The sequence below is a fragment of the Citricoccus zhacaiensis genome, assembly GCF_014645315.1.
Classification (GTDB): Bacteria; Actinomycetota; Actinomycetes; order Actinomycetales; family Micrococcaceae; genus Citricoccus; species Citricoccus zhacaiensis.
Window position 1 is genome coordinate 300139 of record NZ_BMLQ01000003.1, and the last position, 57391, is coordinate 357529.

Below are 57391 nucleotides of genomic sequence, written 5' to 3' on the forward strand. Positions count from 1 at the left end.
GAGAAGGCATGAGCGGCCAGCACAGCCTCGTCTGGCAGGGGATCGCCGCGGCCGATCCGGACCGGACGGCCGTGGTGGGCGCGGACGGACGGACCTGGAGCTACGGACAGCTGACCCGGGAAGCCGCCGGCCTGGCCCGGGCGCTGGAAGACCACGGCGTCCGCCCCGGCGACCGCCTGGCGATCCTGCTGTACAACCGGCCCGAGTTCCTCATCGCCGTCTACGCGTGCCTGGCCACCGGGATCATCCCGGCACCCCTCAACTACCGGATCCGATCCGCTGACCTGGCGCAGCTGCTGGCGGACTCGCAGGCCGCCGCCCTGGTGGCACCGGACTCGCTCGGGGAGATCGTGGACGGTGCGCTGGACCTCCTCGCCTCCCCGCCGGTCCTGATCCGGGTGGATGACGGGCCTGGGCGCCCCGCGGAACGGGCCGCTACGGACAGCGCGCCAGGCTCCCGGGCCGACCTGACCTGGGAGGATGCCGTGGACCGGGACGGACTGCTCCCACCCTCTCCTCCCGAGGACGCCGAACTCTGGATCTACACCGGAGGCACCACGGGGCGGCCCAAGGCGGCCCGGTGGGTGGCCTCCGACCTGTTCGCCTCGCAACTGTTCAGCACCTACACGGTCCTGGGACTGGAGCCGCCCGGCGACGTGGCCGGAGCCGTGGCCGCCGCGATGGACGCCAGGACGCCGCACGTGATCACCCTGCCCCTGGCCCCGTTCATCCACGGGACCGCCCTGACCGTCTCCCTCAGCACGCTGATCCTGGGCGGAACGGTCCTCACCACCGACTCGCCCCGCCTGGACGCGGAGGCCGCGGTCCGGCTCGCCGCAGAGAGCGGGGCCACCCGCCTCGTGGTGGCCGGTGACGCCGTCGCCCTCCCCGTGCTGGACGCCGCCGAGAGGCTGGGCGTCCGGCTCGGCCACGTCACGTCCGTCTACAGCTCGGGGATGCGCTTCAGCCCCGAGACCAAACGCCGGTTCCACGACCAGGGCGAGGTGTCCATCGTGGACCTGCTCGCCACGACTGAGGGCGGGGGGTTCGCCGTCACCCAGACCCGCGGGGCAGACGACCTGCCGGGACATCCGCGACTTTTCCCCACCGCCGTCGTGCTCGACGAGGGCCTCAACGAGGTCCAGGATCGCGTCGGCGCGCTGGGCATCCTGGCCTCCCACGGCGCACTGCCCCGCGGATACCACGGTGACGAGCTGAAGACGGCCGAGACGTTCCCGGTGATCCGGGGGAAGCGGCATGTGGTGCCCGGCGACTGGGTCCGCGTCCTGGAGGACCGCCACATCGAGTTCCTGGGCCGGGGCAGTTCCGTGGTCAACACCGGTGGCGAGAAGGTCTATCCGCAGGAGGTGGAGGAAGCCCTGCTCAGCCACCCCTCGGTGCTCGACGCCGTGGTGGTGGGACTTCCGGACGCCCGCTTCGGCGAGATCGTGGCGGCCGCCGTCGCCGTGCAGGACACGACGCCGGCCGCGGACATCCTGGACCACGCCGCCTCCCGCCTGGCCGGCTACAAGAAACCCCGGCATGTGATGGTCCGGCCCCTCCTGGACCGGAGCCCACAGGGAAAACTGAACCTCGCCCAATTGCGCCAGGACATGACCCTCGACCGCGAAACCCAGGGGAGGACACCATGACCGAGGCCGCCGTCCAGGACGAGACCGAACTGACCTATCCCGGTGACCTGCTCGGGTTCGCCGCGGACCTGACCGCCCCGGAGCGGGCCAAGCTGCTCCAGTTGAGGGCCTATCTCGACGAACACGTCCGGCCGATCCTCCCGGACCATTGGGAGCGCGCGGCCCACCTCGGCCATCTCCGCGGGCCGCTGGCCGAGATGCGGCTCGTGGACGACCCCGCCCTGGTGGACGGCGAGGGCCGGACCCGGGCCCTGTACCGGGGATTCCGCAGCATCGAGCTGTGCCGTGCCGACCTGTCCGTGTCCATGACCTACGGCGGCCAGGTCGGGATGTTCCGCACCCTCGTGCTGGAGGGAGGAAGCCCCGCTCAGGTGGCCGACTGGGACCAGGACATCATCGACTTCCGGATGACCGGCTGCTTCGCCCTCACCGAGCCCGAGCACGGATCGGACATCGCCGGCGGCCTGGCCACCACCGCCCGCCGCCAGGGAGAGGGCTGGGTCCTCAACGGCGCCAAGCGGTGGATCGGCAACGCCACGATCTCAGACCACGCCGTGGTGGTGGCCCGCGAGGAGGGCGGCGACCGCGTCCTGGCCTTCCTCGTCCCCGCGCGGGCGCCGGGGGTGGAGATGTCCGTGATCCAGCACAAGGCGGCGCTGCGGACCGTCCACAACGCGGACATCACGCTGCGGGAGGTCCAGGTCTCAGACGACCTGCGGTTGCCGCGCATCACCTCGTTCGCGGACCTCAACCGCGCCTTCCGCACCCTGCGCCCCGAGATCGCCTGGAGCTCCGCCGGCATGCAGCTGGCCGCCTACGAGGCGGCCCTGGGGTATGCGCAACGGCGTGAGCAGTTCGGCCGGCCCATCGCGTCCTTCCAGATGGTGCAGGACAAGCTGGTGCGGATGGTGGAGAACATCGCCCAGACCCTCGCCCTGGCCGTGCGCACCACCACTCACCCCGTGGCCGATGACGTGACGCCGAGCCTCATCAAGCTGGTGGCCGGCAACCGACTCCGGGAGTCCGCGGCCCTGGCCCGGGAGACCGTGGGCGGCAACGGCCTGCTCCTGGAGAACGACGTGGTCCGCTACTTCATGGACGCCGAGGCCATGTACACGTTCGAGGGCACCCGCGAGATGAACACGCTGATCCTCGGGCGCGCCCTGACCGGGCATAGCGCCTTCGTTCGTTAGCCACCGGGCCGGGGGCAGCCACCTGTGTCGGAATCCCGACGGTCTGTCCGGCGTTCAGGCGGAGGGCTGTGCCACCGCGACCGGACGGGTGTCCTCGGCCCGGAAGCCGCGCTTGGCCAACTGGATCTGTTCGTAGACGTGGTGGCGATGGACAACGAACTGCTTCATAGAGCGGGTCTCCAACTGGTCCCGCTCGAAGGGCAGGTCAATGCGGACATCGTCCTGCACCACGGTGGGGGACGAGGACAGAATGATAACCCGTTCCCCGAGGTACACGGACTCGTCGATGTCGTGCGTGACAAATAGAACCGTCAAGCCCAGCTTCTTCCACACCGATCGGACGAGGTCCTCTAGGTCGGCGCGGGTCTGGGCATCGACGGCGGCGAAAGGCTCATCCATCAGCAGGATCTCCGGACGGTAGGCCACGGCCCGGGCAATGGCGACGCGCTGCTGCATGCCGCCGGAGAGCTGCCACGGGTAGGACTGGGGCACGTGCGCCAGTCCCACCGCCTCGAGTGCTTCGGCCACCCGTTCGCGGCGTTCGGCCGGGCCAATACCGGCGGCCCGGAGCGGCAACGCCACGTTGTCCTCGACTCTGAGCCAGGAATACAGCGAACGCCCGTATTCCTGGAACACCAGCGCCATGTTGCGGGGCGGCCCGGCAACGCGCTCGCCGTCCAGGATGACCTCACCCGACGTCGGCGCCATGAGCCCCGAAATGCACTTAAGGAGCGTGGTCTTGCCGGATCCCGAGGGTCCCACGATGCACGCGAACTCCCCCCGGCGCAGGTCGAAGGTTAGGTCCCGGACGGCTTCCACCGGCCCTCCCGGGGTGGGATAGACCTTCTTCATGGACCGGACGGACAGCAAGACGTCGCTGTTGCTCTGCGTGTCAACCACTGGTTTCCAACTCCCTTTGTGCGTAGTACCAGGACAGGATCCGGCGTTCGAACCACCGGAAGGCAAGGGCCATGATGATGCCGACCAGCCCCAGGACCACCACGCCCGCCCACATGGGGCCATTCTGGAAGGTCCGCTGGAAGTAGATGATCGAGAAGCCCAATCCGTTGGTGGCGGCATACATCTCCGAGGCCACCATCAGGATCAACGCGATCGGCAGGGACAGCCGAACCCCGGTCACGATGCGGGGCAGTGCGGCCGGCAGGAGGAAAAACCGGAGCCGGGTCAAGCCGCCGATGTTGTACGAACTCGTGGTGTCCCGCAGGACTGGGTCCACGGACCGCACGCCGTCCACGGTGTTGAGCAGGACCGGCCACAGGCAGCCGAGGGCAATGAGAAACACCTTGGTCTCGTCGCCGATGCCGATCACCATCATGAGGACCGGCAGCAACACCGGTGGCGGGATGGCGCGGACGAACTCCAGGATCGGCCCCATGATCTTGCGCACGGTGAGGTTGGAACCGATGAGGACGCCGAGGACGATGCCACCGACTATCGCGATCGACAGGCCGCTGAGCAGCCGGACGATCGAGGGGACCACATGCTCGAGGAAGCGCGAGTTGGCCCAGGTTTCCCACAGGTCCGTGAGGAGGGCCACAGGTTTGGGGATGAAAGGGTTGCTGTTGCCGAGGGTGGCCACCCACCAGAGCAGGACCAGGACGATGGGCAGTGCCACCATGGCGGAGATTGAGCGTGCCTTGTTCATGCCGGCTGCTCCGATCGCACGGAGGGATGCCAATGCAGGGCCCGGTTCTCGATGAACTTCATGCCGTAATTGATCGCCAGCCCGAGGACACCGGTCAAAAGGGCCAGCGCGTAGACGGTGGACACGTTGCCGGCGCTTTGGCTGGTGGCGATCAATTCGCCCAGCCCGGGCGTTCCCACCACCAGCTCGATGGTGATGCCGACGACGAGGGCGATGGTCCCGCAGAGCCTCAGCCCGGTCATGAGGAAGGGCAGGGCCGTAGGGAAGGTCACGAACCGGGCACGCCAGGCCCAACCGAGGCCGTAGCTGCGTGCTGTCGATTCGGCGACCGGGTCGACGTCGTCGATCCCGCTCATGACGTGGACGAGGATAACCCAGAAGCACGCCCACACGATGACGAAGACGGTGGCGGTGGAATTGATCCCGAAGAGCACGATGGCGATAGGGATCAAGGCCACCGAAGGAATGGGCCGGAGGAATTCGATGGTCGACGTGGTGTAGCGGATCAGTGCTTCGCTGGACCCGATGATGAGTCCAATGGCGGCGCCGGCGGAGAGGGAGATGGCCACGCCGATGAGCCACGAAAGCATGGTGTCGCCCAAAGCCTCCCAAAAGACCGGGTCCGCCAGAAGGGACACCAGCTGGACCATGACCACGCTGAACGGGGGCAGGTAGTCGCTGTTGACCAGGCCGATCCGTGGGGCCAGCTCCCAAACGCCCATGAAGGCGACCACGCCAATCGCTCCCAGGAGCGGGGTGGACCAGGGGTTGTCATGGAACGAGGCGCGCTGGGGAGCGAGGATCCCGGTGGCGGACGCCGGTTCTTCGATGGTGGTTTCCACGCTTCTCCTCGTGCGGTCCACTCGGACCGGTTCTGTGGCAGATGGGCTGTGGTTGAAGCGATGCTGGCATAGTCCTCGAACCATGTCTAGCAATTTCTGTACGTCTATTGATTCACCTGTACGCACTGTGTCCACGAAGTCGTGATCCAGGCCACCACACCAGGATGCCTGGCTTAACGCCATGGGGTTTCCATCATCCGGAAGAATCCTCGACTGGCGATCACTCCCGTTGTACGCTTCAGAAACGAATGAACCACTATGCGTACACGCGAGTCGCAGGGTGGACGAATGGCAAGACTGTTCGGAGGGCGGCTGTTGCGGCTCGACCCGAAGTGGTCCGTCGGAGGAAGGGGACAACCAGTGCAGCAGTCCATACACGAGCCGGCACGGGAGACACCTGTCATCGGGGAATACGACGTCGTCGTGGTCGGAGGGGGCCCGGCCGGGCTGATGGCTGCTGCGGCCAGTGCCCGTGAGGGCCGAACCACGGTGCTGATTGAGCGGTACGGATTCCTGGGCGGCGCCGGGACCATGGGTGGACTCAGCACCTTCTGCGGTCTCCATGCCCGGGTGCATGGCGAACACCGCCGGGTCGTCCGCGGGTACACGGATGAACTGTTGGACCGGCTGGACCAGATGGACGCCCTCAGCGAACCGCATCTGAGTGTGCAGAACCGGATCCAGGCCCAAGCTTTCGATATTTCCGCCTACAAGATCGCCGCCGACGATTTCCTCGCGGCCAGCGGAGTGACCCTGCTGTTCCACACCAGTGTGGTGGGCGCTGTCATGGACTCGGCGGAACGGATCGATGCGGTCTTGGTGGAATCGAAGTCCGGGCGGGGTGCGCTCCGGGGACAGGTTTTCATCGACGCATCCGGTGATGCCGACGTGGTGCGGTTCGCGGGCGCCCCCAGGGAAAAGTCCCCGGACCTGCTCTTCCCCTCCCTGATGTTCCGCATCAACGGCGTGGACCACCGGAAGGCCGGACGGGCCTGGGAAACCGTCGCCCAGATCATGGATGAGGCGGAAGTGCGTGGTGAGAGGACGTTCCCCCGCAAGAAGCCGATCGTCCGGCCTCAGCGCAATCCCCTGGAATGGCGGGCCAACCTCACACAGCTGTCCAACGAGGACGGCAGTGCGGTGGACGGCACGGACGTCTGGCAACTGAGCCGGGGGGAGTTGCAAGGACGTCAACAGGTCCGGGACGTCTTTGGCTTCATCCGCGACAACACCCCAGGCTTCGAGAATGCCTACGTGGTGGACATCGCCCCCCAGATCGGCATCCGGGAAACGTACCGGTCCGTGGGACGGTACCAGCTCAGCGAAGCCGACATCCTGGATTGTGTGGACTTCCCGGACGTGATCGGTGTCCAGGGGTGGCCGGTCGAGGCGCATGTCGAGGGGACAGTGGAGTTCCGATTCCCCACGGCCGGTTTCGACTCCCGTGGATTCAACCAATTGCCCTACAGGATGCTGGTTCCGCAGCAGGTGGAGAACCTGTTGACCGTGGGGCGATCGGCATCCATGACCCAATGGGGTCAGTCGTCCGCACGGGTGACGGGGCCCTGTTTCGTCATGGGGCAAGCAGCCGGTCTGGCCGCCCACCTGAGCCTCTCGGCGGGAACTGAGGTCGGCGAGGTCGACGTCCCTGCACTCCAACAACGGCTGGAGGCCACCGGTGCCTACTTGGGAACCGAGCTCGCTCCGGACCCCGTGGCCACTGTTTCCGTGGGCCACATGCCGTAGAACCACCACCACACCGCTGACACCACAATGATTCGGGCCCGCTACCGCGGACCCACCACGACAGACCCATCATTATAAGGAGTACACATGCCGATCCGGACTAAAGCAGCCGTTGTGCGTGACCAGCCGGGGAAGTTCGAGATTGCGGATGTCTTGTTGGACGAACCGCGCCAGGGGGAGATCCTGGTCAAAATGGTCGCCAGTGGGCTGTGCCACTCGGATTACCACCTGCTCTCGGGGGACAGTCAGGTCGGCATCCTCCCGATCGTCGGCGGACACGAGGGCACCGGGGTCGTGGAGCAGGTCGGACCAGATACGCCCGGATGGGCCGTGGGGGACAAGCTCGTGTTCTCCTTCATCGGCAGTTGCGGCAAGTGTCGGTGGTGCAGCGAAGGCATGACCAACCTGTGTGATCTGGGTGCCTTTCTTATGCAGGGGAGCCGCTTCCGCGATCCCGACACCTACCGGTTCTCCCTGCCGGACGGTTCTCCCGTAGGCCAGATGTGCGGTCTCGGGACCTTCGCCGAACGGACCGTGGTGGACGTCAACTCCGCGGTGAAGCTGCCGGCCGAGGCGCCGCTGGAAAAACTCTGGCTCCTGGGTTGCGGCGTCGGCACCGGGTGGGGCTCGGCCGTGTACCTGGCCGGTATCCGGCCCGGAGACGTCACTATCGTCATGGGAATTGGTGGTGTCGGCATCAATGCCGTCCAAGGGGCGGTCCATGCCGGGGCCACGAGCGTTGTCGCCGTCGATCCGATCGAGTTCAAGCGCGAGAAGGCCCTGGAGATGGGGGCGACACACGCCTTTGCCGACATTGGTGAGGCCGCGGATCTCGCCCGATCGATCACCAATGGGCAGGGGGCCGACCAAGCCATCCTGACGCCCGGTGTCCTGGCTGGGGAGCATATCGCCCAAGCGTTCGCGGCCGTGCGCAAGGCCGGCACGGTAGTGGTCACCGGCATCGCCCCGGCCTCTGAAGAGGTCATCCCCATCCAGCCGCTGGAACTGACGCGCTATCAGAAGCGGCTACAGGGATCGGTCTACGGAGGCAGCAACCCCCAAGCGGACATCCCGCGCCAGTATCAGATGTACCGCGCCGGGCAGCTGAAACTCGACGAACTCATCTCGCGGACCTACACGCTGGACGACATCAATGACGGATACGACGATTTGCTCGAAGGACTCAACATCCGCGGGGGAGTGATCTTCGGTGGCTGAACTCAGGACACGACCTGCGCACTCAGTGCGCTCGTGCTTCTTCTCAAACGGAGAATTCACGGCACCAAGCGGCACGGAAAACATCGTGGTGAGAAACCCAGCTGATGGGACAGAGGTGGGGCAGACCCCGCGTGGCGGCGAACGGGAGGTCGACCACGCCGTCTCCGCCGCGCGTCGATCATTCGACTCTGGCCCCTGGCCGAGGTTGTCGCCTGCTGAGCGTGGCGAGTGGCTGGACAAGCTTGCAGATGAACTGGAACGGCGTGGTGATGACATCGCTGCCATGATCACGGCCGAGATCGGGCAGCCAATCCGGGTGTCCACAGCGTGGGGCGGGAAAAGGCCGGTGGCGCACCTGCGTTACTACGCGCAAGTGGCGCGTGATCTGCAGAACGAGTTGGAGAGGCCCAACGCGGCCCGAAAGGGCACCTCCACCATTCGACGTGAGCCGTTGGGCGTAGCCGCGCTGATCGTGCCCTGGAATCATCCCTTCGCCTCGACCACACTCAAGCTTGGGCCCGCGTTGGCAGCGGGTTGCACAGTCGTCATCAAGCCCGCCGAGGAATCACCTCTGGACATCTACATCCTCGCGGAAGCCTGCTTGACGATCGGCCTGCCGGCTGGAGTGATTAACATAGTCCCCGGTGGTCGGGAAACCGGTCAGATCCTCGTAGCTCATCCGGGCATTGACAAGGTGGGTTTCACCGGGTCCACGGCAGCAGGCCGTTCCATCGCCAGCACCATGGGCGAGCGACTGCTCCCGGTGACGTTGGAGCTCGGAGGAAAATCAGCCGCGATAGTGCTGAAATCCGCCGATCTGGACATGACCATGGACAGCCTGCGGGTTGCCAGTTTCGAGAACACCGGTCAGACCTGCGCGAGCATGTCCAGGGTCCTCGTTCCGCAGTCACGCTATGCCGAAGTGCGCGACCGCCTGCTGGCGGAGATGTCCGGTCTGCGCGTCGGCGACCCGTGGGATCCGGAGACCGACCTAGGGCCCCTGGTATCGACGCGCATCAAAGATCGCGCCCTTGGACTGGTCCACCGTGCTGAAGAATCTGGTGTCACAGTGACCAGAACCCATCAAGATCTGCCCCGTACGGGATGCTTTGTCTCTCCGGTGCTGATTGAGAATGCCGCGATGGACAGTGAGATCGCCCAGACGGAAGTTTTCGGTCCTGTCGTCAGCCTCCATTCATATGGGTCTGTTGAAGAGGCCATCGATCTGGCCAATCAGTCCCAATATGGATTGGCATCTGCGATTTTCGGGGACTCTGCGAAAGCGGAGTCTGTGGCACGGCGCATCCAGGCCGGCACCGTGGGCATTAACGGATACAAGCCGGACCTCAATCACCCCTACGGGGGATACAAGGCGTCTGGAATGGGACGGGAATTTGCACTAGAGGCGGTAGAGGCCTACCAGAACACCAAGACTATCTGGCGCTAAGGCCGCGCGTCAGTGGTGTCGGCCTCCGGACAGATGTGGGTTGGCATAGCGGTACTGGGCAGCGATGCGATCAGCGGCCTCCTGGAGCACCGGGACGATCGTGTCGCGCATGGCGTTTTCACTTTCACGCACCGTGGTCGAGGACACCGAGATACCTCCGATGGCGACACCGTCGTGGATGATCGCGACGGCGGCCGCAATCATTCCGGGGTTCAACTCTTCTTGGGAGATGTCATAACCCTGTTCCCGAATGGACGCCAGCCGTTCACGCATCGCTGCGGCCGTTGTGATCGTGTGCGGCGTATGGACGTCGAAGGGACTGGAGGACAGGAATTCCTCGAGCGCCTCAGTCGAGAGGTGGGCCAATAGCACTTTGCCCGTTGCGGTGGCATGCGCGGGGAGCCGGGTCCCCACCCGAACGGAATGGGGCAGGGGCCGACGGTCCTCCAAGCGGGCCACATGCAGGACTTCCCCGCGGTCTAAGGTGCCCACACTGCAGGTCTCGCCCGTCCGCTCGACTACGTCGGACATGAAAGGGTAGGAGACCTCAGGCAGGGAAGCGGCGCCAAAGTATCCGACGCTGAGTTCCAGGATTCGAGGCGTGAGATTCCACAGTCCGTTCGCGGACTCCGCGTATCCCAGATGAGCGAAGGTCAGCAGGATTCGGCGCACGACTGGGCGAGAGAATCCCACCGTCTTGGCGATGGCCGCGACACTCAAAGCAGAATTTCGACCGTCGAAGGCTCTGAGCACTTCCACCCCGCGTTCGATGCTCTGGATTCGATCGCGGGAGTGAGAGTCGTCTTCCATGGTGGTGCCCCTCCCAGGCGTGTTGCTCGTGGAGTCACAGGACCGCCCTGGCTGCCACTTATGTCGATTGTACGCTCTGTGGTCATGCCAGTCGGAGCGTGGCTCCCCTGATTTGTTGCTCCAACAGGAATTGGTGGCCGTGGATCGTCGCCAGCTCAAACCTGATCGTGTCGATGCGGCAAAGCGATCCACAGGAAGGTCCGCCGCTAAATGTACGCATAGCGTCCTCATAATCCGAAGAATGTACAGAAATGTCTGGACACTTACTGTGAGATATGTCACGATTTGGGCAGTTCGTGATGATCTGAAGCGTTGGAGGCTTAGCCATGAAGAACAGGAACACGCGTCGAGGACTAGTCGGTTCCGCAACCCTGTTGGCGGCATCACTGGTGCTGGCGGGATGCGGAGGGGGCTCGGCCACGGAAGCGGGCGGCGCTGAGGCCGAGGGTGGAGTTCAAGCGGTGACGGCCGGGACCATCCCCGTTACAGACTCGGGTCCGATCTTCCTCTCGAAGGAACAGGGTATCTGGGAGGATCACGATCTGGACCTCACGATCGAAACAGCGAACTCCTCGCCGACCATCATCTCCGCCATCATGTCCGGCGACTACCAGATCGGCTACGGCGGCGTGACGTCCGTCTTCCAGGCGGTGGAGAATGGCATTGATCTTCAGATCATCGCCCCCGCCAGCGCTACGGCGGACGATCCGGACAACGGCATCAACGACATCCTCGTCCTGCCGGACAGCGAGTTCCAGACCGCGGCCGACCTGGAGGGCCATAAAGTGGCGGTCAACGCCCTCGGTGGCTACGTCCAGCTCCTAGCCATGATCGCCATCAAGGAAGAGGGCGGCAACCCGGACAATGTTGAGTGGGTTGAACTGCCTGTCCCGGATCAGCCAGCGGCACTGGAGAACGGCAACATCGACGCGTTCGTGGCCGGTGAGCCGTTTGGCACCTTGGGGCGCAAGGACGGGCTCAGGACTCTGGCCAATCCGCATGCATTACTGAGCGACGGCGCCGTGGTGGCCGGCGTCTGGTTCGCAAGCCGCGCGGAGGTCGAGGCCAATCCCGAGTACTACGGGAAGATCGTCGACGCCATCAACGAGGCCAATACATACGCAGGGGAGAATGACGAAGAATTGCGCGCGGCCATTGCGGACCTCACCGGCATTGACCCTGGTTTGGCCGCTGAAATCCGATTGGGCTCTTACGGGAAATACGACCTCAGCCCGGAAAACCTCCAGCCCCTCGCGGACGCGGCAGTGGAGTTCGGGGTCGTCCAGAACACCCCGGACCTGGAGGCGATGATCTGGAACCCGTGACTGCAATGGCCGGCACCTGTTCTCCGCCGTGGGGATGGGGCGGGACGGAAAGGATCTGACGATGACATCGCCCTCAACACCGGACATCCCCACCGTTTGGCCACCGCTGCGAAGCAACTTTCCCGTGGATTCGATGCGCTCCCTGGCCCGGCGGGCCGAATGGAAGCCCCTGGGGATCAACCCCGAGCACCTGGACCGGCCCAAGGTGGCCATCGTCAACACCTCGAACGACCTGGCGGCGTGCTTCGCCCACCTGGACGAGATCGTGGTGGTGCTCAAGGAGGAGTTGCGGAGCCTGGGTGTGCTTCCCCTGGAGATCCGTACCTCCGCGCCCTCGGACTTCATCACGAGTGTCGGCCAGGCCGGCCGGTACGTGCTCCCGGCGCGGGACCTGATCACCAACGACATCGAGGTGATGGTCGAGGGAGCCCAGCTGGACGGGATGATCTGCCTCAGTTCCTGTGACAAGACCACCCCGGCCCATCTGATGGCCGCCGGGCGGCTCAACGTGCCCACGGTGGTCATCCCCTGTGGCTACCAGCACTCCGGGCTGGCGGAGGACGGCGGCGCGGACATTGAGGAGGTGTTCCTCCAGGCCTCCTACCACTCCATCCGCGGAGGCGACCAGGCCGAGATGGAAGCGATGGCGGACGCCGCCATCCGCGGCCCGGGGGTCTGTGCTGGGCTGGCCACCGCCAACTCCATGCACATGATCGCCGAGGTGCTGGGCATGGCCGTCTCCGGCGCCGCCCCGGTCCGGGCGAACAGCGAGCGGATGTGGGACTCCGTCCGCCGCTCCGCCGCGGCGATGGCCCACGCCCTGCGGCACGACGTCCGCCCTCGTGACGTCATCACCGCGGACGCCGTTCATGATGCGGTCACCGTGATGCTCTCCGTCGGCGCCTCGGTGAACACCATCAAGCACCTGCAGGCCATCGCGGTCGAGGCGGGACTGGACATCGACGTCTGGGAGGCCTTCCGCACCCAGGGCCGCCGGGTGCCGCTGCTGGCCTCCATCCGCCCCAACGGCCCCCACCTGGTGGAGGACCTCGAGGACGCTGGCGGCGCGGCCACGATCCTCCGGGAACTGGCATCCTTGCTGTCCACCGACCGAATCACGGTGACGGGCCAGACGCTCGCCGAGCGCATCGGCGCTGCGGCACCGGCAGATGGCACGGTCATTCGCAGTCTGGGCGATCCGTACTCCACCCAGCCTTCGATCGTGGTGCTGCGTGGCAGCCTGGCTGCCACCGGGTCGGTCTCCAAGCGGCCCATCCCGGATCCGGGGCCCTACACCTTCACCGGCCCCGCGAGGATCTTCCACTCCCGGGAGGAGGGGATCGAGGCCGTCGCCGCGGGCAGGGTGCAGGCCGGCGACGTGGTGGTCCTGCGCGGCCTCGGCCTGGAGGGCGGCCCGGGGATGGGGTTCGTCTCCGGCCTCATCTTCGCACTCGAGGGCGCCGGTCTGGCCGGGAAGGTCGGATTCGTCACCGACGGCCAGTACTCCGGGCTGGCCAACTCCGGGGTCATGGTGGGGGAGGTCTCTCCCGAGGCCGCCACCGGCGGCGCCATCGGGCTGATCCAGGACGGAGATCCCATCGCGATCGATCTCCAGGCCGGCACCATCGACGTCCTGGTGGACCCGGCGGTGCTGCAGGCCCGGCCGCCCTTCCGGCACCCGGAGGATCGCCAGCCCGACGCCGGCCCAGTCGGCTACCTGGACCTGTACCGCAGCGCCGTCCAGCCCCTGGCCTGCGGCGCGGTGCTGTGTCCGCGCCCGGGAGCCGTGGGGGCTGCGGGCACCGCGGGCCAGGGGGCCTGCGCCGCGGACGCCGGCCGGCCGGCGTCGTGAGCTGTGCTCTGTTACCGCGAGCTCTCCCAGGAGGCGTCGAAGCGGCCGGTCCTCAGCGGCAGGATGGTCACCAGCGCCAGCGCGCCGAGGGCCAGGATGTACAGCGAGATCGGCCAGGAGGCGCCGAAGCTGGCATAGAGGCTGGTGGCGATCAGCGGGGCGAACCCGCCACCGACGATCGAGCCGATCTGGTAGGCCGTGGAGGCGCCCGAGTACCGGACGTTCGCGGGGAACAACTCGGCCACCAGGGCCGCCTGCGGGCCGGCCATGAGCGACTGGGCGATCAGGAGCACGGCGAACCCGAGCAGGATCAGCACCGGTTGCGCGGTGTCCACGAGCCAGAAGAACGGGAAGGCGCCCAGGACCACGAATGCCGCGCCGGCCACGAAGACGGACTTCTGCCGGAACCGGTCCGCCAGCATGGCCCCCAGCAGCACCGTGACCAGGTGGACCACCGCGCCGCCGACGATCAGCCAGAGCATGGTGGGCTGGGGCAGGCCCAGTGCCTCGGTGCCGTAGGAGAGCATGTACACGGAGTAGAGGTAGCCGATGGCAGGGGAGGCCGCGGAGGCCAGACCGGCCAGCAGGGTGGTCCAGCCGTGGTGACGCAGCAGCTCTCCGAGCGGGAAGCGGTGCACCTCGTCGTTCTCCTGCGTCTGCTGGAACACCGGGGAGTCCTCAACCTTGAACCGCAGGTAGAGGGCCACGATGATCAGCAGGGCGGAGACCAGGAACGGCACGCGCCATCCCCAGGCCTCGAAGGCCTCCGGAGCGAGGGTGGCCGTGACGAGGATGAAGACCAGGTTGGACACGATGATGCCGACCGGCAGGCCCATCTGCGGGAACGCGCCGAACAGGGCGCGCCGGTTCCGCGGGGCGTACTCGACCGCCATGAGGACCGCACCACCCCACTCGCCGCCCACGCCCAGGCCCTGGACGAAGCGCAGCACCACCAGCAGGATCGGCGCCCAGACGCCGATGGTCGCGAAGTTCGGCAGCAGGCCGATGCCCACGGTGGCGCCGCCCATCACCAGCATGGTGATCAGCAGCATCTTCTTGCGGCCGATCTGGTCGCCGAAGTGGCCGGCGAGCAGCCCGCCGATCGGCCGGGCGATGAACCCGACCGCGAAGGTGGCGAAGGCCGCGAGCGTCCCGGCGATCGGGTCCTCGCTCGGGAAGAACTGCGGTCCGAAGATCAGGGCTGCCGCCGAGCCGTAGATGAAGAAGTCGTACCACTCGATGGCGGTGCCCACGAAGCTGGCGCCGAGGACCTTGCGCTGTTCGGCGGGGGTGGGGGCTACCGCGCCGGCCGACGGCGTCGGGGAGTGGGGCGTCTCTGCGGCTGGAGCGACGGGGTGGTTCGAAGGCAAGGATCGAAACCTTTCTCGGATCTGGTCACGGGGGCATCGGTCGAGGTCGTCGTGCGGTGATCTGAAGCACATGTCACTATCCCCGTAGGGAGTTGGATTGTCAACAATTTTGTTGGCAGTTTCACGGGTTCGTGTCTACGCTGGGAGCAAGAGTGAGCCTTCAGCACCGGCGCACCGGCGCTGACATCCCTGAAAGGAACCCACCATGACCAGCAGTTCCCCCTCCGACCGTTCCGCCGGCCGCCTCCTGGTGGTCGGGGCCCATTCCGCTGACTTCGTCTGGCGTGCGGCCGGTGCCGTCGCCACGTTCGTGAAGGCCGGCGGCGAGGCCAAGGTCGTCGCCCTGACCTACGGTGAGCGCGGCGAGTCCGGAGTCCTGTGGCAGGAGGAGGGTCAGACCGAGGAGAACGTGAAGCGCATCCGCCACCAGGAGGCCGAGAAGGCCTCCCAGCATCTGGGTGCCTCCTTCGAGGCCTTCGATCTGGGTGACTACCCGCTGGTCAACGACCACTCAGACATCGAGCGGCTGGCCGACCTGATGCGCGAGTTCGCCCCGACCGTGGTGCTGACGCATCCGGACAAGGACCCCTTCAACCCGGACCATCCTGTCGCCTATGAGATGGTCCAGAAGGCCCGCCTGATGACCTCGGGGGCCGGCGTGGAGTCCGGGTTCAAGACCGCCCCGCCGAGCGAGTTCCTGGTCTTCGAGCCCCACCAGCCCGAGCTGTGCGGCTTCGTGCCGTCCGTCTTCGTGGACATCACCGCCGTCTTCGAGCAGAAGAAGGCCGCCATGGCCGAGATGAAGGCGCAGGTCTACCTGCAGTCCTACTACGCCGAGCGCGCCGAGCACCGCGGCAATCACGCCCGCAAGGTCACCGGGAACAAGGAGATCCGCCAGGCCGAGGCCTTCATGCGCCTGGTCCCGAACGTGGTGGACAGCCTGTGAGCGAGCTGTCCGAGGCGGAGCTGATCGAGCGCTTCGCCGCCCTGCCGGTGGCCAACGTCGGTGACGCCATGGACCGCCTCAACGTGGTCGATTCCGGCATCCAGTCCGTGTGGCCCTCCGCCGGTGCCAAGCTGGCCGGCCGCGCCGTCCCCGTGACGGTGGCCGGCGGGGACAACCTGGGCATCCACGAGACCATCCCCACCCTGCAGCCCGGAGACGTGCTCGTGGTCAACGGCCAGGCGGCCATCCACCGGGCGCTCATCGGAGAGCTCATCGCCGGCCGGGCCATGGCCCAGGGCTGCGTCGGCTTCGTGCTGGACGCCTGCGTCCGGGACGCGGTGGACCTCGAGCAGATGCGGTTCCCGGTCTTCGCCCGGGGCACGACGCCGGCCGGCCCCTACCGCAACGGGCCGTACGTTGGCGGGGTGGCGGCCGCCGTCGGGACCGTGGTGGTACATCCGGGCGACCTGGTGCTCGGGGACGACGACGGGGTCGCCATCGTTCCCCGCGGCCGCGCCGCCGAGATTCTGGCCAAGGCCGAGGCCAAGCACGCCGCGGAGACGAAGCAGCGCGCCGAGATCGGCTCCTGAGTCGAGCCGCCCTCACGTTGGGCCTGGAGCGATTCACGCTTTCGGCCGCCGAAAGCGTGAATCATTCCCGACTCAACCGGGGGTGGCCGTCAGGGGAGTGGGTCGGCGGTCTCCGTGACGAGCTCGAGCTCCTCGATCGCTGGCCAGGCCGTCAGGGAGTCGATCGCCTCATCCTGATCGACCTCGCTCTCGGGGCTGTACATCTCCTCCGCCAGCATGATCGCCAGGGACTCCAGCCGCCCTTCGTGGATTTGCAGCTCGACCTCGAACACGGCCTCACCGCGCTGGAAGCGGGCCTTCACCGGCCAGGTCTGCGTCCGCGGGGTGATCCGCGGGGTGTCCGGGTGGACCACCAGGAAGGCGTCCGTGCTGAACCCGGCGTCCTGCTGCCCTGCCGTGCCCTGCTGCTCCACCGTCTGCAGTTGGATCCGTAGAGCTTCGGTGCCCGGGACGCCGGGCACCAGCAGCGCGTCCAGGACGGCTGCGACGGCGGGGCCGACGGGGCCGTGGCCGCCGTCGTCGGTGGACTCATCCGCGCCCTGCTGCAGCACGCGCTGCAGGGCGCGGGCCTCCGCGCGGTCGGAGGCCCAGCCGGCTGCCACCATCGCCACCCCGATGCCGGCCATCCACCAGCGCGGGCGGCGCACCCCGCGCTCGGTGAGCCAGTCCGTGATGCGGGCGTCCAGTGCCCCGAGCGGTTCGGCCAGGCCGAGGGTGAGGCCGCCGGCGGCCAGCGCCGCCGAGCCGCGTCCGATGTCGCCCAAGGGAATGAACTCTCCCCGCGGCCCGTCGGTGTAGCGAGCGGGCATCCCCGCCGTGGCCCCGGCAGGCAGGGTGGCGGCGGTGTACGCGCCGGTGATTGCCGCCGTCGTGATCCGGTAGGCGGCCTGGGCGCCGGGCCCCAGATGCCGTGGCTCGACCAGCGTCAGTCCGCCGATGGCGGCGGCCGACGCCGCGGCGAACCATGGGGAGGCCGCGAGCGGCTGAGGTGGGGTGAACGCCTGGCCTGATAGGGGCGCGTAGGCGAACCAACCGAAGTTCTGGGGCATGATCCGAGCCTACGCGGCAGACAACTGCGGGTGGGTCAGGACTCCAGTCCCTCGTCCTGGTTCGGGGCGCCGTGCGGGTTGGCGGTGGCGTCCGCGTCCTCGACCACGGGGGTGCCGTGGGTGTGGAAGGTGGGGATGGTCTTCATGCCCCAGGCCTGGCCCTTGGCGCGCTCGCCCTGGGACCAGGGGATCGGCTTCCAGTCCGGGGCCAGGATCAGGCGGGAGCCCTGGTTGGCCAGCTCGATACGGTTGCCGCCCGGCTCCCACACGTAGAGGAAGAAGCCCTGCTGGATGGCGTGCTTGTAGGGGCCGTACTCGATGAAGATGCCGTTCTCCAGGAAAATATCAGCAGCTTTGAGGATGTCCTCGCGGGTGTCGGAGGCGAAGGCGAGGTGGTGCAGGCGGCCCGGGGTGCCCGTCCAGTCATCGGAGTACACCATGTCATAGGACTTCTGGCCGAAGGTGAACCAGTGGCCGCCCACGTCGCCGTCGTCGAGCTGGATGAACTCGGTGGTGTAGCCGCCCATCACGTTCTCGGTGAAGTCGCAGACGCCGGCCATGTCCGCGGTCAGGTAGTTGATGTGGTCCAGGCGGCGGGCGTTGGCGCCGAAACCGGGGAACTTGGCGGCCTGGTTCTTCAGGGCCGGCCGGTCTGTGTCATCGGCCTCGTACCACTCGGTGTCGAAGTAGACCTCCATCAGGTGCTGGTCCGGGTTGCGGTAGCGGAAGGTGCGGCCGCGGCCCATCTCGCCGTCCACCCAGCCCTCGCCCAACCCGGTCGCCTCGATGCGGGCCACCACGCGCTCGAGCGCCTCGGGGCTCTGGGCCCGCCAGGCCACGCGGCCCACGCCGGCGTGGGGCTTGGCGGTGAGCTTGATGGAGTAGGGCTCGTAGTCGTCCCAGCAGTGCAGGTAGGCGGATTCCTCGCCGTTCTCGGTGGTGCGGCCGACCTCGCGCATGGCCAGTAGATCCCGGAAGAACCCGAGGGACTCCTCAAACTTCGGGGTATACAGCTCGACGGTGGAGAGGTGGGCGATGTCGCGGATGCGTTCGGTCATGGACGGGCTCCTGTGGAGAAAAAACTGTGCGGATCGTGCTTCACGGATATTGAACAAGATTGTCAACAAAATCATAGACAGTTTGCGAGGCTATGGCTACGGTCATAGGTACTCGACTCGATTGTGATCCACCCCACACCTGATCCAGGAGTAGTCATGAAGTCATCCCGCTTGAGCTTGCTGTCCGCCCTTGCCGTCGCAGGACTCGCCCTGACCGCCTGTTCCTCCGGGTCCCCATCCGGGACGGGCGACGCTCCGGCCTCCGGATCCGACTCGGCGAGCGGTGAACTCACCCAGGTCACGGTCGGCCTCGTTCCGCTGGCCGCCTCGATCGCCGTCGAATACGGCATCCAGGAGGGCATCTTCGAGAAACACGGCCTCGACGTGGAGATCGCCCTCGCCAATGCCGGCGCCGCCATGCTGCCCGCTGTGTCCAACGGGCAGATGGACTTCGGAGTCGGCAACCCCTTGTCCGTCCTCACGGCCGTGGACCAGGGCCTGGACATGAAGATCGTGGCCGGATACTGCAACTCCGCGGACACGGGTGAGGACACCTCGGGAGTCGTCACGCGGGTGGACTCCGAGATCGAGGACTACGGAGACCTGGCCGGCAAGACCACGTCCATCAACGCCCTGCGGACCCTCGGAGACCTGACGCTCATGGACCTGGCCGAACAGGGCGGCTCCGACCCGGCGGACGTGAAGTTCGCGGAGATGCCGTTCCAGGACATGCCGGCGCAGCTCGAGCAGGGGAACACAGACGCCATCTGGATCCCGGAGCCGTTCCTGACCACCGCGCTCGAGGATCCGGACAACGAGCTGCTCGGCTACTCGTTCCGTGATTCGATCGAGGGCATGCCGACCATGGTCACGTTCACCTCGGGCACCTTCGCCGAGGAGAACCCGGAGACCGTGGAGCAGTTCCAGAAGGCCATCACCGAGGCGCTCGCCGCCACGGACGAGAACAATGATGAGGCCAAGAAGCTCCTGCCGGAGTTCATGAACCTCCCCGAGGACGTGGCCACGGCCCTCAAGCTCGACGAGCTTGGAGGAGAGGTCCGCGAGGACCAGATCCATGCCATCGGCGAGCTGGCCGTGAAGTACGGGTTCATCGACCAGGAACCCGACCTGGACGCCATGATCATCCAGTAGTCCCGAGCACTCTCCACCAGCGCAAATATGGAAGAATAAGGGGTCGTTCGAACGCCACCCGGGGCAGCGGGTGAGCGCGGGGCCGTTGAGGCCGTCAGCCGCCGCGTCCGGACCACAGTGAGTGTTAATACAGCCGAGCGCTACCCCGCCGTCGGGCGGCGGATGCCTCGGCGAACCACCGCCCAAGGACCCCACGTGAACTCTTCCGCACCTGCCCCTCAGCACACCCCCGCCCGTTTCGCCCCCACCGGCACCGGCCTCTATGCCATCTTCACGGCGGTCATGGCCGTAGTGCTGATCCTGTCCAACCTCGGAGCCTCCAAGGGCGTGACCTTCGGGCCCATCGTCACGGACGGCGGGTTCTTCCTCTTCCCGTTGGCCTACATCATCGGGGACGTGGTCTCCGAGGTCTACGGATTCAAGGCCTCCCGGCGCGCCATCGTCACCACGTTCGCCCTCTCGGTCTTCGCCGCGCTGTGCTTCTGGGTCATCATCGCCCTGCCTGGCGCCGAGTGGTACGACGGCCAGGATGCCCTCGTCCGTACCCTGGCGCCCGTGCCCCTGATCGTGCTCGCCTCCCTGCTCGGCTTCCTCGTCGGTCAGCTGGCCAACTCCTGGCTCATGGTCCGCCTCAAGCGCCGCTCCGGCGAGCGCCTGCTCTTCGGCCGGCTGGCAGCCTCCACCCTGGTCGGCGAGTTCCTGGACACCCTCGTGTTCTGCTCCATCGCGGCCGGCGTCATCGGTATCACGGACCTGCCGACGTTCCTCAACTACGTGCTGGTGGGCTTCGTGTTCAAGTCCGTTGTAGAGATCGTCCTGTCCCCGGTGACCATGTGGGTCATCGGCCGGGTCAAGAAGGCCGAGCCGGCCTACGCCGCGGTGCCCGGGGCCTAGGGGCCCGAGACTTCACGCGGCCTCGAACGCCGGGGAAACTGGACCGATGGCCCACCCGCAGATGTACGACGACGGCGACCTCCACTTCCAGCGCGTCCGCGCGTTGGCCCTGGCCCTCCCGGCGGCGGACATGAAGGTCTCCCACGGGCGGCCGACATCTCGTTCCTGGAGCAGGACCCACGGGCCTTCCGGCCGGCCTATCTGGGGCCCGCGGGCTGGTTCGGCATCGACCTGGACGGACTCGATCCGGCCCGGGACGAAGGATGGGATGAGGTCGCCGAGTGGCTCGAGACGAGTTACCGGCTCACCGCAGTGATGAAGTTGGTCAGGGAACTTCCTCGGCGGGATTGAGCGCAAGGGCGTCTCACCGCAACCCGCAAGGGCAGTGAGGGAGATTTCGCGGCCCCGTGCAGGGACGGAAACACCGCAGAAACGCCCGCTTCCTAGGTTGGGGGTATGCCCGCCCCCTCGCCCTTGGAGTGATGTCACATGTCCTATGTCAGCCCGCCAGACTTCGTGAAGCACATGGTGGACGCCGGTGAGTCCAAGGTCTTCATGTCCACCCGGGACACCCTGATCCGCTCGTTCATGGCCGGTGCCATCCTGGCCCTCGCGGCCGCGTTCGCCATCACCGTCACCGTGCAGACCGGCAACGCACTCGTGGGTGCATTGCTGTTCCCGGTCGGCTTCATCCTGATCTACCTGCTCGGATTCGACCTGCTCACCGGTGTCTTCACCCTGGTCCCGCTGGCGTGGATCGACAAGAGGCCCGGCGTGACCATCGGCGGCCTGCTGCGCAACTGGGGCCTGGTCTTCGTCGGCAACTTCGCCGGCGCCTTCCTCGTGGCCATCATGATGGTGGTGACCATGACCTACGGTTTCCAGACCCCGCCGAACGAGGTGGCCCAGCAGATCGGCTCCATCGGCGAGGGGAGAACTGTCGGCTACGCCGAATTCGGCGCCGGCGGCATGCTGACCCTCTTCATTCGCGGCGTGCTCTGCAACTGGATGGTCTCGACCGGCGTCGTCGCCGCCTTCCTGGCCAAGGACGTCGTCGGCAAGGCCCTGATCATGTGGATGCCGGTCATGCTCTTCTTCTACATGGGATTCGAGCACTCCATCGTCAATATGTTCCTCTTCCCGGCCGGACTCATGCTGGGCGGCGAATTCTCCATCATGGACTACCTCGTCTGGAACGAGATCCCGACCGTGCTCGGCAACCTCGTGGGCGGCCTCTCCTTCGTGGGCCTGACGCTCTACGCCACCCACTACCGCACGGCGGCCAAGCGTCAGCCGAAGCTGCCGACCCTGTCCGACCACGTCGTGAGCCGGTGACCATGGACCTGATCATGCCCAAGGCGCACGCTGCCGATCTCGTCAACGCCGCCCGCATCCGTGCTGGGCTCACCTGGGCGGACCTCGCCGGCGCCCTCGGCGCCGCCCCGGTGTGGACCACGGCCGCGCTGCTGGGACAGCACCCGATGACCGCGGCCCAGGCCGGCGTCGTGGTCGAGATGCTCGGTCTGGGCGACGACGTGGCCGAGAGCCTGCAGCAGCAGCCGAACCGGGGCAGCGACCCGGCCGTGATGAACGATCCCACGATCTACCGGCTGATGGAGGCCATGTCGGTCTACGGGCCGGCGCTGAAGGCGTTGATCCACGAGGAGTTCGGGGACGGGATCATGAGCGCCATCAATTTCAAGGTCAACCTCGACCGCCGTGCCGATCCGGATGGCGACCGCGTGGTCATCACCATGGACGGCAAGTTCCTGGACTACCGCTGGTGACCAGAATGCCCCGGCCGTCACAGACCGTCATCTGGGGCGGCCTGGGACGGCCGGGGCGGCACATCGGCACGGAACCGGGCGCAGATGACGCCAGGCCGCTGAACATGACCCGAGGCTTGGCGGCCGCGTGCTGACTGCCTAGGGTCGAAAACAGAATCACGAGATCCGGTGCTAAGCCCTGGCTGGCCGGACGGCAACCCTCTCACCGTAGTGGGGTGCTCCAGGTGATGATTCGGCCTCCGGGGACCACCGCGGGGCAAGTACGGCACCACCGTGAATGCGTGTCCCGGCCGCAGGGCCCCGATGACGCCGTGTTCCGGGCCAACGCCATTCCGGTGTGCCATGGCTGACGGGGACACCCATGACGGACACCACCCACCTCGAACACCGCACCGCGCCTTCCGGCTTGCCCACTTTCGAGGAGCTGCGGGCAGCCATCGGCCCCACCGGGCCGACGGACGCTCAGCTCACCGCGCACTTCGCCCCCGTCTTCGCGGTCATCGCGGCGGGATCGGCACAGCGCGAGCAGGATCACGAGCTGGCGTTCGCCGCTATTGAACATCTCCGCGGCGCGGGATTCACGCGGGTGCGGCTCAGCCGCGACCACGGGGGCATCGGGGCGAGCCTGCCGCAACTGGCCGATCTGCTGGTGGACCTCGCCGCCGCGGACTCCAACCTGCCTCAGGCGTTGCACGGGCACTTCATGTTCACGGAGCAGCACGAGAACGAGTCCCAGGGCGCGGTTTCCGAGTGGTGGCTGGCCGAAGTGGCGGCCGGGAAGATCTTCGGCAACGCCCTGGTGGAGTTGCCGCCGTCAGCAGGCCGGCGTCCCGTGCACTGGATCGACGCCGACCCGGACACCGTGCAGGCGGCTGCCGCCACGGGCACCACGGAGGTGGCCCGCTTGACCGGTGACAAGTTCTACTCCACCGGGGCGATCTTCGCCGATTACCTGCTGGTCTCCGCAGTCCGGCCCGGGCTCGAGGAGGACGGTCCGATCTTCGCGATCATCGATGCCCGTGATCCCGGGGTGCAGCGCATCGACGACTGGAACGGCTTCGGCCAGCGGCTCACCGCCTCCGGCACCACCACCCTGGACCACGTCCCCGTGCGGGCCCAGCGGACCCAGGAGTTCAACGTCCCCACGGGCGTGCTGGCCTACACCGTCCTGTGGATCGTGCTGGCGGCCACCCAGGCCGGGATCGGCGCCACCGCGCTGGCCGAGATCACCGCGTTCGTCCGCGGCCGGCGTCGTACCTACGACCACGCGACGGCGGAGACGCCGGCGGAGGACCCGCTGGTGCACCAGGTCATCGGTGCCGTGTCCGCCAAGGTGGGCTCGGCCCGGCACATCGTGCGGGGCGCCGCGGCCGTGGTGGAGGAGTCCTTCCTCCAGGTCCGGGGCCACACCGACCTGGAGGACCCCGTGGTGCTCCAGGCCCACGCCCGGGCCAACATCGCGCTGTCCGAGGCGACGCTCGTGGTGTCCGATCTGATCCTGGAGGCCACCAACCAGATCTTCGAGTCCGGCGGGGCCTCGGCCACGGATGCCAGCCGGCAGCTGCACCAGCACTGGCTCAACGCCCGGACGATCGCCAGCCACACCCCGTTGATCTACCGCACCCAGGCCGTGGGCGACTACCGGATCAACGGCGCCATCCCGCCCTTCCACTCCACGGCCCGCAACTCCGCCGCCGCGGAGGCCGCCACCCCAGCCACCACCGAAGGAGCATGATGACCACCACCACCGAGCGCGCCACCGCGCCCTCCACCGCCGCCTCCACCGGGTCTGAATCGTCCGGCCAGGCCTACCGGACCGTCCGCGAGCGGCTGGCCCCGGTGTTCGCCGCCATCGCGGACAGCGCCGCCGAACGGGAGGCCGAGCACATCATCGACCGCGGCGCCGTCCGGCGGCTGGCCGCGGCGGGATTCACCTCCCTGCGGGTGCCGGTGGAGTACGGCGGCGCCGGACTCTCCTTCGCAGAGCAGGCACAGCTGATCGTGGAGCTGGCGGCGGCGGACTCGAACCTCGTCCAGGCACTGCGTGCGCACCTCATCAACCAGGAGAACGTGCTGGGGCACCCGGACCCGGTGTTCCGGGACCGGTGGCTGCGCCGCCTCGGGGACGGGGCCGTGGTCGGCAACGCCGTCACGGAGATCAACAACGCTGTGGGGGAGGGGACCACCACGCTGGTCCGGGACGCCGAAGGCACCTGGCGGCTCAACGGCACGAAGTACTACTCCACCGGGACGCTCTACGCCGACTGGATCATCGTGGCGGCCGTGGAGGCCCAGGGTGAGGAGATCGCCGCCACGGTGTCCGTGAATGCCCCCGGGATCACGAGGCTGGACGACTGGGACGGCTTCGGGCAGCAACTCACCGCCTCCGGCACCACGGTATTCGAGAACACGCCGGTCGAGGCCGAGGAGGTCTACACCGGCGGCCTGGATGACGGCACCCGCGTCGCCACCGGCCAGGCCAGCTGGCAGTTCCTGCACCTCGCGGCGTTGACCGGCATCGCCGAGGCCATCGTGCGGGACGTCAGTGAGTACGTCCGCGGCCGGCGTCGTTCCTTCAGTCACGGGACAGCGGAGCTGCCGCGGGATGATGCCCAGGTGCTCCAGGTGGTCGGCGAGCTCTCCTCCGCCGCGTTCGCCGCGCGGGCCGCCTTCGAGTCCGTGGTCTCCGCGCTGGGCGGCGTCCTTGAGCGGGAGGCCGCCGGTGAGGACCTGCCGGAGGAGGACATCAACGTCCTCTACATCCGCGTCTACCAGGCCCAGCAGGTCATCGCGAAGAACGTCCTGGCCGCGGCCACGCACCTGTTCGAGGTGGGCGGCGCCTCGGCCCTGAGCCAGTCGAAGCGGCTGGACCGGCACTGGCGCAACGCCCGCGTGCTGGCCAACCACAACCCCCTGATCTACCGGTCCCGCCTCATCGGGGATTGGGAGGTCAACGCCACCCCGCCGGCCCGTTCCTACCGCATCGGCTCCGTGCCGAACGCCCAGTGAACCCGAACCCCGATCAGCATCCAGGAGACCCCATGAGCACAGCCAACCGCACCCCCTCCCACACCGCCCCGCGCCCCCTGCGCTTCAACGCGTTCGTCATGAACACCACCAGCCACATCCACCACGGCCAGTGGCGCCGAGAGGATGCCGGCCAGACCGAGTTCACGGACGTCAACACGTGGATCAACCTCGCGAAGACCCTGGAGGCGGCCAAGTTCGACGCGATGTTCTTCGCGGACGTGGTGGGCCACTATGGCGATGCCGACGCGGACTACTCCGTGTACGTCAACGAGGGCCTGCAGATCCCCTCCAACGATCCGACCGTGCTGCTCGGGGCGCTCGCCGTGGTCACCGAGCACATCGGGCTGGCCACCACCTCGAACGTGTTCCAGTCCCACCCGTTCCAGTTCGCCCGCCAGCTCTCCACCCTGGACCATATCTCCGGCGGCCGCATCGCGTGGAACATCGTCACGGGCACCCAGGACAACGGCTCGCGCAATTTCGGCCTGCCGCGGCTGACCGACCACGCCGAGCGCTACCGCTGGGCGGCGGAGTACATCGACGTCACCTACAAGCTGTGGGAGGGTTCCTGGGACGAGGACGCGGTGATCAAGGACCGCGCTGGTTCGCGCTACTCGGTTCCGGAGAAGGTGCACAAGATCCACCACGTGGGCGAGCGCTACTCGGTGGAGGGCCCGCACCTGCCCTCCCCGTCCCCGCAGCGCACGCCGGTGCTGTTCCAGGCCGGTTCCTCCGCCTCCGGCCGTGACTTCGCCGCCCGCAACGCCGAGGCCGTGTTCATCATCGCGACCACCCCGGATGTGGCCCGCCAGCAGATCGAGGACACCCGACGCCGCGCCGTTGAGGCAGGCCGGGCACCGGAGGACATCACGTTCTACCAGGGGCTCAGCTTCGTCATCGGGGACACCGAGGAGGAGGCTCAGCGGAAGCTGGAGGAGTACGAGCAGTACGCCTCCCTGGACGGGTACCTGGCCCATGCCGCCCTCGTGGATCCGGACGGCCGGGTCTATCCGCCCGAGACCCCGCTGAAGGACCTGGAGACGAACACCCAGAAGGGCTTCGCCGAGTGGGTCTCCAAGGCCATCACGGACCGCGAGCCCGTGGTGGCGGACATCGCCTGGCGTAGCCACCGCAACAGCCGCGTGGTGGGCACCCCGGAGCAGATCGCCGACCAGCTGGAGCAGTGGCAGGCGGCCGGCGTGGACGGCATCAACGTCATCAACTGGGTCATCCCCGGCTCCTTCGAGGAGTTCGCGGAGAAGGTCCTGCCGGTGCTGCGTGAACGTGGCCTGGCCCAGTCCGAGTACGCTCCGGGCACCCTGCGCCAGAAGCTCTTCGGCCGCGACCGGCTCCCCGAGACCCACCCGGCCGCCCAGTACCGCGGAGCCTTCGCCCGCCTGGAAGAGACCGTGCCCGCCGGCGCCTGACCCCCGCGCCTCCCGGCCACGAGAGCTGCCCAGCGGCCCGAAAGGAACCCCATGAACACCCCACCCTCCCCGAACGCGCCCGAAAACCGACCAGTCTCGGCTTGGCAGACGGCCACCACCACGGCCAGCAGCAGGGCACGACGCCGGCCGGGCGCCCTCACCGCCGGCATCGCCCTGGCCGTGGGGTCGGCCTTGGTCCTGTCCGCCTGCTCTTCCGGGACGGCGGGCCCGCAGGAGCAGGCAGCCTTGACCGGCTCCGCCACGGAGCCGGTCCAGGGCGGTGTCCTCGAGTACGGGCACCTCCAGGAGCCCAACTGCATCTTCGGCGGTTGGATCCAGGAGAACTTCACGGCCCGCCAGGTGCTGGACAACCTGGTCTCGGCCACGGAGGACGGCTCGGTGGTGCCGTGGATCGCCACCGACTGGGAGGTCTCCGAGGACCAGTTGGTCTGGACGCTGACGCTGCGGGATGACGTCCACTTCACGGACGGCACGCCGCTGGACGCGGAGGCCGTGGCCTACAACTTCGACTACTGGATGGACGGCGGCAACGGCACGGCCGCAGCTCATCTGGGCGGGTTCTACGACCACTCCGAGGTGGTGGATGCTGACACGGTGGAGATCCACCTCTCCGCCCCGTTCGCCCCGTTCCTGTCCACCCTCTCGCAGTCGTACTTCGGCCTGCAGTCACCGACGGCGCTGCAGACCCGGACGGTGGAGGAGAACTGCACCGAACCGATCGGCTCCGGCCCCTTCACGGTCAAGGACTGGAAGCGCGGCGAGTACATCGAGTTCGAGCGCAACGAGGACTACGACTGGGCCCCGGAGAACGCACGGCACCAGGGACCGGCCTACCTGGAGGGCATCCGGTGGAACATCGTCCCGGATGGCACCTCGCGCTACGGCTCCCTGCTGGCCGGAGAGATGGACGCGATCGGTGAGGTCCCTGCCGTCAACATCGCCGAGGCGCGCCAGCGGTATGACTTCACGCAGTACATCACCCCCGGCCGGCCCGTGGTCATCAACCTGAACACCGAACGCGGCATCTTCACCGACCAGGCCGTCCGCCAGGCGCTGAGCCACGCCACGGACCGCGAGGCGAACATCGAGTCGGCCTTCCTGGGCACCGTCCCGTTCGAGCCCAGTGGCTACCTCTCCCAGTCCACGCCCGGCTATGACGCGGACGCGGCCCAGCAGTACCCCTTCGACTTGGAGAAGGCGAACGAGCTGTTGGACGGGGCCGGGTGGACCGGTCGCGCTGAGGACGGTACCCGGATCAAGGACGGGCAGCGGCTGCAGGTGAAGATCGTCTACGGCCTGAACACCATCGTCACGCCGGACGGCAACACCGCCATCCAGAACTTCCAGGAACAGGCCCGGGCCGCCGGATTCGACATCGAGCTGCGACCACTCACCCCCTCCGAGAACTTCTCCGGCGCCTACTCCACTCCGGACAGCTATGACGGCAGCGTCGGGTACTGGACCAGTCCGCACGCCGGGATCCTCAACATCAACTACCGGCCCTCCACCGAGGAGGCGCCCAACGGGGCCAACACCACGTTCCTGGACAACGAAGAGGTGTTCACCACCATCCAACAGGCCCTGCAGGCACCCACGGACGCGGAGGTCACCGCGACGTTCTCCGAGGCCCAGTATCAGCTCAGCGAGCTGGCCCCCGCGATCGGCCTGTATACGCAGACCAACACCCTGGCGGTCTCAGACCGGGTCAGCGGCCTGTGGCTCGAGCCCGCCCAGGGTGGGCCGATCTTCCACGACGCCCACTTCACCTCGGAGGAGGCCCGGGACTCATCCCAGGGCTTCTCCGCAGCGAACGCAGAGAACGAAGGCTGAGCCATGTCCGTCACCACCGAAACCCTCACCACGGCACCCGCCCAGCCCTCAAGCCCGGAGCCCGTCCGGCGCGGGCGCCCGGTCACCTCGACCGCCGCGCTCATCGGGAAGAAGGTCCTCGGCGCGCTGTTCGTCATCTGGGCCGCGGCCTCGATCACCTTCCTCATCCAGTCCCTGCTGCCTGGGGACCGCGCCACGCTCCTGCTGAACCAGCAGACCGGGCAGGTGCAGGAGCGCTCCGCCGAGGAACTGGCGCCGATCAACGAGCAGTTCGGCTTCGACGATCCGCTGCTCGTCCAGTACGTCACCTTCCTGGGTGGCCTGCTGCGCGGGGACCTGGGCATCTCCTACACCCTGTACCAGCCGGTCACCACCGTGATCGGGGACCAGATCGTCCCCACCCTGGTCCTGACGTTCACCGCCCTCGCCGTGGCCTGGGCCCTGGCGATCGTGCTCCTGCTGCTCACGGCCCGCCGCGCGCCCTGGGTGTCCCGGATCTTCTCCGGCCTCGAGTCCGCGGCGGCCGCCCTGCCGCAGTACTGGCTGGGCATCATCCTGCTCGTGGTGTTCTCCCTGTGGCTGGGGCTCTTCCCCGTGGTCTCGGGCAGCGGCACGGCCGGCCTGGTGCTGCCGGCGCTGACCCTCGGCATCCCGCTGGCCGGCTTCCTCGCCCAGGTGATGCGCGCCGAGTTCGAGCGGACCATGGATGAACCGTTCGTCCTCACCGCCCGGGCCCGCGGCATGTCCGACGGCGGCGTGCGGCTGCGCCACGTGCTGCGCCACTCGCTGTTGCCCGGTCTCAGCCTGACCGGCTGGGCGGTGGGAGCCCAGTTCTCCGCCGCCGTGATCGCCGAGAACGTGTTCGCCCGGCCCGGCCTCGGACGGGTCCTGGTCACCGCAGTCAACGGCCGTGACCTGCCCGTGGTCTGCGGCGTGGTCATGCTCGTGGCCCTCGTCTATGTGATCACCAACCTGATCGTGGACACCGCCTACATCCTCGTGGATCCCCGACTGAAGGAGGCAGCATGACCGCCCAGCCCCAGAGCCAGCCTCGAATACCAGCCGACGCCGGCACCACCGGTGGGGTGCCCGCCGCGCCTCACCCGGCCGGGCCGGTGCAGTCCGCCACCTGGCGACGGGTCCCGGTCACCGTGTGGATCGCCGGGGTGTTCGCGGGGCTGCTGCTCCTCGCCGCCTTCGCCCCGGGCGTCCTGGCCACCCATGATCCGCGCGCCATCACCTTGGGCAGCCCGCTGGCCGCGCCCAGCTGGGAGCACTGGTTCGGTACCGACCAGTCGGGCCGGGACCTGTACTCGAGGATCGTGCACGGCACCACTCAATCCCTGCTGATCGGGCTCGGTTCCGCGGCCGTGGGCGTGGGACTCGCCGTGGTCTTCGGGTCCTGGGCAGCACTGGGCGGACGCTGGGCGGACGCCGTCATCGGCCGGGCGATCGAGGTCCTCTTCGCCTTCCCCATCCTGCTGCTGGCCATGGTGTTCATCGCGGTCTACGGGCCCTCGGTGCAGACCCTGATCCTCGCGGTCGGGCTGGGGATCGCCCCCGGCTATGCCCGGATGGTCCGCGCCCAGGTGATGAGCGTCCGGCGGTCCGGCTACGTCCAGGCGGCGCAGGCCCTGGGGCACCACCCCGGACGGGTCCTGGCGCAGCACATCCTGCCGAACGCCCTGCGGCCCCTGCTGGCGGTCCTGACCCTCGGCATCGGTCAGTCCATCGTCTGGGCCTCCGGCCTGGCGTTCCTCGGCTTCGGGGTGGCCCCGCCCTCACCCGAGTGGGGTGCCCTCCTGGAAGCCGGCCGCCCCTACATCATCGAGGCCTGGTGGCTGGAGATCATCCCTGGCCTGGCCGTGCTGGCCACCGCCCTGACCGCCACCGTCCTCGGCAAGTTCGTGGAGTCCACCCTAGAAGGAGAACGCTGATGACCACCCTGACCGACACCGCCACGCCCCTCCTGACGGACCCGGCCCCTGAGGGCGGCGCCGCCGGAGCAGCGTCCCGCCCCCTGGTCGAGGTGGAGAACCTCAACGTCTGGTTCTCGGACGCCCACGGCCGCCGCAGCCACGTGGTGCATGACGTCTCCGTGCAGATCCACGCCGGCGAGTGCGTGGCGATCATCGGCGAGTCGGGCTCCGGGAAGTCCGTGACCGCCCGGACCCTCATCGGCCTGACCGGACCCAACTCCCACGTGCGGGCGGACACGGCCACCGCCCTGGGCCGGGACATCCAGACGCTGCGGGACACGGACTGGCGGTCCATCCGCGGCAAGGACATCGGCTTCATCCTGCAGGACGCCCTCGTCTCCCTGGACCCACTGCGTACCGTGGGAGCGGAGATCGGTGAATCGCTGCGCCTGCACGGCGTGCGGGACCGCGCGGAGCGGGCGGCCCGGGTGGAACAGCTGCTCGCGGAGGTCGGCGTCCCCGAGCCGCACCTGGTGGCAGGCCAGCGCCCGGACCAGCTCTCCGGCGGCCTGCGCCAGCGCGCCCTGATCGCCTCGGCCATCGCCAACCACCCGTCCCTGGTGGTGGCCGACGAACCGACCACCGCCCTCGACGTCACCGTCCAGGCCCAGGTCCTGGACCTGCTGGCCCAGCGCAAGGCGGACGGCACCGCGATCCTGCTGATCAGCCATGACTTCTCCGTGGTGGGACGGCTGGCCGACCGCGTGCTGGTGATGCAGGGTGGCTGGATCGTGGAGTCCGGGACCGCGGCCGAGGTGCTGGAGAACCCGCAGCACCCCTACACCCGCCAGCTGCTGGACGCCGTGCCCTCCGGGCACACCAAGGGTGAGTACCTCACCGAGGAGGGCCGGGCTCGGGCCGCAGCGCGCGCGACGACGGCCGGCACCTCACAGCGCACGGCCCCGGCCGGCGTCGGGAACCCGGCAGAGCCGAAGGACGAGGCGAGCCAGGTGCCCGCGGTGCTGTCCGCGCGCGGACTGACCAAGTCCTACCGGGGGCCGGACGGCCGGGACCGCACCGTGGTGCGGGACGTGTCCTTCGACGTGCACGCCGGGCGGACCCTCGGCATCGTGGGGGAGTCCGGCTCCGGCAAATCCACCACGGCGTCCATGGCCCTGGGCTTCATCGCCCCGGACGCGGGCACCGTCCTGCTGGACGGTGCACCCTGGAGCGAGCTGTCCCTGGCCGGGCGGAGGTCCCGCCGCCGCGAGGTGACCGTGGTCTATCAGGACCCGCTGAGCTCCTTCGACCCGCGGTGGAGCGGCGAGAGGATCCTCACCGACGCGCTCGACGCCGGCACGGCCCCCGGGGTGTTCGCCTCGTCCCGGGCGCGGCGGGCCCACCGGCAGGAGCAGTCCGAGCGGGCGGCGCAGCTGGCCCGCCTGGTCGGCCTCACCCCGGAGCACCTGGCCAAGCACCCGCTGCGGCTCTCCGGGGGCCAACGGCAGCGGCTCTCGATCGCCCGCGCCCTGGCCCCGGAGCCGAAGGTCGTGGTGCTGGACGAGGCCGTCTCCGCCCTGGACGTCTCGGTGCAGGCCCAGGTGCTGGACCTGCTCACCGAACTCCAGGAGACCCTCGGGACCACCTACCTGTTCATCTCCCACGACCTCGGGGTGATCCACCATATGAGCGACGAGATCCTGGTCATGAAGGACGGGGTGGCCGTGGAGCACGGAGACGCCGACCGCGTGTTCGAACAGCCGGAACACCACTACACCCAGGCACTGCTGGGCTCCCTGCAGGCGCTCTCGACCACGGTCCGCTGAGGCGCTCAGTCGATCCGGGCGGAGACGTTCCAGATGTCGATGGTGGACACCTCACCGGGCTGCTTGCCGGTGATCGCATCGATGCACGCCAGCTCCTCGTCCGTGAACGCCGTGTTGGCCAGGGCGCCCAGGTTCTCGTCCAGCTGGCCCGTCGAGGAGGCGCCCAGCAGCACCGAGGTCACGCCGCCTGGCCGCAGCAGCCACGAGATCGCCAGCTGGGCCAGGGACTGCCCGCGCTCGCCGGCCAGCTCGTTCAGCGCCCGTGCCGTCGCGAGGTTCTCCTCCGTCAGGTGACCACTGAGGGAGGTGCGGCCGCCGGAGGGGACGGCGCCGTCGTCGTGCAGGTACTTGTCCGTCAGCAGGCCCTGGGCCAGCGGCGTGAAGGCGATGGACCCCATGCCCTGTTCCTGCAGGGTCTGCAGGAGGCCGTCCTCCACCCAGCGGTTCAGCAGGGAGTAGGCCGGCTGGTGGATGACCAGCGGGGTGCCCAGCTCCCGGGCGATGCGCTGGGCCTCGACCGTGCGCTCGGGCGAGTAGGAGGACAGGCCCACGTAGAGCGCCTTGCCCTGGGTGACCAGGGTGTGCAGGGCACCGATGGTCTCCTCCAGGGGCGTGTCCGCATCCGCGCGGTGGGAGTAGAACAGGTCCACATAGTCCAGGCCCATCCGCTGCAGGGAGGCATTCGCGGCGGCCAGGATGTACTTGCGGGAGCCCAGGTTGCCGTACGGCCCCGGCCACATGTTCCAGCCCGCCTTCGAGGAGATGATCAGCTCGTCCCGGTAGCGGCCCAGGTCTTTGGCCAGGACCCGGCCGAAGTTCTCCTCGGCGGATCCGGCGGGCGGCCCGTAGTTGTTGGCCAGGTCGAAGTGGGTGATGCCGCGGTCGAAGGCGTGGGTCAGGATCTCCCGCTGGGTGGAGAAGGGACGGTTGTCCCCGAAGTTCCACCACAGTCCCAGGCTGATCGGCGGCAGCGCGAGGCCCGTGGCGCCGACCCGGCGGTAGCCGGTGGACTCATAGCGGTCCGCCGCCGCCACGTAGGGAGCGTGGTGTTCGGGCGTGGGCACGGGGCTGATCTCACCGGTGTTCATGCAGTTCCTCCAAGACGTTGGTCGGTCCTCTACCGTGGAGCACTGTACGCCCCGGATGGCAGGCTGGGGACATGAGCGAAACACAGGGCCATCCGGCCGTCATCGGCGAACCCTCTGCCCGGTTCGAGCGGGACGGTCCGGGCTGCTGGGCCATCGTGGAGGTGGCCGTCCCCGGAACCGCCGAGGAGGTCTGGGATTCGGTTGCCACCGGCCCCGGCTACCGCCGCTGGTTCGTGGAGGCGGAGCTGGAGCCCCGCGTTGGCGGCGCCCTGGTGACCCACCATGGCGACTTCGGCGACTCCGAGGGCACCATCACCGCCTGGGATCCGCCCCACCGCTATGCGTACGTGGAACCCGACTGGATGGGCGAGGGCGCCCCGGTCCCCGACTGGACCACCGAGATCACCCTGGAACCTGTGCCCGACGACGGCCCGCCGGCCACCCTCGTCCGGCTCACCAGCGGCGTGGCCACCGAGGCGGACACCTGGGGCGAGGACATCGGGGGCACACTGCCCGGCTGGCGGTCCGCGCTGCGGCTGCTCGCCGAGTACCACGCCCACTTCGCCGGGCGGGAGACCGCCCAGGCCTTGGTGATGCGCGAGGTCCCGGCGGGGCATCGGCTGACGGTGCTGCTGGGATTGGAGGGGGCCGTCGTCGGGCAGCAGGCCACCGCCCGCGCCGAGACCGATGGGCGGCACCTCGCGGTGACCGGCACGGTGATCGAAGCGAGCAGCGGCCCGGGCGGCACGGGGCCGACCCAGCAGGACTCGGTGGTGCTGCGCGTGACCGACGGGACCGGCGGGACCACACCGGGCGTCTACGAGTTCGGCACCATACAGTACGGCGAGACCAGGATGTCCGTGGTGCGTGGCTACCTGCACGTCCCGGCCGGTGCGGACCCAGGGGCCGCCGAGGCGGCCCGGACCGTCGAGCGCGACTGGGCCGGCGTCCTCGATGTGCTCCTGGCGTGATCTCTCTCCGTCGCTGGGATTCGGTTCCATTTGACGTGCGACTCAGTCCCGCCCCATAGTGGTCTGCGTCACCCGCGTAGAGGAGTCATGGATGTCCACCACGAATGCCACCACCGCCCCACCCGCAGCCGCGCTGGCGGCGCAGTACGAACCGCTCTCCCCGCTGGGCTTCCTGGGCCGGACCGCGGCGGTCTTCCCCGAGCGCGAGGCCGTGGTCTACGGACGCCGCCGATCCACCTACCGTGAGTTCGCCGGGGAGGTGCAGCAGCTGGCGAAGGCCCTGAAGGCCGCCATCTCGCCGGGCCAGACCGTCACGTTCATCGCCCCCAACATCCCGCAGATGCTGGTGGCACACTTCGCCGTGCCCCTGGCGGGCGGTGTCCTCAGTGCCCTCAATCCGCGGCTCACGCCACGGGAGGTCGGCTACATCCTGGAGCACTCCGAAGCCGCGGTGGTCTTCGCGGATGCGGAGGTGGCGGCCCAGGTGCGGGAGGTCGCCTCCGGCCTGCCGAGGGACCCGCTAGTGGTCGAGATCGTGGACTCCGAGGCCGGCCATGCCGCTCCCACCGGGGCGGGCGTCCTGACCTATGACGTGTTCCTGGACCGTGCGCCGGGCGGCGAGGACCTGCCCTGGCGGGTGGAGGACGAGGAAGCGCCCATCACGCTCAACTACACCTCCGGGACCACGGGACCGCCCAAGGGCGTGCTGTACACCCACCGTGGGGCGTACCTGGCGGCGCAGGGCGAGGTCTTCCACAACGGGTACACGGGCACCACGCGATTCCTGTGGACCCTGCCGATGTTCCACTGCAACGGCTGGTGCATGCCGTGGGCGGTCACGGCGGCCGGCGGCACCCACGTCTGTCTGCGCGCCGTGCGCCAGGACCCCATCTGGGATGCCTTCGAGGAAGAGGGCATCACCCATCTCAGCGGGGCGCCGATCGTCTGCGCCATGATCGTCGAGTCCGAGCGGTCCCACGGCCTGGAACGCGAGGTGCGGATGACGACTGCCGGTGCTGCCCCGCCACCGTCCGTGATCGAGGCGCTGGAGTCCCTGAACATCACTCCGGTCCACGTCTACGGGCTCACGGAGAGCTACGGCCCCTTCACCATCTGTGAACCACAGGAGTCATGGTCCAGCCTGCCGGCTGCCGAGCGCGCCCGGTTGATGGCCCGCCAGGGCGTGCCGATGGTCCATGCCGCCCAGGTGGCCATCCTGGACCCGGAGCTGAACGTCCTGCCCGCGGATGGCGAGACCATGGGAGAGGTGGCCCTGCGCGGCAACGGGGTGATGAAGGAGTACTTCAAGAACCCCGAGGCCACGGCGGAGGCCTTCCGCGGGGGCTGGTACCACACCGGGGATCTCGGCGTGATGCACCCGGACGGCTACCTCCAGCTGATGGACCGGCTCAAGGACATCATCATCTCCGGCGGGGAGAACATCTCCTCGATCGAGGTGGAGTCCGTGCTGCACGCCCATCCGCAGGTCGCAGACGTGGCCGTGGTGGGCCTCCAGGACGCCAAGTGGGGTGAGCGGCCGGTGGCCTTCGTGGTCCTGGAGGCCGGCGCCGAGGTCGCCTCGGAGGACCTCCGGGCCACCTGCAAGGAGTCCCTGGCCGGGTTCAAGGTGCCGGACCGGGTGGAGTTCGTGGACGAATTGCCCCGGACGGCCACCGGCAAGATCCGCAAGAACACCCTGCGGACACTCGAGTCCAGCCAGTCCAGCTGACCCAGATAACCGGTCAGGCCTTCGGCGCGTAGTAGCGGCCGAGCACCTCGTCCTTCAGGTCCCAGAACGTGCCGTCCTGGATGGAGACGCGGATCCGGTCCACCAGGCGCACGGTGAAGCGCTCGTTGTGGACGGAGATCAGCGTGTGCGCCACCATCTCCTTGGCTTTGATGAGGTGGTGGATGTACGCCCGCGTGTAGTGGGCGCAGGTGTAGCAGTCGCAGCCCTCCTCCAGCGGGGAGAAGTCGCGCTTGTATTTGGCCCCGGGCAGGTTGAAGCGGCCGCCGGAGGTGTAGAAGGCGCCGGTGCGGGCCACGCGGGTGGGGGAGACGCAGTCGAAGGTGTCCGCTCCGTTCTCCACGGCGGTGAACAGGTCGTCCGGTTCGGAGATGCCCAGCAGGTGCCGGGGCTTGTCCTCCGGCAGCTCCTCGGCGCACCAGCCGACGATCGTGCCCAGGTTCTCCTTCTCCAGTGCCCCGCCGATCCCGTAGCCGTCGAAGCCGTGTTCAAGAGACTGACTGTCACTGTCACCGTGGCCGCCGCCGGGGAATCCGGTGCGCATGGCGGCCAGGTCACCGCACGCCTTGCGCCGCAGGTCCTCGTACTGCGCCCCCTGGATGACCCCGAACAGGGCCTGGTAGGGCTTGGCCGCGCGCTCGCCGGTGAGGCGGGCGTGTTCGACGAGGCAGCGCTGGGCCCAGCGGCGGGTCCGCTCGAGGGCTTCCTCCTGGTAGCCGCGGGAGTTGTGCAGGGTGGTGAGCTCGTCGAAGGCGAACATGATGTCCGCGCCGAGCTGGTGCTGGATACCCACGGAGACCTCCGGGGTGAAACGGTGCCGGTCCCCGTTGAGGTGGGACTTGAACCAGACCCCGTCCTCGTCCACGTTGGCCAGTCGCTCCTTGCCGGGCGCCACCGCGTCGTCCGCGCCCTGGCCGGAGGGAGCCTTCGGACCGGCCATGTCGATGACCTTCTTGAACCCCGAGCCCAGGCTCATCACCTGGAAACCGCCGGAATCGGTGAACGTCGGCCCGTGCCAGTTCATGAACTGTCCCAGGCCGCCGGCCTCGTCCAGCAAGTCCGCTCCCGGCTGCAGGTACAGGTGATACGCGTTGGCCAGCAGGGCCTGCGCGCCGAGCTCCGCCATGGCCTCGGGCAGCACGGCCTTCACGCTGGCCTGCGTGGCCACCGGGATGAACGCCGGCGTCTGGATGGTGCCGTGCGGGGTGGTGATGGTCCCGGTGCGGCCCGGACGCGGCTGCCCGTCCGGTCCCGTCAGGCGGGAGCCGACGGCGAAGGAGAAGTCCCGCGGAGTGGCCGCGGCGTGCGCTGGGTTACGGGGGGACGTCTGATGGGTCACGGTGGGCGGGGTTCCTTCGGTCGGGGGTCTGCCATCAATGGTATGTATCAGGGGAGAGAAGCATGACCACAGGAGAATGAGGGGGACGGTGGCGGACAGCACGGACGAGGCCGGGGGCCGGACGAGGCCCCGGCTCGCGGACATCAACCCGATCCCCTCGTTCTTCACCATGGCACCGGCCGACCGGGACCACGAGGTGGCGGTCCGCTGCGGGATCACGGTGCTGGTCCCGCTGCTGACACTGCTGCTGATCGATCGGATCGACCTGGCGGTCTTCGCCTCCTTCGGCGCCTTCACCGGGATCTACGGGCGGAACCTGGCGCACGGCGCCCGATTGCAGATGCAGGCCCGGGCCGGCGCCCTCATGGCCGTGGTGCTGCTGCTGGCCACCCTGGCCGGGCGCAACGGCCTGTCCGGGTCTGAGCAACCCTGGGCCCTGGTGGGGCTGACCACTCTCGTGGCCGGAGCCTGTGCTGTGGTGGCCGCCTACTGGAACCTGCGCCCGTCCGGGTCCCTGTTCCACATCTTCGCTTTCGCGGCGGTGTCCTCCGTGCCGTTCCAGCCGCCCCTGGGCGAGGCGATGCTGACGGCGGTGCTGACCATCGCGTTCGCGCTGCTGGTCGGGATCTCCTCCCGGGTACTGCCCCGGAACCGGCACCGCATCGAACGGCCCGCCGGCCAGCCGATCACCGGGCGGCACCGGCTGGTCTGGTCCGAGGCGGCCTGGTACGTGGTGGCCGCCGGGGTGGCCGGCTCGCTGGCGACGGCGCTGGGGCCGGTGCTGGGCATCGATCACAACTACTGGGCCATGGTCGCCGCCGTGGTCCCGCTCGTCGGCCACTCCACGCGCTACCGCGTGAACCGCGGCCTGCAGCGCATCCTGGGTACTTTCCTGGGCCTGCTGGTCCTCGCCGGGGTCCTGTGGATCCACCCGCCGCTGTGGGCCATCGTGCTGATCATCGCCCTGCTGCAGTGCACCGCCGAGCTCTACATCGCCCGCCAGTACATCCTGGCGCAGATCGCCGTCACGCCACTGGCCCTGCTCTCCACCGTTCTGGCCATGAGCGCCTCCACCGCCGCCGTGGACACCACCGGGCTGATCTACGACCGCTTCGTCGAGACCGTGATCGGCGCCCTCGTGGGCATGGCCTGCGTCTTGACGCCCTGGGCCTGGCGCAAGTGGGTGCTCCACTCCGCGCACCCGTCCCGCATCGGGTGACCGGTCAGTCGCCCGGGGCGGTGTCCGCGATCCGATCCGCCAGGGCGCGCAACGCCGCGACCTCGCGGCGCACGCGCCGGTCCAGCTCCTCTTCCGTGAACGTCTCCGAGCCGCCGCGGGCTCGCAAGTACATCAGCGTGGCCAGCCGGGACTCGCGCCATCCGCGTTCGCCGATCGGATCACCGTTGGCCTCGGCGCGCAGCACCTCGCGGTCGTAGAGGTTCGGCTCGTTCATCTGCCGTTGGCGGATCTCGGCAGCCCGCTGGGCGCGGATCGGATCCTCTTCGTCCTGGTCCGGCTCGGCCAGGCGGGCACCGGCGGCCCGGCCCTCCGCCTCCTCGCCGCGGTGGAAGTGGATGTTGGCGGCCAGGGCCAGGGAGGACTCGATGGACTTCCACCGCCCCATGGCCCCGTCATAGGGCAACTGGGTCAGCAGGGTCGTCAGCCGCAGGGCGCCGTCCGAGTCGTCCAGGTCGATGAACAGGTGCCGGGCCAGCGTGTCGATGTCCTCGAGCTGAGCACCCGAGCGCAGGTTGATGCCCCGGGACAGCTTCGAGGCCACGGCCAGCACGTGCTGGTTGTCCGGGTGCAGCTGGGCGACCTCCACGACCGTGGCCTCCGGGCTGCCCTCCTCCACGGGGGAGAGGTCCGTGCTGACGTCCAGGGCCGGCGCCGGCCGGTGCGTGCGCACGCGGATCGTGGAGCCGTAGGCGATCCGCACCTCGCGGCCGTCGGACAGGGTGGCGACCACGAGGGCCGGGGTGCCGAAATCGTCGCGGGTCGTGCGGACCTGGGCCACGGGGGTCGACGGCTCACCCTGCCGGGTCAGGAACCGGTCGCCCGGCCCGACCTGCTGGGCCTTGACGGAGCGCAGGTAGTCTCCTGCGGCGTCGTGCGTTCCGGTGTTCTGGGGGTTCGGGGCGGTCATGGCTCAGCGCCCCCAGCCCACGTGGGCGAGCGCCTGGCGCACCAGGTTCCCGCGGCCACCGATGAACTCGGACTGGACCGCCTCGCTGACCGCCTCCTCCGGGGTCAGCCAGGACAGCTCGAGGGCATCGCCGCGGGGCTGGCACTCACCCGTCACGGGGACCAGGTAGGCCAGGGCCACCGCGTGCTGGCGGTCGTCCGTCAGTCCGGTCTCCGAGGGGCTCGGGAAGTATTCGGCCACCGTGAACGGGGTGATGGACGGCGGCAGCTGCGGCAGGGCGAGCGGGCCGAGGTCCTTCTCCAGGTGGCGCATGAGGGCGGCACGCACGGTCTCCCGGTACTGCACCCGGCCGGAGACCAGGGTGCGGCGCAGGTGGCCGTCACCGTCGGCCCGGTACAGCAGCCCGATCTCCGACACGTATCCGAGGGGGTCCAGGCGAACCGGCAGGGCCTCCACGTAGACCATGGGCAGGCGGCGGCGGGCCTCGTACAGTTCCTCTTCCGACAGCCACCCGGGATTCGGGTCGGGGGTGCGAACGCTCATGCCCTCAGTTCTACCCGAGTCCGGTGCACCGGTCACGCCGACGGTCCGTGGAGGGGGCAGACTGGGGACATGTCCAGCGGAGCGGTCGGTGTCATCGTGTTCTTGTTCTTCGCCTTGGTGGCCATGGCGTTCATGCTCGCCTTCGCCGCGGCCTACCGGGAGCGCTGGCTGCAATGGCGATCGCATCGCCAGCCCGGGGCCCGAGAGTCCCGGACCCCGGGAATAGCGCCGGCGGAAGACAGCCGGCACCATCCGTGTGGGTCAGATCAGCCCGCCACGCCTGCGGCCGCGGTTTCCCGTTGGCGTACCGGCGTGGACAGCCGGCCCCAGGAACCGCGGTGATAGGCCGGGGCCAGCAGCTGCCGCCACCGCTCGTCGCCGAGTGACTGGGCGGCCTCCACGGGCCAATTGGGGTGGACCAGGGCGGCCCGGCCGATGTCGACGGCATCCGCCCGGCCCTCGGCGAGCACGGAGTCGGCGAGCTCGGGATCGGTGATCGCCCCGACGGCCGAGACGAACAGGCGGCGGGAGGCGCCGTCGTCGGACAGCTGCATGCCCTGCCCCGCATCCAGGGTGAGGTCGGCGGTGCCGGCGAGGACGGCGTCGGCCAGGGGAACCTGATAGGCGGGGCCCTTGGGGCCCTGGTAGACGTCCCCGATGCCGCCGGAGGAGACATCCACCCAGTCCAGGCCCAGGCCTGTGAGTTCGCGGACGAGGCGGACCGTGTCCTGCTCGCCCCAACTGTCCTCGAGCCAGTCGGAGCCGGAGAGCCGGATGCCGAGGATCTTCTCCGCCGGCCATACCTCACGGACCGCCTCCACGATCCGGCGGGCCAGGCGGGTGCGGTTCTCGAAGGAGCCGCCCCACTCATCGGTCCGGCGGTTGGTGACGGGGGACAGGAACTGGTGGATGAGGTAACCGTGGGCCCCGTGGATCTGCACGGCGGCGAACCCGGCCTCGTCCGCGCGGCGGGCGGACGCGGCGAAGGCCTCGATGACCTGCTCGATCTCGGCACCGCTCAGCTCCCGGGTGGGGCCGACGGCGGAGACGGCCGGGACACCGGAGGGAGAGACGGTCTCCCAGCCGCCCTCGTCCAGCGGGATGCCCTCATCCGGGTAGCCCGGGTGGGCCGGCCAGGTGGAGGCCTTGGAGCCGGCATGGGCCAGCTGGATGGCCGGGACGGCGCCCTGGGAGCGGATGAAGTCGACGATCGGCGCCCAAGCATCCCGTTGGACGTCGTTCCAGAGCCCGGTGTCCTGGTCCGAGATGCGTCCCTCGGGGAGCACCGAGGAGGCCTCGGCCACCACCATCCCGAAACCACCGGTGGCGCGGGCACCCAGGTGCGCCAGATGCCAGGGCCCGGGGACGCCGTCCTTGGCGGTGACGTTGTACTGGCACATGGGAGGCAGGATCAGCCGGTTGCGCAGGGTGAGGCCGGACACGGTCACGGGATCGAAGAGAAGACTCATGTCAGGCACAACCACGGGGTGGTCCGGGAGTATTCCTAGACTGACCCCATGCCGTCCTTCCGCGCCCGACTCCAGATCGGTGACCTGTTGCCCGGCCATGCCCCCGAAGAGGTGATGGACCGCGCCGAGACGGCCTTGGCCGCCACCCACAACGTGGAGGCCAAGGACCTGGAGGTCGTGGCACGCGTGCCGCGCATCGTCCTGCGGTTCACGGTCCCCGACTCCACCTGGGACTGGGAGAACCGGGCCGCCCTCGCCGCGGCCGGCCGGATGCGCGAGGGTGTCCGGGACGTGGCCACGACCGGTCGCCTGGACGTGCTCCGCCGGGACCGCGGGCGGTGGTCGCCGGTCGGCTAGAACTCGTCGACCTCGTGGCCCAGGGCGGCCCGGTGCTCGGCATGGTTGATCCGGTAACGGCGGTTCTCGGTGGCCAGCAGCACCATGAAGAGGCCCATGGCGGCCACGATCGCGACCCAGACGGAGGGCATGGACCCCACGAGCCGGGGCACCAGGATCGAGGCCAGGCCCCAGGAGAGGCCCAGGGCGATGCTGATGCGGCCACGCTCGGTCATGGACATCATGGCGGTGCCCCAGACCACCACCACCAGGGTGAGCACGGTCCAGACCGGGCCGGGGATCCAGAGCAGGTTGATTCCGAGGGACTGCAGCCAGACGGACGCATTCGTGGCGGCGAAGATCAGGGCCCATCCCGTGAACAGCCCGATCATGCCGTCCGTGATGGCCCGCTCCACGCGATTCCGCGCGGTGTAGAGGTTCAGCTGATGGACGCTGTCCACCAGGAGATAGCCCAGGGCCAGCCAGACGAACAGCTCCACTCCGAGCATGATCCCGGTCCGGGCGAGGACGAACCACGCCACTGTGCCCACCAGGGCCACTGCCACGCGCCAGCCGGTGGCGCGTTGCCGGTCCGCGGACGCCTGGCTCGGCAACCACTGGTGCACCGTGTAGATGCCCAGGGCCACCCACAGCACCGGCCAGATGAGCTGGTGCCAGAAGGCCATGGACAGCATGGAGAAGCCGCCGGCGAACCGTCCCTGATGCAGCTCGTGCAGCCACGGCCCGGTGGCGTCCTCGCCCAGGAAACCCAGGCCGTAGACGCCGCCGAGCACGAAGGCCAGGTAGGCCACGGTCACGGTGACCCGGCGGAGCAGGTCCAGCGGGGTCGGTGCCGGGTCCGGTTCCCGGGAGGGCAGGTTGTAGGGCGGGATGTAGCCGTGAGGAGCCGGCGCCGGCTCTGGCCCCGTGGCAGTGGCGACCGGCCGGGTACGCCGGACCGTGGAGGCCTCGATGGCCTGGGCCTTCTCCACGATCCGGTCGCGGTGACGCCATTCCGGCAACGAGGCCCGGGCCCGTTCCAGCAGTTGGGCATCGGTCAGGTTCTCGCCGCGCTCTTCCAGCATGGCACGCCGTTCCGCCGGGGGCACCCAGTCGGTCCCATCGGACTCGCGGGCCGCGACCTGGAGAGCCCACGTCTCGCGTTCGCGCTGGCGGGCCAGCCACTCCTCGTGCTCCTGGCGTTCCATCTCCCGGCGCAGGGCCTCTTCCTCGGCGCGCTGGAGTTCCAGCAGCCGTTCCTGCTCGAGGAGTGCCTCCTCCTCGGCCTGGCGTCTGGCCTCGAGTTCGGCCTCCTCGGCGGCGAGCCGTTCGGCCTCGAGTCGGTCTGCCTCGGCTTGCTCGGCGGCGCGCTGACGCTCGATCTCCGCCTGCCGTTCGGCGGCAGCCTTCTCCTCGGCGCGGCGTTGACGTTCCGCCTCGCGGTGGGCCTTCTGCCGTTCGTAGGCGGCCTTCATGGTGGTCGGCGACTCGTAGATGGACTGGGAGACCTTGTCCCAGTCGGGTTCACCGAGGGAATCGAGCCAGTCGTTGAAGGACTCGAGGGGGCCCTGCGTCTCGTGGGTGCTGGCGTGCCGCAAGCGCGGCTGGTCCGCGGCGGGCTTCCGAGAGGATTCCGTGCTGGCCTCAGTGGCGCTTTCAGCAGCACTGTCAGGGACGCGATCGGAGCGTGATCCGCCACCCGCTCCGGTGGCTGCCGGACCGGACGGCCTCTCCGCCGCGGCCTTCATCCGTTCCAGCGCAGCAGAGGACGACGACTCAGCGTTCACCCATCACCTCTCCCCGAGCGCCGCCGGATGGCGACGATCCCCGCAATGATCAACCCTGCAAGGGTACCCAATCCCATGCCCACCACGGCGCTGGCCCAGAACGGCAGGCCTGTCGCGCTGCCGGTGAACCAGCCGAGACCCACCATGTAGACGGACCACACAACAGAACCGATACCTGACAGGGCCAGGAACGGGCCCCAGGGGATGCCGGCGATCCCGGCGGCGGCCATGGACGCCGTCCGGCCGCCCGACACGAAGCGCAACACGAACAGGGAGGCATACCCCGGCGCCGGGCCGGCCTTGTCCAGCAGCCTCAGGATCCCCCGGTGGATGCGCTGGCCCCACGAGGCGCGGTCGAGCAGCCCGGTCAACTGGAACCGGAACAGGGCGTACAGCCCGATGTCCCCGGCCCAGCACCCCAGCCACGCTGCCAGCACGGAGGGGACCAGAGCCACGCTGCCCAGCTGGGACATGGCCCCCGAGCCGATGACGAACAGTTCGCTCGGCACGGGCGGCACGGGCGCATCGACGGCCACCAGGACCGCGGTCAGGAGGTGGAACCACCCGCCCAGCGACTCGACCCAGGCGGTGTCCAAGCCCGCCTGCAGGTCCGTCACGCTCCCGGCTCCGGGCGTTCGGCCAGCGCCAGCCGGGAGCTGAACTGCCGTGGGGCACCGGTCAGCGGATCCGTGAACCCGATCGTGTGGGCCAGCAGCTGCAACGGCCGGTCGTAGTCGTCCGGGGCAGCGTCCAGCAGGACCGGATAGAAGGGGTCGTTGAGAATCCCCAGCCCGAGGGCGGCCAGGTGCACGCGCAGCTGATGGGTGCGTCCGGTCCGCGGATGCAGGCGGACGTGGGCGACGCCGGCCCCGGCCCAGGTGCCCGCGGAGACCCCGGTACCGATCAGCTCGATCCGGGTCTGGGCATTGGCCCCCACGGTCGGCCGGTTCGTCTTCCGGCCCGGTCGGGTGGCCTGGCCCAGGCAGCGGCCCGAGTCCCGGGGGCCGTAGTCCAGCGTGCGGGCGGTGAGCACACCCTTCACCTTGTCCATCCGGTTGCGGTAGGTCAGCGGGAACCGGCCGGCAGCGCCGCCGTCGGGAAGCGCCGAGACGGCCTCGTAGACCTTCCAGATCTGGCGCCGTTCGAAGAGCACCTGGTAGGCGCCCCGGGTGTCCGGATTGGTGGAGAACATCACCACGCCGGCGGTCGCCCGGTCGAGGCGGTGCATGGGCACGAGATGGTCCAGCCCGAGCTGGTTGCGCAGCCGCACCAGTGCCGATTCCTGCACGAAGCGTCCCCCCGGTGTGGTCGGCAGGAAATGCGGCTTGTCCGCCACCACCAGGTGCTCGTCCTGATGGAGCACCGTGATGGGGAAGGGGATGGGCGCCTCCTGCGGAACACTGCGGTAGTACCAGACGAAGTCGTGGGCGCTCAGGGGGGTGTGTTCGGTGACCGCGGTGCCGTCGGCGGCGCGGACCTCGCCGGTGCGGAAGCGTTCGACGATCCCCACCGGGTCCACATGGCCCCACCGGTGCAAAACGTAGGCCAGGATGGTGTCCCAACCGCTGTCCGGGACGGTGAGGCGGGTGGCGTTCACGCCGTCACGGACGGGCAGGGGCGGTTGCTGGGACACGGCCCCAGTCTTCCAGACCCGCAGCGCCGCCTTCTACGCCGCCGTCACTCGCGGTCAGTCACCGGTGGTCTCGTCCGCGCTGGCGGGCCCGCGGTTCTCCGGCACGAGGACGGTGATGTTGCCGGGCCCGGGCTTCGTCCGGCCGGAGCGACCGGTGGGGATCTCCGCGCCGACGTCCGCGATGACCGACTCCAGCTCGGCCCCCGCCGGGACCACGCAGTCGCCGAGCAGGACCGACCGGGACACCCGGGCGCCGGCTTCCACCACCACGCCGGGACCGACGATGCTGTGCTCGACCTCGCCCCTGATCCGGCAGCCGGCCGTCACGAGGGACGCGGACACCGTGGCCCGGGTGTCGATCCAGGCCGGAGGGGCATGCTTCGGGTTCGTGATCAGGGGCCAGCCGGGCCGGTCCAGGTCCAGGCCGGTGCCGTCCAGCAGTTCCATGTGCGCCTTGAAGTAGGCCTCCACGGTGCCGACGTCCCGCCAGTACCCGTCCAGCCGGTAGGCGTGCGTTCTCCGGTGACCCACGAAGGCCGGGACGATCGACTCCCCGTAGTCGCCCAGGGAGTCACCGTCCGCGTCCCCGCGCTCCGCCGTGAGCCGGCGGGTCACCTGCCCGAGTGCGGCCACGTCGTAGATGAAGATCTCCGTGGCCACCACGCTGCCCTCCGGATCCTCGGGCTTGTGGTCGTAACGGGTGACCGTGTGGTCCGCGTCCACCTGCACCACCCCGAAGCGGGAGGGGTCCTCGTCCGTCTGCGTGGTCACCACGGTCAGCTCGGATCCCCGGGCGCGGTGCTGCTCCAGCGCCGGCCGCAGGTCGAACTGGTACAGGTGGTCGGCGCTGAGCACCACCACGGTGTCCGCGCCGAAGGACTCCAGCAGGGGCACCTGCTGGTGCAGGGCGTGCCCGTTGCCGGCGGCGAAGCCCTCCTCGGTGCGCCCCTCGGCCGGGGGCAGCAGACGCAGGCCATGACGGGTGCCGTCCAGGTCCCACGGCCGGCCACCGGCCAGGTGCTGGTTGAGGGTGAAGGGCCGGTACTGCTCCACGATCCACACGTCCTTCAGACCCGAGTTGGCCAGGTTGGACAGGACCACGTCGATGAGCCGGTACTGCCCGGCCACCGGGACGGCCGGTTTGGATCGGGCATCGGTCAGCGGGGACAGCCGGCTGCCCTGGCCTCCGGCCAGGACGAGGGCCACGGTGGAATGGGCACGGTCCTGCGGGAACGGATCGGCCATCTGAGCCTCCTCGGGATCTGACGCCCCGGCCGCAGCTGATCGTCTGCGCGGGTCACTGCTGGCAACGCCTACACCAGTACAGCGTACGTGCCTCCCCGGAGGTATCCCCGAAGGCCTCCATGCTCACCGGCCCGCCGCAGCGCAGACAGCTCTCCCGCTGGCGGCCGTAGACCCAGTATGGCGGCGTGCTCCGCCGTTCCGGCCGGGCCGTGGGGAGCGTGACGCGCACGCCGTAGGGGGCGCCGTCGTCGGGCACCACGCTCGTGGTGGTGCGCCGGGGTGCCGGTCGGCCGGGCAGGGCCGGAGCCGTGTTGGCACGCATCAGGTCCCGGGCCAGGTCCACCAGGCCCGGCAGGTCTGGGACGGAGGAGACCGGCCGGTGCGGGTCCAGCCTGGCCAGCAGGAGGGCCTCGCAGCGGTAGATGTTGCCGATGCCGGAGAGCAGCCGTTGGTCCAGCAGGGCCAGTCCGATGGGCCGATCCGGGTCCGCGAGCAGCCGCCGGACCGCTTCCGCCCTCAGCTCGCCGGCGCGGTCAGGAGCTTCCCACTCCGGGTCCAGCAGGTCGGGACCGAGGAAGCCCAGCCGCTCCGGGACCTCAGCGGTGGGCAGGACTTCGAGCAGCCCCAGTTGGAACCCGACCACCTGGTGACGGGCCGTCTCCAGCACGCACCGGGCCTGCCAGCCGGGATGCCGCCAGCGCGGCGTGACCGGGGATCCGGCGCCGTCCACCCGGGTGTATGTCTCCCAGCGGCCCTCCATCTTGAGGTGGGAGAGCACGGTCAGTCCCTCGGCGGCGTCGACCTCGAGCAGGAGGTACTTGGCCCGGGGCCGGACCGAAAGCACCGTCGTCCCCGCAAGGTCCAGGGTGGCCAACCGGGGGACGCGGAAGTCGGTGCGGACTAGTTCCTGGCCTTCCAGCACCGGCCGCAGCCGGTCGGCCAGTCGGACGAGGGAGTCACCTTCGGGCATGGCTCACGACCTGAACCTCAGCCCGGACGGGGACGAGTAGAACCCTGCCTCGGCCAGTGCCGTGGCCAGGGCGGTGCCCGTGATGGCTAGGCCGTTGACCTTCTCCAGGGACATCTTCTCCACCCGCGCGGTCCGCAGGGCCCATGCCAACGCCGTGGCCATCGCGCCGAGGGCCGGGGGGTCGTCCGAGAACAGCAGCAGGGTGCGCCCGCCCCGTTCGACGTACAGGGCCAGTTCACCGGCTACGAGGACGACGACGGCGCCCGCCTTCCGCCCGGGCCGTTGCCCGGTCGGCCGCACGCCGTCCGGGCCGGCAGGAAGTTCCGGCCAGGGCAGGGCCGCGCCGTAGGGGTTGGCGGGGTCGGTGGCCGCCAACGCGATGGCGTGCGGCGCGGGCTCTGCGCGGTGATCCTGCCAGGGCGACGGTGCCCCGGCGTGCTGGGGGGACGGCACGTCCTGCTGGGCGAACCCGCGCAGCCGGTCCACGGTGGCCCCCGTGGAGAACTGGGCGGCGCCGAGGTGCTCCACGTAGTAGCCGCGGCGGACCTGCCCGGCCTCCTCCATCCGGCTCAGCAGCCGGTACTGGGTGGCGAAGCCGCCGGTGACCTCCTCTGCCATCACGGAGCCGCGGGTGATGACGCCATAGCGGTCCAGCAGGTATTCGGCGGTGGCGTGCGCCCGGACGGTCGCATCAGCCGAGGGCTCGGGCAGCAGGGACCAGCGGCCGGCGGCCCGGGCCACGTCCATCGGCCCCAGGTCCGCGGGCAGGCCACCGGCCGGACGCAACAGGGCATCCGTCCGTCCCGCTTCGGCGCCAAGACTGCCGGAGGCCTCCTCCAGCCGCTTCAGCCGAGACAGTCTCGCGCCGCGGCCGGGTCGTGCCGGCCTCGCCCGCGGCGACCGCGATCTGGACTTGTGCGCGGTGCGGCCCTGACCCAGCAGCCCGCGGATCGGGGCGAAGGTGTCGTTGCCCACGAGCCCGGCCCAGACCAGGTCCCAGAGGGCGCGGAGGAGCTCCCCGGAGGAGGCCCGCGGCGCCGGCTCGTCGCGCGTGACCTCCGTGACCTCCGCGGCAGCGAGGACGGTGCGCGCCCGCTCGGCGAGCTGGCCGAAGAACCAGGCGCCGCCGCCGTCGAGCACGTCCAGCAGGGCCCGGTGTGCGGGACCGAGTTCGACGCCCTCGGTCCGGGCCAGGGACAGGTCCGCGGACTCGGCACTGTGGAAGGCGACCCAGCCGTCATTGCCACTGGCGGCGGCCGTGCCGGACCAGAGGAACTCGCCACTGGCCAGCAACTCGTCCAGGAGAGCCGGCGTGTAGTCGCGGACGCGGGAGGGCAGGACGTGGCTCTCCCACCCGCTGGCGGGCACGGGGACGCCGGAGAGCTGGTCGAGCACGGTGGCCACCCCGTCGATCCCGGACAGCGTGGCCGGGGAGCCGCCGCCGGAAGCCGGGGACAGGTGCTGCCAGTCGGCGAGGAATCGGGCATAGGCGGACTGCTCGACCGGTTCCACCTCCGCCCGCAGCGCCGCCAGGGACCGCCGTCGGATGCGCCGCAACACCTCGACCTCGCACCACTCGGTCTCGTGCGGGCCGGCGGGCCGGGAGTCGTCCCCGTCAGCACCGTGGCCGGCCGTGGGGCGGAACTGCCCCTCGGTCACGCGGTGCTCGGCGGAGAGCCGCTGCAGGACCTGGAGCACGACGGCGGCGCCCAGCCCCAGCGCCCTCCCGGCCTCGGCGGCGGTGAAGGGCCCGTGGGTCCGCGCATAGCGGGAGACGAGGTCACCGAGCGGATCCTCGACGGGCTCGATGAAGGCCACGGGAAGGCCCATGGGCAGGGCGACACCGAGGGCATCGCGCAACCGGGCCGCGTCCTCCACGGCGGCATACCGGGTCTCGCCGTTGATCCTGACCCGCAGGGCCCGGTTCGCGGTGACGAGCTGGTCCAGCAATCCGATCGCCTCTGTGTGCTCGTGCGTCTCCTCGGCGGGACGTAAACGGGCTGCGGCACCCTCGGCGGTCAGGGGACCGAGCAGCCGGAGGAGGTCCGCGAGCCCCTCGGCGCCCTTGACCCGGCGGTCCGGGGAGAGCCGTTGCAGGTCCGCCTCCACCGTGGCCATGACGTCCGGATCCAGGAGGTCACGCAACTCGGCGCGCCCCAGCAGCTCGTTGAGCAGGCCGGGGTCCAGGGACAGGGCGGCAGCCCGGCGTTCGGCCAGTGGGGAGTCGCCCTCGTAGATGAACTGGGCCACGTAGCCGAACAGCAGCGACTGGGCGAAGGGTGAAGGGGTCTGCGTGGTGGTCTCCACCAGCCGCAGCGACTTCGCCTCGATCCGGGTCGCGAGGTCCTTGAGGGCCGGGAGGTCGTAGACGTCCTGGAGGCATTCGCGGACCGTCTCGAGGATGATCGGGAACTGCGGGTACTTCCGCGCGACCTCCAGCAACTGGGCCGAGCGCTGGCGCTGTTGCCACAGCGGGGAGCGTTTGCCGGGATCCCGGCGGGGGAGCAGCAGCGCCCGGGCGGCGTTCTCCCGGAACCGGGCGGCGAACAGGGCCGAACCGCCCACCTCGGCGGTGACGAGTTCCTCGAGTTCCTCCGCCGTGAAGAGGAACAGGTCCGCTCCGGGGGGCTCGTCCTCCATCATCGGCACCCGCAGGACGATGCCGTCGTCGGCGGCCATCGCCGAGCCGTCCATGCCGTACCGCGCATGCAGCCGGGCGCCGACGGCCAGCGCCCACGGCGCGTGCACCGGCATCCCGAAGGGCGAGTGCAGCACCACGCGCCAGTCTCCGAGCTCGTCATGGAACCGCTCCACCACGAGGGTCTTCTCCGTGGGCAGCTGCCCGGTGGCCTCCCGCTGCTCGGTCAGGTACGCGCTCAGGTTGTCCTGGGCCCACTCGTCCAGTCCGGCCGCCGCCAGGCGCTCGGCCATCGGGTTACCGACGCCGGCCTGGTCCCCGCCCAGCCCGGCCGACACCTCGCGGCGGAAGGCCCCGACCGCCTCGCCGAGTTCGACGGGACGGCCCTCGGCATCGCCCCGCCAGAACGGGAGACGCCCTGGCTGCCCGAAGGCGGGGATCACGAGGACCCGGTCGTGGGTGATGTCCTGGATCTGCCAACTCGTGGCGCCGAGCACGATCACGTCTCCCACGCGGGATTCGTAGACCATCTCCTCGTCGAGCTCGCCCACCCGGCGTCCGCCGGTACGCGCGGTGCCTGACGTGACCTTCGCGTCGCCGGTCTTCTCGTCCTCGGTGCCGGCGAGGAAGACACCGAAGAGGCCGCGGTCCGGGATGGTCCCGCCGGAGGTGACCGCCAGCCACTGTGAGCCGTTGCGTCCCGCCAGGGTGCCGGCCTCCCGGTCCCAGACCACGCGCGGGCGCAGCTCAGCGAACTCGTCCGAGGGGTAGCGGCCGGAGAGCAGGTCGAGTACCGACTCGTAGGCGGAATGCGGCAGGGTCGCGAAGGGCGCGGAACGGCGGAGCAGATCGAACCAGGCCTCGACGTCGAGCTCGTCCAGGGCACAGGCGGCCACGGTCTGCTGGGCCAGGATGTCCAGCGGGTTGGCCGGGATGGACATCGACTCGATCCTGCCGGAGAGCATGCGCTCGACCACCACGGTGGTGTCCACCAGGTCCCCGCGGTGCTTGGGGAAGAACCAGCCGGTGGAGGTCTCACCGACCTGGTGGCCGGCCCGGCCCACGCGCTGCAGCCCGGAGGCCACCGAGGGCGGTGACTCGACCTGGATGACGAGGTCCACCGCGCCCATGTCGATGCCGAGCTCCAGCGAACTGGTCGCGACCACGCAGCGCAGCTGGCCGGACTTGAGCGCGTCCTCGATGAGGGCTCGCTGTTCTTTGGAGACCGAACCGTGGTGCGCGCGGGCGAACTCGGTGCCGGTTCCCTGCGAGGCATGGCCGGCGGACTGGCCCGCGCCGCCCATCAGCTGGGCAGGAGGACCGGACCGGCCGGCGTCGGGCACCGGGGGCAAATCTGGGGGTGGCTCCGCGACCTGGCGTTCCTCCCAGATCTCGTTGAGGCGGCCGGTGAGCCGCTCGGCGAGCCGGCGGGAGTTGGCGAAGACGATGGTGGAGCGGTTCGCCTCGATCAGGTCGACGATCCGCTCCTCCACGTGCGGCCAGATCGAGGCGTTCGTCTGCAGCCCGGAACCGGGTCCCAGGTCGTGGGCGGAGGGGGCCGAGGGAAGTTCGGTCATGTCCGGCACCGGGACGGTGACGTGCACGTCCCAGGACTTAGTGGAGGCCGGGGCCACGATGCCCACCGGTTGGACGCCGCCGAGGAAGCGGGCGACCTCCTCCTTCGGCTCCACCGTGGCCGAGAGCCCGATCCGCTGGGCGGGCCTCGCCAGCAAGGCGTCGAGCCGTTCGAGGGAGACCGCGAGGTGGGCGCCGCGTTTGGTCCCGGCCACGGCGTGGACCTCGTCCACGATCACCGTCTGAACCCCCGCCAGGGTGGACCGTGCCTGGGAGGTCAGCATGAGGTAGAGAGATTCCGGGGTGGTGATGAGGATGTCCGGGGGATGGCTGGCCAGCTGCCGGCGCTCGCGGGCCGGGGTATCCCCGGACCGCACGCCCACGCGGACGTCCGGGGCGGCCTCGCCGAGGCGCTTGGCCGTCTGGGTGATGCCGATGAGAGGCGCCCGCAGGTTGCGCTCGACGTCCACGCCCAGGGCCTTGAGCGGGGAGATGTAGAGGACGCGGGTCTGATTCTTGGCCGAGGGGGCACGCAGGAACCCGTCGAGGGCCCAGAGGAAGGCCGAGAGCGTCTTGCCCGAGCCGGTGGGCGCGACGACCAGCACATGCTGGCCGGAGGAGATGGCGTCCCAGGCGCCGAGCTGCGCGGTGGTCGGCGCGGCGAAGGCCCCCTCGAACCACTCGCGGGTGGCAGGGGTGAAGCGGGCAAGCACCTCGTCCGCAGCAGGTTCTGCGGCGACGGGTCGGGAGTCTCGGGCCATCGCGGCCATGCTACGCCGGGACGCAGACGTCCTAGCCCTGTCACCTAAGGTGGGTGGACAGGGGACCGCTGAGGAGCCGGGAGTCATGATGAAGCGCAGGATCGGTACGGTACTGGGCCTCGGGGCCCTGCTGGTGGTCACCGGATGCAGCCAGGGAGGGACCGGGATCGCACTCCTCGACGAGCCCGCGACCGGGCAGCTGGAGGCTCCCGCTTGGGAGGGCATCGATCCGCAGAGTGTGCGCTTCGTGGCCGAGAATGAGGGCGTGTCCTACTACCTGGCCATGCCCGCCGATCCTGAGATGGCCGGAGGAGTGTGCCTGGTGGCTGGCGAGCCGGGCGCCATCGCCTGTGGTGGACCGTCTCCTGCCGGTCCTCCGCCTGGTTCCCCGCTCCTGACCCTCGATTTCGGCACGGGAGAGGCCGCCGTGTTCCGTGATGGTGCCGACACCTCGGAACTGACGGACGAGGGCTGGACCCAGGTTCACGAGAACCTGCTGGTGCGGGATTCCGAACGGGTCTCGTAGGTGGACAAGACCACCGCCCTACACGTGGTGGTACGGCCGGCCGCCGGCGATCTCCTGGGCGCGGTAGAGCTGTTCGGCCACGACCAGGCGGACGAGCTGGTGCGGGAAGACGAGCTGGGACAGTGACCAGACGGTGTTGGCACGGGAATGCACGGAGCCGTCCACACCGTAGGCGCCGCCGATGACGAGGGTGACGGTCTGTCCGGCGTCGAACCGGCCCTGGAGGTGACGGGACAAGCCGGGCGAGTCGAAGTTGGTGCCGCGTTCGTCGAGCAGCACCAGGTGATCGCGCTCGCCGACCTTGGCCAGGATGCGGGTCGATTCCTCCTCGCGGGCCGCGTCCCCCTCGCGGGAGGAGTGGGGAAGCAGCTGCCAGGTGACATCGAAGGGTTTCTTGAGTCGTTTGACGTAGCGGTCGATCCCCTCGGACACCCAGGATTCGTGTTTCTTGCCGACGGCCAGGACCTTCACGCTCATGGGACCATCCTGTCAGGACCGGGTCCGAGGGGATTCCGTGCACCGATGGAGGAGAACTCGCCGGGGTCTCCGCGCAGGGCCCGCAGTACGGTGCCGTGGAACCAGTCGAGGGCCGCAGTGTGCTGGCTGGTGGTCCGCTTCAGCAGCGAGATCTCGACTCCCGGCAGCTCGAAGGGCAGGTCTCGCAGGACCAGGGGCCAGGTCTCCGCCCAGCCGCGGGCGATCGATGCCGGGACGGTGGCGATCAGGGGGTTCGGCGCGGACAGCAACGGTGGCAGCGAGGCGAAATGACGCAGGGAGACCGCCGGATGAATCGGTGCTCCGAGCCGTCGGAGCGCCGCGTCCAGGGCCGGCCGGCCGGAGTCCCCGGCCACCACGGCATGATCGGCACGGAGGTAGTCGTCCATCGTCAGGGCCGGAGCCACCCCGTCGGTGCCGTCTGCCGCCAACGGATGGTGCTGGCCCATGAGCACGGCGTAGCGCTCCGACTTCAGCACCTGGTGTTCGAAGGACCCGGAGATCGGCAGGGACGTCACGGCCAGGTCCACCGTTCCCCGGGCCAGCCAGTCGGGAAGCTGATCGAGGTCCAGCGAGACCACATCGATGCCGATGCCCGGAGCAGCGGAGCGGACGGCGGCGAACAGCGCCGGGAAATAGCCGATCTCGCCCAACTCGGACATGGCCACGGTGAAGCGGCGGTCCGAGGTGGCCGGGTCGAAGGAGTGGACCGCGTCCAGGGCCCGATCGATGGTCATCAGGGCGTCGCGGAACGAGGGGTAGATCGACTGGGCCGCCGCGGTGGGCTCCATGGTCCGGCCCACCCGGTGGAACAGCGGATCATCCCATTGGCGTCGCATGCGCGTCAGCGCCTGGCTCACGGCGGGCTGGGTGACGTAGAGCCGGGCCGCGGCCCCGGTGAGGCTCCGCGATTCGTACACGGCCACGAAGGTCCGCAGGAGGTTCAGGTCCATGGCTCAGCGACTCAATCTGCGAGATCTATGGATAAGCAATTCTTATGCTCACCTCGCAGAACTATACGTAGGCTGACGGTGACATCGCCATCCGAGTACCGACGTCCACCGAGGAGTTCCTCATGTCCCAGCATCCAGAATCCCTGGCCGCGGCCATCGCCCGCGCCGGCTCGCCCGTCGAGTACCTGCGCCATGCTTCGTCGAAACCCACCGTCTTCCCCGTGCAGCCGGAGTTCACGAACTGGCGCTCGGAGCAGCAGTCCTGGCGCACCTCCGTGGCGCTGCTGGACCAGTCACACCACATGACCGACCTGTTCATCACCGGTCCGGATGCGCTGAAGCTGCTCTCCGACGTGGGCGTCAACAGCTTCGCGAAGTTCGCTCCGGACAAGGCCAAGCAGTTCATCGCCGTCAACCACGAGGGCTACCTCATCGGCGACGCCATCCTCTTCTACCTGGAGGAGGACTCCTTCGACCTGGTCGGCTGGCACATGGTGCTGGACTGGGTGCAGTACCACGGGGAGACCGGCGACTATGACGTCACCTTCGAGCGTGATGCCAGCTCCGCCGTGCGCCAGGGGGATCCGAAGCAGTACCGCTTCGAGGTCCAGGGCCCCCGTGCCCTCGAGCTCATGGAGAAGGCCACCGGGTCCGCGGTCCCGGAGACCAGGTTCTTCGGCATGGCCACCTTCGAGATCGACGGCGTCCAGGTCCGATCGCTGCGCCACGGCATGGCGGGGCAGCCGGGCTTCGAGTTGTTCGGTCCGTGGGCCGACGGTGAGCGGGTCCGGTCCGCCCTGCTGGCCGCCGGGGAGGGGCTGGACCTGGTGCAGGTCGGCTCGAAGGCCTATTCGTCTTCCAACCTGGAGTCGGCCTGGGTCCCCTCTCCGTTCCCGGCGATCTTCAGCGGCGAGGGCACCGAGGCCTACCGCGAGTGGTTGCCGGCCAGCCGGGCCGGTTCCCTGGCGGGCAGCTTCGACTCCGCGGCGGTGGAGGACTACTACCTGACGCCGTACGACCTCGGTTACGGACGGAGCGTGTCCTTCGACCACGAGTTCATCGGCAAGGCTGCCCTGGAGCGCCACGCGGCCGAGCAGCAACGCCAGAAGGTCACCCTGGTTTGGAGGCCAGAGGACGTCGCCGCCGCCATCCAGACCCAGTTCGAATCCGGGGTGCCGGCGAAGTACATCGACTTTCCCAAGGCCCGCTACGGCCAGTACCAGGTGGACCGTGTGCTCGCGGACGGTCGGGACGTCGGGATCTCGCACGACGTCGGCTACCTCACCAACGAGCACGCGTTCGTCTCGCTGGCGAGCCTCGACCATGACGTGGCGGCCCCCGGCACCGAGGTCACCGTGGTGTGGGGCGAGACGACGCCCTCGGCCAAGCCCTCGGTGGAGAACCACCGTCAGGTACGGATCCGGGCGACCGTGGAGCCGGCCCCGTACTCATCCTTCGCCCGGGAGAACTACCGCAAGAACTAGCGGGTCTCGGCCTCCACGAGGGCGTGCTCGGCGGCGACCCAGCCGAGCATCGCGCACTTCACCCGGGCCACGTAGCGGGAGACCCCGCCGAGGGCCACGGCGTCGCCGAGCAGTTCCTCGTCCGGGGCGATCTTGCCGCGCGACTGCATGGCGGTGCGGAAGGCGTCGATGCGGGTGCGCAGGTCTTCCACCGTCAGTCCTTCGGCGAGCTCGGTCAGCAGGGAGGCCGAGGCCTGCGAGATCGCGCAGCCGTGGCCCTCCCAGCGGATCCGCTCGACCACCCGGTCGGCACCCTCGCCGCTCAGGTGCACCTCGAGGGTGATCTCATCGCCGCAGGTCGGATTGAGCTGGTGCGACTGCCCGGCCGCACGGCCCAGCAGGCCGACGCCGTAGGGGTTCTTCGAATAATCCAGGATGACCTGCTGGTACAGGTTCTGCAGTTCGGACGAGCTCACGCCTTCACTCCAAAGAAGTTCGCGGTGGCGGCCACCCCCTCCAGGAAGCGGTCCACCTCCTCGGTGGTGTTGTAGAGGTAGGTGCTGGCACGGGTGGAGGCCGTGATTCCGAGCCGCCGGTGCAGGGGTTGGGCGCAATGGTGGCCCACGCGGATGGCGATGCCCTGATCGTCCAGGAACTGGCCGACGTCGTGGGCGTGCACCCCGGCGAGGTCGAAGCTGGCCGCGCCCACGCGCGGTCCGGGAGCGGATCCGCCCAGAACCGTCACGCCGGGGATCTCGGCGAGCCCGGCCAGCAGGCGGGCTCCGAGTTCGTCCTCGTGGGCGGCGATGCGATCCATGCCGATGCCCTTCAGGTACTCCACGGCGGCGGCCAGGGCAATGGCCTGCGAGACCTTCTGGGTGCCTGCCTCGAAGCGCTGCGGCGGCGGCAGGTACTCCGCGGCCTCCATGGTGACCGTGGTGATCATGGAGCCTCCGGTGAGGAACGGGGGCATGGCCGCCAGCAGCTCGCCGCGCCCGTAGAGCGCGCCGATACCCGTGGGGCCCAGCATCTTGTGGCCGGAGAACGCGGCGAAG

General features: G+C 69.2%; 49 protein-coding genes and 1 riboswitch (2 of these 50 running past the window's edge). Of the genes, 27 read left to right on the top strand and 22 right to left on the bottom strand.

Features of this window, described 5'->3' with window-relative positions:
- The 3 genes in view from IEX49_RS06940 to IEX49_RS06950 are tightly spaced (each overlapping or abutting the next) and all read left to right on the top strand, a layout consistent with a single transcriptional unit that may run on beyond the window.
- Positions 1 to 12, top strand: partial view of an SDR family NAD(P)-dependent oxidoreductase gene (locus IEX49_RS06940; RefSeq protein WP_188805437.1) — the final stretch only. 921 nt of this gene lie to the left of the window's left edge; 12 of the gene's 933 nt are visible here — the last part of the coding sequence; its start codon lies beyond the left edge, outside the window; the stop codon is at positions 10 to 12.
- On the top strand, positions 9 to 1652 hold the full coding sequence (locus IEX49_RS06945) for an AMP-binding protein (RefSeq protein ID WP_188805438.1): 1644 nt from the start codon (positions 9 to 11) through the stop codon (positions 1650 to 1652). Before IEX49_RS06940 ends, IEX49_RS06945 begins: the two co-directional genes overlap by 4 nt.
- Complete coding sequence (locus IEX49_RS06950; protein ID WP_188805439.1) at positions 1649 to 2845, top strand: acyl-CoA dehydrogenase family protein; 1197 nt, start codon at positions 1649 to 1651, stop codon at positions 2843 to 2845. The genes IEX49_RS06945 and IEX49_RS06950 overlap by 4 nt, the downstream gene beginning before the upstream one ends.
- A 54-nt stretch (positions 2846 to 2899) precedes the next feature.
- Here IEX49_RS06950 and IEX49_RS06955 read toward each other — a convergent pair whose 3' ends face one another.
- From IEX49_RS06955 to IEX49_RS06965, 3 genes are read right to left on the bottom strand one after another with little or no spacing between them, the layout of a single operon-like run.
- Positions 2900 to 3697, bottom strand: a complete 798-nt coding sequence (locus tag IEX49_RS06955) for an ABC transporter ATP-binding protein (protein ID WP_188805542.1) — start codon at positions 3695 to 3697, stop codon at positions 2900 to 2902.
- Positions 3698 to 3737: 40 nt separating this feature from the next.
- Entirely contained in the window at positions 3738 to 4511 is a 774-nt protein-coding gene (locus tag IEX49_RS06960; protein WP_188805440.1) for an ABC transporter permease, read from the bottom strand.
- Positions 4508 to 5353, bottom strand: coding sequence for an ABC transporter permease (locus tag IEX49_RS06965; RefSeq protein ID WP_229672344.1), 846 nt, complete (start codon positions 5351 to 5353; stop codon positions 4508 to 4510). Before IEX49_RS06965 ends, IEX49_RS06960 begins: the two co-directional genes overlap by 4 nt.
- A 288-nt stretch (positions 5354 to 5641) precedes the next feature.
- On the opposite strand from IEX49_RS06965, the gene IEX49_RS06970 reads away from it, so the two are divergent.
- The 3 genes from IEX49_RS06970 to IEX49_RS06980 all read left to right on the top strand — a co-directional run bounded on the left by IEX49_RS06970 (position 5642) and on the right by IEX49_RS06980 (position 9764).
- Positions 5642 to 7099, top strand: coding sequence for an FAD-dependent oxidoreductase (locus IEX49_RS06970; protein ID WP_188805441.1), 1458 nt, complete (start codon positions 5642 to 5644; stop codon positions 7097 to 7099).
- An 87-nt stretch (positions 7100 to 7186) separates the two neighbouring features.
- Positions 7187 to 8317: an NDMA-dependent alcohol dehydrogenase gene (locus tag IEX49_RS06975; protein WP_229672346.1), complete on the top strand. Its 1131-nt coding sequence runs from the start codon at positions 7187 to 7189 to the stop codon at positions 8315 to 8317.
- Entirely contained in the window at positions 8310 to 9764 is a 1455-nt protein-coding gene (locus tag IEX49_RS06980; protein WP_188805442.1) for an aldehyde dehydrogenase family protein, read from the top strand. Before IEX49_RS06975 ends, IEX49_RS06980 begins: the two co-directional genes overlap by 8 nt.
- Before the next feature lie 9 nt (positions 9765 to 9773).
- Here the strand turns inward: IEX49_RS06980 and IEX49_RS06985 are convergent, their stop codons facing one another.
- Positions 9774 to 10574: an IclR family transcriptional regulator domain-containing protein gene (locus IEX49_RS06985; RefSeq protein ID WP_188805443.1), complete on the bottom strand. Its 801-nt coding sequence runs from the start codon at positions 10572 to 10574 to the stop codon at positions 9774 to 9776.
- Positions 10575 to 11035: 461 nt separating this feature from the next.
- On the opposite strand from IEX49_RS06985, the gene IEX49_RS06990 reads away from it, so the two are divergent.
- Both IEX49_RS06990 and IEX49_RS06995 read left to right on the top strand, forming a co-directional pair.
- Positions 11036 to 11899 carry an ABC transporter substrate-binding protein gene (locus tag IEX49_RS06990; protein ID WP_188805444.1) on the top strand — a complete coding sequence of 288 codons (864 nt, stop codon included), beginning with the start codon at positions 11036 to 11038 and terminating at the stop codon, positions 11897 to 11899.
- Between the two features lie 133 nt (positions 11900 to 12032).
- Complete coding sequence (locus tag IEX49_RS06995; RefSeq protein WP_188805545.1) at positions 12033 to 13751, top strand: dihydroxy-acid dehydratase domain-containing protein; 1719 nt, start codon at positions 12033 to 12035, stop codon at positions 13749 to 13751.
- An 11-nt stretch (positions 13752 to 13762) separates the two neighbouring features.
- Here IEX49_RS06995 and IEX49_RS07000 read toward each other — a convergent pair whose 3' ends face one another.
- Positions 13763 to 15121, bottom strand: coding sequence for an MFS transporter (locus IEX49_RS07000; protein WP_229672348.1), 1359 nt, complete (start codon positions 15119 to 15121; stop codon positions 13763 to 13765).
- A gap of 205 nt (positions 15122 to 15326) precedes the next feature.
- Between IEX49_RS07000 and IEX49_RS07005 the strand changes: the two genes are divergently transcribed.
- A complete protein-coding gene (locus IEX49_RS07005) occupies positions 15327 to 16067 on the top strand; it encodes a PIG-L deacetylase family protein (RefSeq protein WP_188805446.1) in 741 nt (246 codons plus the stop codon).
- Positions 16064 to 16657 (top strand): RraA family protein, encoded by a 594-nt coding sequence (locus IEX49_RS07010; RefSeq protein WP_308421925.1) that lies wholly within the window; start codon positions 16064 to 16066, stop codon positions 16655 to 16657. Before IEX49_RS07005 ends, IEX49_RS07010 begins: the two co-directional genes overlap by 4 nt.
- Positions 16658 to 16746: 89 nt before the next feature.
- Here the strand turns inward: IEX49_RS07010 and IEX49_RS07015 are convergent, their stop codons facing one another.
- Both IEX49_RS07015 and IEX49_RS07020 read right to left on the bottom strand, forming a co-directional pair.
- Entirely contained in the window at positions 16747 to 17706 is a 960-nt protein-coding gene (locus IEX49_RS07015; RefSeq protein WP_188805447.1) for a hypothetical protein, read from the bottom strand.
- Between the two features lie 35 nt (positions 17707 to 17741).
- Complete coding sequence (locus IEX49_RS07020; RefSeq protein WP_188805448.1) at positions 17742 to 18764, bottom strand: VOC family protein; 1023 nt, start codon at positions 18762 to 18764, stop codon at positions 17742 to 17744.
- Positions 18765 to 18920: 156 nt separating this feature from the next.
- On the opposite strand from IEX49_RS07020, the gene IEX49_RS07025 reads away from it, so the two are divergent.
- The 11 genes from IEX49_RS07025 (at position 18921) to IEX49_RS07075 (ending at position 32650) form a co-directional block, all read left to right on the top strand.
- Complete coding sequence (locus tag IEX49_RS07025) at positions 18921 to 19916, top strand: ABC transporter substrate-binding protein (protein WP_188805449.1); 996 nt, start codon at positions 18921 to 18923, stop codon at positions 19914 to 19916.
- 162 nt (positions 19917 to 20078) lie between these two features.
- On the top strand, positions 20079 to 20810 hold the full coding sequence (locus IEX49_RS07030; protein WP_373286697.1) for a queuosine precursor transporter: 732 nt from the start codon (positions 20079 to 20081) through the stop codon (positions 20808 to 20810).
- A gap of 489 nt (positions 20811 to 21299) precedes the next feature.
- On the top strand, positions 21300 to 22145 hold the full coding sequence (locus tag IEX49_RS07035) for a formate/nitrite transporter family protein (RefSeq protein WP_188805451.1): 846 nt from the start codon (positions 21300 to 21302) through the stop codon (positions 22143 to 22145).
- Between the two features lie 2 nt (positions 22146 to 22147).
- Positions 22148 to 22597 carry a cyanase gene (gene cynS / locus IEX49_RS07040; protein ID WP_188805452.1) on the top strand — a complete coding sequence of 150 codons (450 nt, stop codon included), beginning with the start codon at positions 22148 to 22150 and terminating at the stop codon, positions 22595 to 22597.
- A gap of 154 nt (positions 22598 to 22751) precedes the next feature.
- A riboswitch (SAM riboswitch) is annotated at positions 22752 to 22866 on the top strand.
- Positions 22867 to 22958: 92 nt separating this feature from the next.
- Positions 22959 to 24332 (top strand): acyl-CoA dehydrogenase family protein, encoded by a 1374-nt coding sequence (locus IEX49_RS17010; RefSeq protein ID WP_188805453.1) that lies wholly within the window; start codon positions 22959 to 22961, stop codon positions 24330 to 24332.
- Positions 24332 to 25606, top strand: coding sequence for an acyl-CoA dehydrogenase family protein (locus IEX49_RS07050; protein ID WP_188805454.1), 1275 nt, complete (start codon positions 24332 to 24334; stop codon positions 25604 to 25606). Before IEX49_RS17010 ends, IEX49_RS07050 begins: the two co-directional genes overlap by 1 nt.
- Positions 25607 to 25638: 32 nt before the next feature.
- A complete protein-coding gene (locus tag IEX49_RS07055) occupies positions 25639 to 27054 on the top strand; it encodes an LLM class flavin-dependent oxidoreductase (protein ID WP_188805455.1) in 1416 nt (471 codons plus the stop codon).
- Positions 27055 to 27105: 51 nt separating this feature from the next.
- On the top strand, positions 27106 to 28905 hold the full coding sequence (locus IEX49_RS07060) for an ABC transporter substrate-binding protein (RefSeq protein WP_188805456.1): 1800 nt from the start codon (positions 27106 to 27108) through the stop codon (positions 28903 to 28905).
- A 3-nt stretch (positions 28906 to 28908) separates the two neighbouring features.
- The gene (locus IEX49_RS07065; protein ID WP_188805457.1) at positions 28909 to 29934 is read left to right on the top strand and encodes an ABC transporter permease; all 1026 of its coding nucleotides are present in this window, start codon (positions 28909 to 28911) and stop codon (positions 29932 to 29934) included.
- Entirely contained in the window at positions 29931 to 30842 is a 912-nt protein-coding gene (locus tag IEX49_RS07070; protein WP_188805458.1) for an ABC transporter permease, read from the top strand. The genes IEX49_RS07065 and IEX49_RS07070 overlap by 4 nt, the downstream gene beginning before the upstream one ends.
- Positions 30842 to 32650, top strand: coding sequence for a dipeptide ABC transporter ATP-binding protein (locus IEX49_RS07075; RefSeq protein WP_188805459.1), 1809 nt, complete (start codon positions 30842 to 30844; stop codon positions 32648 to 32650). The genes IEX49_RS07070 and IEX49_RS07075 overlap by 1 nt, the downstream gene beginning before the upstream one ends.
- A 5-nt stretch (positions 32651 to 32655) precedes the next feature.
- Here IEX49_RS07075 and IEX49_RS07080 read toward each other — a convergent pair whose 3' ends face one another.
- The gene (locus tag IEX49_RS07080; protein ID WP_188805460.1) at positions 32656 to 33738 is read right to left on the bottom strand and encodes an aldo/keto reductase; all 1083 of its coding nucleotides are present in this window, start codon (positions 33736 to 33738) and stop codon (positions 32656 to 32658) included.
- Between the two features lie 71 nt (positions 33739 to 33809).
- Between IEX49_RS07080 and IEX49_RS07085 the strand changes: the two genes are divergently transcribed.
- A complete protein-coding gene (locus tag IEX49_RS07085) occupies positions 33810 to 34709 on the top strand; it encodes an SRPBCC family protein (RefSeq protein ID WP_188805461.1) in 900 nt (299 codons plus the stop codon).
- 91 nt (positions 34710 to 34800) lie between these two features.
- A complete protein-coding gene (locus IEX49_RS07090) occupies positions 34801 to 36438 on the top strand; it encodes an AMP-binding protein (RefSeq protein ID WP_188805462.1) in 1638 nt (545 codons plus the stop codon).
- 13 nt (positions 36439 to 36451) lie between these two features.
- Here IEX49_RS07090 and IEX49_RS07095 read toward each other — a convergent pair whose 3' ends face one another.
- Positions 36452 to 37795: a tRNA guanosine(34) transglycosylase Tgt gene (locus IEX49_RS07095; RefSeq protein ID WP_188805463.1), complete on the bottom strand. Its 1344-nt coding sequence runs from the start codon at positions 37793 to 37795 to the stop codon at positions 36452 to 36454.
- 88 nt (positions 37796 to 37883) lie between these two features.
- Between IEX49_RS07095 and IEX49_RS07100 the strand changes: the two genes are divergently transcribed.
- Positions 37884 to 39014 (top strand): FUSC family protein, encoded by a 1131-nt coding sequence (locus tag IEX49_RS07100; RefSeq protein ID WP_308421926.1) that lies wholly within the window; start codon positions 37884 to 37886, stop codon positions 39012 to 39014.
- A gap of 4 nt (positions 39015 to 39018) precedes the next feature.
- Here IEX49_RS07100 and IEX49_RS07105 read toward each other — a convergent pair whose 3' ends face one another.
- The 3 genes from IEX49_RS07105 to IEX49_RS07115 all read right to left on the bottom strand — a co-directional run bounded on the left by IEX49_RS07105 (position 39019) and on the right by IEX49_RS07115 (position 41954).
- Positions 39019 to 39942 (bottom strand): DUF6707 family protein, encoded by a 924-nt coding sequence (locus tag IEX49_RS07105; RefSeq protein ID WP_188805464.1) that lies wholly within the window; start codon positions 39940 to 39942, stop codon positions 39019 to 39021.
- Positions 39943 to 39945: 3 nt separating this feature from the next.
- Entirely contained in the window at positions 39946 to 40485 is a 540-nt protein-coding gene (locus IEX49_RS07110) for an NUDIX hydrolase family protein (protein ID WP_188805465.1), read from the bottom strand.
- Between the two features lie 266 nt (positions 40486 to 40751).
- Positions 40752 to 41954 (bottom strand): NADH:flavin oxidoreductase/NADH oxidase, encoded by a 1203-nt coding sequence (locus IEX49_RS07115; RefSeq protein ID WP_188805466.1) that lies wholly within the window; start codon positions 41952 to 41954, stop codon positions 40752 to 40754.
- Positions 41955 to 42002: 48 nt separating this feature from the next.
- On the opposite strand from IEX49_RS07115, the gene IEX49_RS07120 reads away from it, so the two are divergent.
- Positions 42003 to 42311: a hypothetical protein gene (locus IEX49_RS07120; protein WP_188805467.1), complete on the top strand. Its 309-nt coding sequence runs from the start codon at positions 42003 to 42005 to the stop codon at positions 42309 to 42311.
- Here the strand turns inward: IEX49_RS07120 and IEX49_RS07125 are convergent.
- From IEX49_RS07125 to IEX49_RS07150, 6 genes are read right to left on the bottom strand one after another with little or no spacing between them, the layout of a single operon-like run.
- The gene (locus IEX49_RS07125; protein ID WP_188805468.1) at positions 42308 to 44077 is read right to left on the bottom strand and encodes a TspO-related membrane protein; all 1770 of its coding nucleotides are present in this window, start codon (positions 44075 to 44077) and stop codon (positions 42308 to 42310) included. The genes IEX49_RS07120 and IEX49_RS07125 overlap by 4 nt on opposite strands.
- Complete coding sequence (locus IEX49_RS07130; protein WP_229672354.1) at positions 44074 to 44694, bottom strand: DedA family protein; 621 nt, start codon at positions 44692 to 44694, stop codon at positions 44074 to 44076. Before IEX49_RS07130 ends, IEX49_RS07125 begins: the two co-directional genes overlap by 4 nt.
- Complete coding sequence (locus IEX49_RS07135; RefSeq protein WP_188805469.1) at positions 44691 to 45710, bottom strand: pseudouridine synthase; 1020 nt, start codon at positions 45708 to 45710, stop codon at positions 44691 to 44693. The genes IEX49_RS07130 and IEX49_RS07135 overlap by 4 nt, the downstream gene beginning before the upstream one ends.
- A 54-nt stretch (positions 45711 to 45764) precedes the next feature.
- Positions 45765 to 46955, bottom strand: a complete 1191-nt coding sequence (locus IEX49_RS07140) for a glucose-1-phosphate adenylyltransferase family protein (RefSeq protein WP_188805470.1) — start codon at positions 46953 to 46955, stop codon at positions 45765 to 45767.
- 52 nt (positions 46956 to 47007) lie between these two features.
- Positions 47008 to 47925, bottom strand: coding sequence for a DNA-formamidopyrimidine glycosylase family protein (locus IEX49_RS07145; RefSeq protein WP_188805471.1), 918 nt, complete (start codon positions 47923 to 47925; stop codon positions 47008 to 47010).
- Positions 47926 to 47928: 3 nt separating this feature from the next.
- Positions 47929 to 52899 (bottom strand): ATP-dependent helicase, encoded by a 4971-nt coding sequence (locus tag IEX49_RS07150; RefSeq protein ID WP_188805472.1) that lies wholly within the window; start codon positions 52897 to 52899, stop codon positions 47929 to 47931.
- A gap of 85 nt (positions 52900 to 52984) precedes the next feature.
- On the opposite strand from IEX49_RS07150, the gene IEX49_RS07155 reads away from it, so the two are divergent.
- Positions 52985 to 53425 (top strand): hypothetical protein, encoded by a 441-nt coding sequence (locus IEX49_RS07155; RefSeq protein WP_188805473.1) that lies wholly within the window; start codon positions 52985 to 52987, stop codon positions 53423 to 53425.
- A gap of 18 nt (positions 53426 to 53443) precedes the next feature.
- On the opposite strand, the gene IEX49_RS07160 is transcribed toward IEX49_RS07155, so the two are convergent.
- Together IEX49_RS07160 and IEX49_RS07165 are read right to left on the bottom strand one after the other, a co-directional pair.
- Positions 53444 to 53902 (bottom strand): 23S rRNA (pseudouridine(1915)-N(3))-methyltransferase RlmH, encoded by a 459-nt coding sequence (locus tag IEX49_RS07160; protein WP_188805474.1) that lies wholly within the window; start codon positions 53900 to 53902, stop codon positions 53444 to 53446.
- The gene (locus tag IEX49_RS07165; RefSeq protein WP_188805475.1) at positions 53899 to 54873 is read right to left on the bottom strand and encodes a LysR family transcriptional regulator; all 975 of its coding nucleotides are present in this window, start codon (positions 54871 to 54873) and stop codon (positions 53899 to 53901) included. Before IEX49_RS07165 ends, IEX49_RS07160 begins: the two co-directional genes overlap by 4 nt.
- A 122-nt stretch (positions 54874 to 54995) precedes the next feature.
- On the opposite strand from IEX49_RS07165, the gene IEX49_RS07170 reads away from it, so the two are divergent.
- The gene (locus tag IEX49_RS07170; RefSeq protein WP_188805476.1) at positions 54996 to 56357 is read left to right on the top strand and encodes an aminomethyl transferase family protein; all 1362 of its coding nucleotides are present in this window, start codon (positions 54996 to 54998) and stop codon (positions 56355 to 56357) included.
- On the opposite strand, the gene sufU is transcribed toward IEX49_RS07170, so the two are convergent.
- Positions 56354 to 56812: a Fe-S cluster assembly sulfur transfer protein SufU gene (sufU, locus tag IEX49_RS07175; protein WP_188805477.1), complete on the bottom strand. Its 459-nt coding sequence runs from the start codon at positions 56810 to 56812 to the stop codon at positions 56354 to 56356. The genes IEX49_RS07170 and sufU overlap by 4 nt on opposite strands.
- Positions 56809 to 57391: the end of a cysteine desulfurase gene (locus IEX49_RS07180; protein ID WP_188805478.1), read on the bottom strand. 719 nt of this gene lie beyond the right edge of the window; only the last 583 of its 1302 coding nucleotides appear in the window; the start codon falls outside the window, past its right edge; its stop codon occupies positions 56809 to 56811. The genes sufU and IEX49_RS07180 overlap by 4 nt, the downstream gene beginning before the upstream one ends.

Bases quoted from the DNA above. Each gene is read 5' to 3' on its own strand.
- IEX49_RS06945 (WP_188805438.1), top strand. From the start codon at position 9: ATGAGCGGCCAGCACAGCCTCGTCTGGCAGGGGATCGCCGCGGCCGAT.
- IEX49_RS06950 (WP_188805439.1), top strand. From the start codon at position 1,649: ATGACCGAGGCCGCCGTCCAGGACGAGACCGAACTGACCTATCCCGGT.
- IEX49_RS06955 (WP_188805542.1), bottom strand. From the start codon at position 3,697: ATGAAGAAGGTCTATCCCACCCCGGGAGGGCCGGTGGAAGCCGTCCGG.
- IEX49_RS06960 (WP_188805440.1), bottom strand. From the start codon at position 4,511: ATGAACAAGGCACGCTCAATCTCCGCCATGGTGGCACTGCCCATCGTC.
- IEX49_RS06970 (WP_188805441.1), top strand. From the start codon at position 5,642: ATGGCAAGACTGTTCGGAGGGCGGCTGTTGCGGCTCGACCCGAAGTGG.
- IEX49_RS06975 (WP_229672346.1), top strand. From the start codon at position 7,187: ATGCCGATCCGGACTAAAGCAGCCGTTGTGCGTGACCAGCCGGGGAAG.
- IEX49_RS06985 (WP_188805443.1), bottom strand. From the start codon at position 10,574: ATGGAAGACGACTCTCACTCCCGCGATCGAATCCAGAGCATCGAACGC.
- IEX49_RS06995 (WP_188805545.1), top strand. From the start codon at position 12,033: ATGCGCTCCCTGGCCCGGCGGGCCGAATGGAAGCCCCTGGGGATCAAC.
- IEX49_RS07005 (WP_188805446.1), top strand. From the start codon at position 15,327: ATGACCAGCAGTTCCCCCTCCGACCGTTCCGCCGGCCGCCTCCTGGTG.
- IEX49_RS07015 (WP_188805447.1), bottom strand. From the start codon at position 17,706: ATGCCCCAGAACTTCGGTTGGTTCGCCTACGCGCCCCTATCAGGCCAG.
- IEX49_RS07020 (WP_188805448.1), bottom strand. From the start codon at position 18,764: ATGACCGAACGCATCCGCGACATCGCCCACCTCTCCACCGTCGAGCTG.
- IEX49_RS07025 (WP_188805449.1), top strand. From the start codon at position 18,921: ATGAAGTCATCCCGCTTGAGCTTGCTGTCCGCCCTTGCCGTCGCAGGA.
- IEX49_RS07030 (WP_373286697.1), top strand. From the start codon at position 20,079: ATGCCTCGGCGAACCACCGCCCAAGGACCCCACGTGAACTCTTCCGCA.
- IEX49_RS07035 (WP_188805451.1), top strand. From the start codon at position 21,300: ATGTCCTATGTCAGCCCGCCAGACTTCGTGAAGCACATGGTGGACGCC.
- cynS (WP_188805452.1), top strand. From the start codon at position 22,148: ATGGACCTGATCATGCCCAAGGCGCACGCTGCCGATCTCGTCAACGCC.
- IEX49_RS17010 (WP_188805453.1), top strand. From the start codon at position 22,959: ATGACGGACACCACCCACCTCGAACACCGCACCGCGCCTTCCGGCTTG.
- IEX49_RS07050 (WP_188805454.1), top strand. From the start codon at position 24,332: ATGACCACCACCACCGAGCGCGCCACCGCGCCCTCCACCGCCGCCTCC.
- IEX49_RS07055 (WP_188805455.1), top strand. From the start codon at position 25,639: ATGAGCACAGCCAACCGCACCCCCTCCCACACCGCCCCGCGCCCCCTG.
- IEX49_RS07060 (WP_188805456.1), top strand. From the start codon at position 27,106: ATGAACACCCCACCCTCCCCGAACGCGCCCGAAAACCGACCAGTCTCG.
- IEX49_RS07065 (WP_188805457.1), top strand. From the start codon at position 28,909: ATGTCCGTCACCACCGAAACCCTCACCACGGCACCCGCCCAGCCCTCA.
- IEX49_RS07070 (WP_188805458.1), top strand. From the start codon at position 29,931: ATGACCGCCCAGCCCCAGAGCCAGCCTCGAATACCAGCCGACGCCGGC.
- IEX49_RS07075 (WP_188805459.1), top strand. From the start codon at position 30,842: ATGACCACCCTGACCGACACCGCCACGCCCCTCCTGACGGACCCGGCC.
- IEX49_RS07080 (WP_188805460.1), bottom strand. From the start codon at position 33,738: ATGAACACCGGTGAGATCAGCCCCGTGCCCACGCCCGAACACCACGCT.
- IEX49_RS07085 (WP_188805461.1), top strand. From the start codon at position 33,810: ATGAGCGAAACACAGGGCCATCCGGCCGTCATCGGCGAACCCTCTGCC.
- IEX49_RS07090 (WP_188805462.1), top strand. From the start codon at position 34,801: ATGTCCACCACGAATGCCACCACCGCCCCACCCGCAGCCGCGCTGGCG.
- IEX49_RS07105 (WP_188805464.1), bottom strand. From the start codon at position 39,942: ATGACCGCCCCGAACCCCCAGAACACCGGAACGCACGACGCCGCAGGA.
- IEX49_RS07110 (WP_188805465.1), bottom strand. From the start codon at position 40,485: ATGAGCGTTCGCACCCCCGACCCGAATCCCGGGTGGCTGTCGGAAGAG.
- IEX49_RS07115 (WP_188805466.1), bottom strand. From the start codon at position 41,954: ATGAGTCTTCTCTTCGATCCCGTGACCGTGTCCGGCCTCACCCTGCGC.
- IEX49_RS07120 (WP_188805467.1), top strand. From the start codon at position 42,003: ATGCCGTCCTTCCGCGCCCGACTCCAGATCGGTGACCTGTTGCCCGGC.
- IEX49_RS07140 (WP_188805470.1), bottom strand. From the start codon at position 46,955: ATGGCCGATCCGTTCCCGCAGGACCGTGCCCATTCCACCGTGGCCCTC.
- IEX49_RS07145 (WP_188805471.1), bottom strand. From the start codon at position 47,925: ATGCCCGAAGGTGACTCCCTCGTCCGACTGGCCGACCGGCTGCGGCCG.
- IEX49_RS07150 (WP_188805472.1), bottom strand. From the start codon at position 52,899: ATGGCCCGAGACTCCCGACCCGTCGCCGCAGAACCTGCTGCGGACGAG.
- IEX49_RS07155 (WP_188805473.1), top strand. From the start codon at position 52,985: ATGATGAAGCGCAGGATCGGTACGGTACTGGGCCTCGGGGCCCTGCTG.
- IEX49_RS07160 (WP_188805474.1), bottom strand. From the start codon at position 53,902: ATGAGCGTGAAGGTCCTGGCCGTCGGCAAGAAACACGAATCCTGGGTG.
- IEX49_RS07165 (WP_188805475.1), bottom strand. From the start codon at position 54,873: ATGGACCTGAACCTCCTGCGGACCTTCGTGGCCGTGTACGAATCGCGG.
- IEX49_RS07170 (WP_188805476.1), top strand. From the start codon at position 54,996: ATGTCCCAGCATCCAGAATCCCTGGCCGCGGCCATCGCCCGCGCCGGC.